This window comes from Galbibacter kalidii (assembly GCF_026241135.1).
Lineage (GTDB): Bacteria > Bacteroidota > Bacteroidia > Flavobacteriales > Flavobacteriaceae > Galbibacter.
The window spans coordinates 57,672-115,342 of the sequence record NZ_JAPFGA010000013.1 but is presented as its reverse complement, the minus strand read 5'-3'; the positions used below and the strand labels follow the sequence as shown (position 1 = coordinate 115,342).

Annotated in this window: 53 protein-coding genes and 1 tRNA gene (1 of these 54 only partly in view); 10 read left to right on the top strand and 44 right to left on the bottom strand. The window is 46.8% G+C overall.

Annotated elements, in window-relative coordinates:
• Both OOZ15_RS13750 and OOZ15_RS13745 read left to right on the top strand, forming a co-directional pair.
• A protein-coding gene (locus OOZ15_RS13750; protein WP_265957001.1) for an endonuclease/exonuclease/phosphatase family protein crosses the window boundary here: on the top strand, positions 1-129 show its end. It extends 4,509 nt beyond the left edge of the window; the window shows 129 of its 4,638 coding nt (coding positions 4,510-4,638); its start codon lies beyond the left edge, outside the window; its stop codon occupies positions 127-129.
• Positions 130-277: 148 nt separating this feature from the next.
• Positions 278-349 (top strand) — tRNA-Arg (locus OOZ15_RS13745).
• On the opposite strand, the gene OOZ15_RS20310 is transcribed toward OOZ15_RS13745, so the two are convergent.
• The 3 genes from OOZ15_RS20310 to OOZ15_RS13730 all read right to left on the bottom strand — a co-directional run bounded on the left by OOZ15_RS20310 (position 312) and on the right by OOZ15_RS13730 (position 2,932).
• Positions 312-1,868: a recombinase family protein gene (locus OOZ15_RS20310; protein ID WP_265957033.1), complete on the bottom strand. Its 1,557-nt coding sequence runs from the start codon at positions 1,866-1,868 to the stop codon at positions 312-314. The genes OOZ15_RS13745 and OOZ15_RS20310 overlap by 38 nt on opposite strands.
• Before the next feature lie 208 nt (positions 1,869-2,076).
• Positions 2,077-2,310, bottom strand: coding sequence for a hypothetical protein (locus tag OOZ15_RS13735; RefSeq protein WP_265957000.1), 234 nt, complete (start codon positions 2,308-2,310; stop codon positions 2,077-2,079).
• A gap of 151 nt (positions 2,311-2,461) precedes the next feature.
• Positions 2,462-2,932: a JAB domain-containing protein gene (locus OOZ15_RS13730; protein ID WP_265956999.1), complete on the bottom strand. Its 471-nt coding sequence runs from the start codon at positions 2,930-2,932 to the stop codon at positions 2,462-2,464.
• A gap of 24 nt (positions 2,933-2,956) precedes the next feature.
• Between OOZ15_RS13730 and OOZ15_RS13725 the strand changes: the two genes are divergently transcribed.
• The gene (locus OOZ15_RS13725) at positions 2,957-3,130 is read left to right on the top strand and encodes a hypothetical protein (protein ID WP_265956998.1); all 174 of its coding nucleotides are present in this window, start codon (positions 2,957-2,959) and stop codon (positions 3,128-3,130) included.
• A 3-nt stretch (positions 3,131-3,133) separates the two neighbouring features.
• Here OOZ15_RS13725 and OOZ15_RS13720 read toward each other — a convergent pair whose 3' ends face one another.
• The 26 genes from OOZ15_RS13720 to OOZ15_RS13595 form a co-directional block, all read right to left on the bottom strand.
• On the bottom strand, positions 3,134-3,397 hold the full coding sequence (locus OOZ15_RS13720; RefSeq protein ID WP_265956997.1) for a molybdenum ABC transporter permease: 264 nt from the start codon (positions 3,395-3,397) through the stop codon (positions 3,134-3,136).
• A 15-nt stretch (positions 3,398-3,412) separates the two neighbouring features.
• A complete protein-coding gene (locus tag OOZ15_RS13715; protein WP_265956996.1) occupies positions 3,413-4,210 on the bottom strand; it encodes a PRTRC system ThiF family protein in 798 nt (265 codons plus the stop codon).
• Positions 4,207-4,932: a PRTRC system protein B gene (locus tag OOZ15_RS13710; protein ID WP_265956995.1), complete on the bottom strand. Its 726-nt coding sequence runs from the start codon at positions 4,930-4,932 to the stop codon at positions 4,207-4,209. Before OOZ15_RS13710 ends, OOZ15_RS13715 begins: the two co-directional genes overlap by 4 nt.
• A complete protein-coding gene (locus tag OOZ15_RS13705) occupies positions 4,932-6,101 on the bottom strand; it encodes a hypothetical protein (protein WP_265956994.1) in 1,170 nt (389 codons plus the stop codon). Before OOZ15_RS13705 ends, OOZ15_RS13710 begins: the two co-directional genes overlap by 1 nt.
• 11 nt (positions 6,102-6,112) lie before the next feature.
• On the bottom strand, positions 6,113-6,331 hold the full coding sequence (locus OOZ15_RS13700; protein ID WP_265956993.1) for a PRTRC system protein C: 219 nt from the start codon (positions 6,329-6,331) through the stop codon (positions 6,113-6,115).
• Positions 6,332-6,362: 31 nt separating this feature from the next.
• Positions 6,363-6,881: a prtrc system protein e gene (locus OOZ15_RS13695; protein WP_265956992.1), complete on the bottom strand. Its 519-nt coding sequence runs from the start codon at positions 6,879-6,881 to the stop codon at positions 6,363-6,365.
• A gap of 5 nt (positions 6,882-6,886) precedes the next feature.
• Positions 6,887-7,090 carry a hypothetical protein gene (locus OOZ15_RS13690; RefSeq protein ID WP_265956991.1) on the bottom strand — a complete coding sequence of 68 codons (204 nt, stop codon included), beginning with the start codon at positions 7,088-7,090 and terminating at the stop codon, positions 6,887-6,889.
• 10 nt (positions 7,091-7,100) lie between these two features.
• Positions 7,101-7,487: a hypothetical protein gene (locus tag OOZ15_RS13685; RefSeq protein ID WP_265956990.1), complete on the bottom strand. Its 387-nt coding sequence runs from the start codon at positions 7,485-7,487 to the stop codon at positions 7,101-7,103.
• A gap of 50 nt (positions 7,488-7,537) precedes the next feature.
• Complete coding sequence (locus OOZ15_RS13680; RefSeq protein WP_265956989.1) at positions 7,538-8,602, bottom strand: DUF932 domain-containing protein; 1,065 nt, start codon at positions 8,600-8,602, stop codon at positions 7,538-7,540.
• Between the two features lie 717 nt (positions 8,603-9,319).
• A complete protein-coding gene (locus tag OOZ15_RS13675; RefSeq protein WP_265956988.1) occupies positions 9,320-10,849 on the bottom strand; it encodes a T9SS type A sorting domain-containing protein in 1,530 nt (509 codons plus the stop codon).
• Positions 10,849-14,391 (bottom strand): zinc-dependent metalloprotease, encoded by a 3,543-nt coding sequence (locus tag OOZ15_RS13670; RefSeq protein ID WP_265956987.1) that lies wholly within the window; start codon positions 14,389-14,391, stop codon positions 10,849-10,851. Before OOZ15_RS13670 ends, OOZ15_RS13675 begins: the two co-directional genes overlap by 1 nt.
• A 348-nt stretch (positions 14,392-14,739) precedes the next feature.
• Positions 14,740-16,020 carry a hypothetical protein gene (locus OOZ15_RS13665; protein WP_265956986.1) on the bottom strand — a complete coding sequence of 427 codons (1,281 nt, stop codon included), beginning with the start codon at positions 16,018-16,020 and terminating at the stop codon, positions 14,740-14,742.
• Between the two features lie 57 nt (positions 16,021-16,077).
• The gene (gene traN / locus OOZ15_RS13660) at positions 16,078-16,953 is read right to left on the bottom strand and encodes a conjugative transposon protein TraN (RefSeq protein ID WP_265956985.1); all 876 of its coding nucleotides are present in this window, start codon (positions 16,951-16,953) and stop codon (positions 16,078-16,080) included.
• Positions 16,954-16,972: 19 nt separating this feature from the next.
• A complete protein-coding gene (gene traM / locus OOZ15_RS13655; RefSeq protein WP_265956984.1) occupies positions 16,973-18,244 on the bottom strand; it encodes a conjugative transposon protein TraM in 1,272 nt (423 codons plus the stop codon).
• Entirely contained in the window at positions 18,237-18,560 is a 324-nt protein-coding gene (locus OOZ15_RS13650) for a hypothetical protein (RefSeq protein WP_265956983.1), read from the bottom strand. Before OOZ15_RS13650 ends, traM begins: the two co-directional genes overlap by 8 nt.
• Positions 18,561-18,564: 4 nt before the next feature.
• Positions 18,565-19,182, bottom strand: a complete 618-nt coding sequence (gene traK / locus OOZ15_RS13645; protein WP_265956982.1) for a conjugative transposon protein TraK — start codon at positions 19,180-19,182, stop codon at positions 18,565-18,567.
• A gap of 30 nt (positions 19,183-19,212) precedes the next feature.
• A complete protein-coding gene (traJ, locus tag OOZ15_RS13640) occupies positions 19,213-20,166 on the bottom strand; it encodes a conjugative transposon protein TraJ (protein WP_265956981.1) in 954 nt (317 codons plus the stop codon).
• Positions 20,167-20,169: 3 nt separating this feature from the next.
• Positions 20,170-20,802, bottom strand: a complete 633-nt coding sequence (locus OOZ15_RS13635) for a TerB family tellurite resistance protein (protein WP_265956980.1) — start codon at positions 20,800-20,802, stop codon at positions 20,170-20,172.
• Positions 20,803-20,818: 16 nt separating this feature from the next.
• The gene (locus tag OOZ15_RS13630) at positions 20,819-21,448 is read right to left on the bottom strand and encodes a hypothetical protein (protein ID WP_265956979.1); all 630 of its coding nucleotides are present in this window, start codon (positions 21,446-21,448) and stop codon (positions 20,819-20,821) included.
• A gap of 4 nt (positions 21,449-21,452) precedes the next feature.
• Entirely contained in the window at positions 21,453-22,124 is a 672-nt protein-coding gene (locus OOZ15_RS13625) for a conjugal transfer protein TraI (RefSeq protein WP_265956978.1), read from the bottom strand.
• Positions 22,125-22,135: 11 nt separating this feature from the next.
• On the bottom strand, positions 22,136-24,622 hold the full coding sequence (locus OOZ15_RS13620) for a TraG family conjugative transposon ATPase (RefSeq protein WP_265956977.1): 2,487 nt from the start codon (positions 24,620-24,622) through the stop codon (positions 22,136-22,138).
• A complete protein-coding gene (locus OOZ15_RS13615; RefSeq protein ID WP_265956976.1) occupies positions 24,619-24,930 on the bottom strand; it encodes a DUF4133 domain-containing protein in 312 nt (103 codons plus the stop codon). The genes OOZ15_RS13620 and OOZ15_RS13615 overlap by 4 nt, the downstream gene beginning before the upstream one ends.
• Positions 24,931-24,945: 15 nt before the next feature.
• On the bottom strand, positions 24,946-30,498 hold the full coding sequence (locus tag OOZ15_RS13610) for a helicase-related protein (RefSeq protein WP_265956975.1): 5,553 nt from the start codon (positions 30,496-30,498) through the stop codon (positions 24,946-24,948).
• Complete coding sequence (locus OOZ15_RS13605) at positions 30,488-30,943, bottom strand: DUF1896 family protein (protein WP_265956974.1); 456 nt, start codon at positions 30,941-30,943, stop codon at positions 30,488-30,490. The genes OOZ15_RS13610 and OOZ15_RS13605 overlap by 11 nt, the downstream gene beginning before the upstream one ends.
• Positions 30,944-30,957: 14 nt before the next feature.
• Complete coding sequence (locus tag OOZ15_RS13600; RefSeq protein WP_265956973.1) at positions 30,958-31,272, bottom strand: DUF4134 domain-containing protein; 315 nt, start codon at positions 31,270-31,272, stop codon at positions 30,958-30,960.
• 12 nt (positions 31,273-31,284) lie between these two features.
• Positions 31,285-31,758, bottom strand: a complete 474-nt coding sequence (locus OOZ15_RS13595; protein WP_265956972.1) for a hypothetical protein — start codon at positions 31,756-31,758, stop codon at positions 31,285-31,287.
• Between the two features lie 281 nt (positions 31,759-32,039).
• Between OOZ15_RS13595 and OOZ15_RS13590 the strand changes: the two genes are divergently transcribed.
• The 5 genes from OOZ15_RS13590 (at position 32,040) to OOZ15_RS13570 (ending at position 35,977) form a co-directional block, all read left to right on the top strand.
• On the top strand, positions 32,040-32,642 hold the full coding sequence (locus tag OOZ15_RS13590) for an RNA polymerase sigma factor (RefSeq protein WP_265956971.1): 603 nt from the start codon (positions 32,040-32,042) through the stop codon (positions 32,640-32,642).
• Positions 32,643-32,759: 117 nt separating this feature from the next.
• Complete coding sequence (locus tag OOZ15_RS13585) at positions 32,760-33,755, top strand: helix-turn-helix transcriptional regulator (RefSeq protein WP_265956970.1); 996 nt, start codon at positions 32,760-32,762, stop codon at positions 33,753-33,755.
• 152 nt (positions 33,756-33,907) lie between these two features.
• Positions 33,908-34,357: a MauE/DoxX family redox-associated membrane protein gene (locus OOZ15_RS13580; protein WP_265956969.1), complete on the top strand. Its 450-nt coding sequence runs from the start codon at positions 33,908-33,910 to the stop codon at positions 34,355-34,357.
• A gap of 307 nt (positions 34,358-34,664) precedes the next feature.
• Positions 34,665-34,952: a hypothetical protein gene (locus tag OOZ15_RS13575; protein ID WP_265956968.1), complete on the top strand. Its 288-nt coding sequence runs from the start codon at positions 34,665-34,667 to the stop codon at positions 34,950-34,952.
• The gene (locus OOZ15_RS13570) at positions 34,928-35,977 is read left to right on the top strand and encodes a hypothetical protein (protein ID WP_265956967.1); all 1,050 of its coding nucleotides are present in this window, start codon (positions 34,928-34,930) and stop codon (positions 35,975-35,977) included. The genes OOZ15_RS13575 and OOZ15_RS13570 overlap by 25 nt, the downstream gene beginning before the upstream one ends.
• 277 nt (positions 35,978-36,254) lie before the next feature.
• On the opposite strand, the gene OOZ15_RS13565 is transcribed toward OOZ15_RS13570, so the two are convergent.
• The 8 genes from OOZ15_RS13565 to OOZ15_RS13530 all read right to left on the bottom strand — a co-directional run bounded on the left by OOZ15_RS13565 (position 36,255) and on the right by OOZ15_RS13530 (position 47,306).
• On the bottom strand, positions 36,255-36,707 hold the full coding sequence (locus OOZ15_RS13565) for a protein-disulfide reductase DsbD domain-containing protein (protein WP_265956966.1): 453 nt from the start codon (positions 36,705-36,707) through the stop codon (positions 36,255-36,257).
• 38 nt (positions 36,708-36,745) lie between these two features.
• On the bottom strand, positions 36,746-38,128 hold the full coding sequence (locus OOZ15_RS13560; RefSeq protein ID WP_265956965.1) for a TlpA family protein disulfide reductase: 1,383 nt from the start codon (positions 38,126-38,128) through the stop codon (positions 36,746-36,748).
• Between the two features lie 22 nt (positions 38,129-38,150).
• On the bottom strand, positions 38,151-39,557 hold the full coding sequence (locus OOZ15_RS13555; RefSeq protein ID WP_265956964.1) for a RagB/SusD family nutrient uptake outer membrane protein: 1,407 nt from the start codon (positions 39,555-39,557) through the stop codon (positions 38,151-38,153).
• Between the two features lie 21 nt (positions 39,558-39,578).
• Positions 39,579-42,938, bottom strand: coding sequence for a SusC/RagA family TonB-linked outer membrane protein (locus OOZ15_RS13550; RefSeq protein WP_265956963.1), 3,360 nt, complete (start codon positions 42,936-42,938; stop codon positions 39,579-39,581).
• A 317-nt stretch (positions 42,939-43,255) separates the two neighbouring features.
• Complete coding sequence (locus tag OOZ15_RS13545) at positions 43,256-44,017, bottom strand: FecR family protein (protein ID WP_265956962.1); 762 nt, start codon at positions 44,015-44,017, stop codon at positions 43,256-43,258.
• A 343-nt stretch (positions 44,018-44,360) separates the two neighbouring features.
• Complete coding sequence (locus OOZ15_RS13540; protein WP_265956961.1) at positions 44,361-44,870, bottom strand: GNAT family N-acetyltransferase; 510 nt, start codon at positions 44,868-44,870, stop codon at positions 44,361-44,363.
• 38 nt (positions 44,871-44,908) lie between these two features.
• Entirely contained in the window at positions 44,909-46,387 is a 1,479-nt protein-coding gene (locus OOZ15_RS13535; protein ID WP_265956960.1) for a hypothetical protein, read from the bottom strand.
• Positions 46,388-46,442: 55 nt separating this feature from the next.
• Entirely contained in the window at positions 46,443-47,306 is an 864-nt protein-coding gene (locus tag OOZ15_RS13530) for a LytR/AlgR family response regulator transcription factor (RefSeq protein WP_265956959.1), read from the bottom strand.
• Between the two features lie 136 nt (positions 47,307-47,442).
• Between OOZ15_RS13530 and OOZ15_RS13525 the strand changes: the two genes are divergently transcribed.
• Together OOZ15_RS13525 and OOZ15_RS13520 are read left to right on the top strand one after the other, a co-directional pair.
• Positions 47,443-47,814 carry a hypothetical protein gene (locus tag OOZ15_RS13525; protein ID WP_265956958.1) on the top strand — a complete coding sequence of 124 codons (372 nt, stop codon included), beginning with the start codon at positions 47,443-47,445 and terminating at the stop codon, positions 47,812-47,814.
• Positions 47,815-48,092: 278 nt separating this feature from the next.
• Positions 48,093-48,932, top strand: coding sequence for an RteC domain-containing protein (locus OOZ15_RS13520; RefSeq protein ID WP_265956957.1), 840 nt, complete (start codon positions 48,093-48,095; stop codon positions 48,930-48,932).
• Here OOZ15_RS13520 and mobC read toward each other — a convergent pair.
• The 7 genes from mobC to OOZ15_RS13485 form a co-directional block, all read right to left on the bottom strand.
• The gene (mobC, locus tag OOZ15_RS13515) at positions 48,929-50,914 is read right to left on the bottom strand and encodes a conjugal transfer protein MobC (RefSeq protein WP_265956956.1); all 1,986 of its coding nucleotides are present in this window, start codon (positions 50,912-50,914) and stop codon (positions 48,929-48,931) included. The two genes, OOZ15_RS13520 and mobC, sit on opposite strands and share 4 nt — an antisense overlap.
• A gap of 7 nt (positions 50,915-50,921) precedes the next feature.
• Positions 50,922-52,163, bottom strand: coding sequence for a relaxase/mobilization nuclease domain-containing protein (locus OOZ15_RS13510; protein WP_265956955.1), 1,242 nt, complete (start codon positions 52,161-52,163; stop codon positions 50,922-50,924).
• Positions 52,148-52,546: a plasmid mobilization protein gene (locus OOZ15_RS13505; RefSeq protein ID WP_265956954.1), complete on the bottom strand. Its 399-nt coding sequence runs from the start codon at positions 52,544-52,546 to the stop codon at positions 52,148-52,150. Before OOZ15_RS13505 ends, OOZ15_RS13510 begins: the two co-directional genes overlap by 16 nt.
• 177 nt (positions 52,547-52,723) lie before the next feature.
• Positions 52,724-52,939: a hypothetical protein gene (locus tag OOZ15_RS13500; protein WP_265956953.1), complete on the bottom strand. Its 216-nt coding sequence runs from the start codon at positions 52,937-52,939 to the stop codon at positions 52,724-52,726.
• 112 nt (positions 52,940-53,051) lie between these two features.
• On the bottom strand, positions 53,052-54,977 hold the full coding sequence (locus OOZ15_RS13495) for a UvrD-helicase domain-containing protein (RefSeq protein WP_265956952.1): 1,926 nt from the start codon (positions 54,975-54,977) through the stop codon (positions 53,052-53,054).
• Positions 54,959-57,040 carry an ATP-dependent nuclease gene (locus tag OOZ15_RS13490; RefSeq protein WP_265956951.1) on the bottom strand — a complete coding sequence of 694 codons (2,082 nt, stop codon included), beginning with the start codon at positions 57,038-57,040 and terminating at the stop codon, positions 54,959-54,961. The genes OOZ15_RS13495 and OOZ15_RS13490 overlap by 19 nt, the downstream gene beginning before the upstream one ends.
• A 161-nt stretch (positions 57,041-57,201) precedes the next feature.
• A complete protein-coding gene (locus OOZ15_RS13485; RefSeq protein ID WP_265956950.1) occupies positions 57,202-57,510 on the bottom strand; it encodes a helix-turn-helix domain-containing protein in 309 nt (102 codons plus the stop codon).
• Positions 57,511-57,671: the final 161 nt, after the last annotated feature.

Genomic DNA, 57,671 nt, shown 5'->3' with positions numbered 1-57,671 from the left:
GGATATATGACCGTAAAAGGCGAATGTAAAAAGGTATTTGACTTTTCGAGATTTAATCCAGGAATCTATATTATGAAAGTTTATAAAAGAGGTAGCGAGATAAAAGACCTTCGGATCAGAAAAAAATAAAATTCATCTATTAGGTATTAGGTTAAAACATTTATTTTTGCAACCCCAAAGGGCAACTTTTGGGGTTTGCTTTTTTTGATGAGTATAAAATATAGATATATACTATGGTACATTCCAAAATACTATTATTTTTGTACCGATTTTTGCTGGCCCCGTAGTTCAATGGATAGAATAAGAGTTTCCTAAACTTTAGATGCAAGTTCGATTCTTGCCGGGGCTACTTTTCGGGACAAACGCTTAAAATCGGTGTTTGTCCCTTTTTTTTCTCTTTGTAACTCATTGTTTATCAAATAGATAAGAGCAATAGCTTTGTTCAGCCTATTAGTTCGATATCCACTTTCAGAAATTATCAGATTTTCAGGAAAAATCGAACTGACAATTCTTCTTTTGGTCGCTAAATCTTCTCTTAGGTAGAGTTCATCAAGCCTACAAAGGCTATCCACGGCTTTATCCACAATGGCATCCATATCTCTTCCCGGAGCGGGTTTTAAAGTAGACAACTTATTTTCCAATTCCGTAATCTTCCTATTGCATTCTGCCTTGATCTCTCTATAATCGTCTCCGTCAATATCTCCATTGATGAGCAACTCACGGGCCTTTTTCAATCGTTCTGACTCGTTGTCAATCCTTTGCAACAGCCTCTTCTTATCCACTTTCATATGGTCGGTTTCCGAGTGATACAGATGCTTTAAAACTTCTTTGAACACCTGAACCCTTCCGGGCTTGGGTCTTATTTTTTTTAGCTCATCGACGAACAATTTGTTTGCAGATTTCGCATTGAAACGGCTTTTACAGGGAGTCGCACAATGGTAATAGTAATAATATCCGCCAGAGCCTTTGGAAGCACTTCCGGTTAAGGTTCTTCCGCATTCCGGACAGGTCAAAAAACCACGTAAAGGAAGATTCTCATTAGAAACGATCTTTGGCCTTATAGCAGGTTTTTCCCGTCCCTTTAAAATTTCTTGCACCTTGTAAAAAAGCTGTTCAGAAACGATCGCTTCATGTTGGCCGTCAACCAAGGTCTCCTCTTCATCTTTATAGGCAGGTACAATGACCTTTCCACAGTATACAGGATTCTGTACCATCAAATGAAAATTGGATCGGGAAAGTTTCAGTCCTTTCTTCCGGGCAATCGGCCACAATTCATTGGTAACATAGCGACCTTTGGCTATCGCTTCAAACACCCACCGGATGATGCTTGCTTCCGGTTCTTTTTGAGCGATAAATTTCCGGGAATCCTCCTGTCGATTGATATAACCGATAGGAGCTCCTCCCATCCATCGTCCCTCCTTTTTGGCACGACGGATACCGTGAAAGACATTCAGTCCCCTCCGGTCATTCTCCACTTCGGGGGCGGCCAGGTAGAAAGCAAGCATCAACTTGTTTTCGGGAATGGACAAGTCTATTGGTTGCTCGACGGCTTGGGGTTCCACGCTATATTTCCATAACTGGTTTATCATCTGATAAGAATCCCCTGCATTTCGGCTGAACCTATCCCATTTTGTGAATAGCACCTGATCTGTCTTTTTTCCTTTGGTCGATTTCAGGTAGTGCATGTATTCCTGCCAAACGGGACGTTTAAAGGTCTTCGCGGAATGGTCCTCGAACATCACCTTTCCGATACTGATCCCATTAGAGTGACAATATTTTTCGAGCCGTTCTTCCTGATCGCGTTGGGAGTACCCTTTTTCGGCCTGTTCATCGGTACTTACCCTGATGTATATATCTGCTGTTTTCATGGTGTGGTGTGTATCGTGTTCATTCCCCGTTTACCCATCCTTTCCTGCCGGAAACATAACCCCTTGTGCAGAGGGCCTGAAAAACAGTTTTCAAATCCCTGCCATCTCCAACAAAAAAGGCTTTTGGATGTTACTACAAGATAGTTGTTTTTTCGCAGAAAAACAATGGATTTCACCAGTATTTATAGGGGTTTCCGGGTTTTTTACCTCACTTATTCCCGTGGTTTGTTGCCGCAGGTTTTCCTCCGGTACATAAGTGTTGTCTCAGGGCTACCGGTGCCAGCTCATAGAGAAAGTTGAGCAGTATTTCCGCTTCTTCAAGGGTAATATCCTCCCCGTGATCCGAAAGTATTTGCACCACTTTTTCCGGTTTGACCCTTTTATCTTTGCTCTTTGTCTTTTGCTGCTCCACGCTATGATGAAATAGAACAAAGCTGGACAAAAACACCAGGATTTTATCACACCGCCGCCCTGTGGTGGGGCAAATAAATTGGTCCTCCTAATAGTGCGTAAAAAAGAGAGAAAGGCAAAAAAAGAAATACCGATAGCTATTGTCTACCGGTATTTCTCCTGGCCTGACGGTTATGGAGGGGCTATAAAACCCCTTCATCTGTAAATGAATAATATCCTTCTATGGTTATTATAAGGTTATCCAATACGTTCATGCCAAGGAACTCCCCGGCTTTCTTTAGTTTCTTGGTGATCTCAATGTCAGCTTCACTGGGATTCAGATTTCCTGACGGGTGGTTGTGCGCTGGAATGATACCTTCAGCGTTAGCCTTGAGTGCCCCAACCATAATCAGTTTGGTATCGGCGATCGTTCCGGCCGTACCTCCCGTGGAAATAGTAACGATCCCCAGGACTTTGTTTGCCCGGTTCAGGTACACCACCTTGAACTGCTCGACAAATTCGAGTTTATTCTTATCCCAACTGTCCAGAAGCAGGTCATATACGTCCTGGGAATTAGAGACCTTAACCCGCTCTGAGGCTTTGACCTTTGGACGGTAGGTCAGTTCAATTTCCGATACTTTGTGGAGCTGAGATTGTTTCTTTGAAGTTTCCATAATCTTTGGTTTTTAAAATTGATTATGGTGCTCCATCAGGCTTCGGGCGACCAAGGCCATACAGGAAACGGAATAAAAAGTGAGGTACGAACGGCTTTATGCCGTAGTCTTAATGGCCGCCCCGGAAGCCCGAAGCCTACCTTAGTACCGGAATACAATGAAGAGAAAACAGGAGAAAACCTATGGACAGGGAACTAAGCCTTAAGCGGTTTGTGCATGGAGGAATCCATCGATCTCTTCTTTATAGCTGAATAATAAAAGAATGCCTCCTGTCAATATGAATATAGCACCTGTCAGGCTAAATATAAGCTCAATGATACGGACACCTATGGAGCGTTCAAAGGAAGTGAACTGCTCAAGTCCGGCAGGATTCCTGCGATTGAATTTCCTCCGGGAAATGATGTAACGAATGACTATCCCAATGGCCAGAAGCAGGATTCCGGCAACCCGTAGCATGACCTCCATAAACCTGTACGTTTTTCATAGCAGTACGGGCTGTGTCCTGAAATGCTTCAGGTCTGTGAAAAATCCTCTTTGAGAGATCATTCCCTCCCGGAATAACTGCCAGAGTAAAGATACACCCATTTGGGAAAGTGTAGCATTGATAAACAAATCCTGCCTGGTCAGGGCTTCGGCAAGGGAACAGCTTGGCGTGTCGTCCTGCTGTTCGGATTGTTTGAGCAGGTCGCCAAATTCTTCCGTCACAAAGGGAAGGTTTGCTACGGCTTCGTATTTTTCGGATGGGGGTTGTCCTATGTCACCGATGGTGGATAACAGCACCTGCCCCGAATCCCGGCTATTGCCAAAATCCATCCAATATTTTGGGGCTGTCCGAAACATTCTCTCATGCCTTAACTCACTTAGTATTTCAGCAATGGTGAACCTTGCCGATACGTTGTCCACGCATGAAATATAAATATTGGATAAAGCGTGTTCGGGCAGGCGTTCCAAGGTGTCCTTTTCAAATTTTGTCGTCTCTGCCCTCCAGTTTGTCCCCGACCATCGGTTTGCCCGGTTGATAAGCGCAACGGATTTATGCAAGCCTGTTTCACACTCGGCAAAACGCTGTCTTCCCAAATTGGCTTCGGTGATACTATCATCATCCCAAAGGCGTACCGTAAGCCCCGGATGCCCCAACCCGATCAAAGCGTGGTTCATCTCCATCAGTGCGGTCAATACTTTGGAACCTGTACCGCCCGCCCCGATCAGGTTGACCTCAACCGGATTGGCGGGGTTTATCAGGTACGTATCGGTGAAATGCACTTTTTCCTTTCTCATCTTATCAGGTCATTTACCGTCATTCTGTTTTTCTTCAATACCTCTTTTGGAAATTCCTCTCCGGTCTCCATCAGTTTCTTCCACAGGTTCACGCAGTTTCCCCGGACGGGATTGTGTCCGTGCATCAGGTGACTGAAATAGCTGTTAAAAAAACAGTCTTCCCATGCAGCCGTAAACTCTTCCAGTGAAGCCGAGGAAAGGATATTTATATCCACCGTTCCCATACACACGTTTCCGTCACTGCTTATATTGAAAAAGGGAGCGTGATACAGAAGGGTGTTTGCCTTGGGTCTTCGCCCGGAAGCAAGGGCAAACAACTTTAGATGTTGTTTGGTAGCGAACCACAGTAAGGACGGTATGTTGGCTTTTCCACCGGGGATGCCCAAACCGTCAATGAAGTACAGGTTCTTCTTCGTTGGTTTTGTGTACCATAGTACCGAACCGTTTTCCGATGGGTCAAGGTGCAGGACTTGAAGCGGTAATAATCCACCGGGCTTCAAAAAAGCCCTGCGCGATTCCTCTTGCGTATCGAGTACTTTGGACAATCGTTGTGCTTCTCTTACGGACAACGGGTGGGCATTGACAGGATTACCGTTTTTATCCATGTCAAAATGCTCCACATAGGTATCGTTCTCCCGCTTGTTGGACTGGTAAAATACCAAAGCGGATTTGGGATGGTACAGCGTACCCAAACTCCCGGTTATATTCTTCCGTGCTTCCATTATCTTTCTGTTTTATAGTTACAAAGCAGGTAGCATATCTCTTCGAGTACCGTAAACAATCGGTTCTCAAAATCAAGGTCATTCCCTGTTACCTTGCTTCCGTCAAATCGTTTAGTCAGTGTCGGTTCTTCCACTTCCCCGCATTCGTTAAACTCATTGTTAACACATTCCGAAAGGCTTTCACACAGCCAGCCTTCACTGTCGGCAAAGAAGGAGATGTATTTTTCCATGTAGACAATCTCATTATCGTAGTCGTCCTCTGAATTTTCATCATATCGTTTGTCGTTCCCAAACACGCTTTCATTGGGATACCTCGAATAAAGGTCAAAGGTTTTATGAGCGAGCATCCGGCATTCATGGTCAAATTCATCACGGATTTTAAAACTATCCATGCGGTCTTTAAATACCGTCAAATTGGTGCGGTTGAAAATCTTCTGTTCCACGTGGTCACCTATCCATTCCGCTTGGTGTAACTCGCTTTTATACCTTTTCGTTTCTTCCGTATCCTCGTCCTGCATTACCCACTCCCAAAGCATTTCATACGTCCGGTAGAGGTAACTCCCTTCCTGCCGGTAATAGGGAATGTCGGCAATGTGATACAGGTAACTGCACACGGACAAAAGCAATCGGGCGGTGTGTTTCCGCCCGGGGTCTTTGAGCATCCTGTACAAAGGGGCGATGGGTATATAATATAGTTTCGCCCCGGTATCGTACCGTTCCTGGCTAACTATAAACGTCCTGTCGTTTTCCTGTACCACACGGATGCTTCCCCAATTCTTTACCGTTCTCCCTAATTTGGTTTCCATGTCCCATAGGGCAAGGGCAATATTGTAGGGGTGATTAAATTTTCGGGTCGGCATGGGCTGAACGTCATAATGCTTGGCAAGACGGGAAAGGGACTTATAAAAATCCCTTTCCACCGTCGCCGGTCTCTCCAAAGCCTCCGCTGTTTGCTGTTCTTTCCATTTGGGCAGGAATGTGGTTTTTAGAAAACCATCGGCAGTTGGGAAAGCGGCACGGATTTTAGTTTGTCCTTTCGTATCTCCTGCGCATCTTTTGTCCGTTGCATCCAGTCGGCATACTTGCCGAGCTGTCGGTACAGTTGCTTTTCTCTTTGCTTTTTGGGAACGCTGATAGTTCCCGATAGGATATGTCTCTGCATGGTTCATCGTTTTATGGTTTACCCTTTTGTTCCCATTGCACTTTCAAATCGGTATTGCACGGTATCGTCCCGGATAACCGGACCGGATACTTTCGCCGTGGTCAGGATGGGGTAGGTATTGGCATAAAAGTTCATCACGGCTTCTACGCTCCATTCCGGTTCGGGGTCGGTGAGTTTGATCTCCTGTCCCTTATCCTTTAACAGGAATATGCGTTCCAATTGCTTTGCTAATAACATGGTTTTTCGGTTTTTGAGTTAACGAATCTGTTTATCGGTCAAAAAGGTTCGGGGAGAACTGGTCGGACAGTTCTTTTTTGCGTTTGCGTATCGCCTCCGCATACTCAGGATAATTGTCAGGACTTGGCATTTTTGACCATGCCTCCTTGTATCTGCCCTCCTTTTCCAGTTCGTCCGCTTTCTTTAAAGCTTCCTTGTATTTTTTGTCCTTTTTCTCTTTTTCCTCTTTCTCCTTGCGGGCTTTCTCTTTCTCCATTTCCGATTGCCGCCTGGCTTCTTCGACCTGCTTTAGATAGGCTTCCATGTTCAGCATCAAGCCCGAAGTGGTCTTTAGCGGCGCGGTGATGTTTTCAAAAAAGCCCTTGTCCAGTTCCTCGATACTCCCTTTTAAACTAAGGGGCGGTATGAGTTTCCGTGCATCGTCGCCGCACTGGTCATTCCTGAGCAGTAGCGATACAACAAAATTACCCTCTGCCGCTTTTGATAGGGTCAGTTGCAAATCACCTGTAATGTTCAGGTTTGCTATCTGACTGAAAAAATTTGTTTCCATCGTCTTTAAGATTTTAACGTGTTCCCTGATTGATTTTTGATTGCCGTGAGTTTTTCGTGCAAGTCCGTCCAGTATTCCCTGAGTTTCTCATCCAGTATGTCAAAACCGGGGGTTTCGTGGTAGAACCTCTTGAACATTTCTACTTGTTGAAGGGTAGCCTCTAAATCCTCTACGACAATCTTCTTTCCTCTCTTGTCGATGATATACATGGCTTTTGTTTTAAGGGTGGTGTTCAAATAACATATCCACAGCCAACCGGAAACGGGCACTCCCGTTGCCTTTCTTGGCGTACTTGGCGATGCAATCAATAGTAAAGAGGGCATTGTGCCCGTCAAAGAGTTGGTCAGCAAAGAGCCGCCTGCTTTTCAGCAGTTTTTTATCGTATTTCTCTACAGCCCCGTGTACCCGTTTGGCAAGATCAAACCAAAACTCTGCGGTAATCAGTCCGTTATCCCATTCTTTGCGGATGTTGTCCTCATGCTCTCGCAGGTAGGTTGCCCGATCTCGGATGTCCTGTAAAACTCCGGGCAGTTCTTTAGGGAACAATCCTGCCAACAGGCAGGCACGTTCCACATTGGTCATTTGTTGTAATGCTTTTGTTTTCATCGTAATTGAGTTTAAGGGGAGGCTACCGGAGCAGCCTCCCCGGTTTAGAATTAATTCAGGTTAAAAGCATCTGCCCCGGATTGGGCAAAGTCCCTGCATAGGTTGAAGGCGTTTTGTGCTTTTTGTTGCGCCGTGCCTCCCAATACGACAGATTGCAACTTGGCTTCATCGCTCTTGTAATTGCGCACATTCTGAAAATATCCCGTTACGGCGTTGTATGCCCCGAACAGGGTTCCCCTGGTAGTTTCCAACTGTTGGGAATCGTTCAGCATGGCATAGGCAAAAGCATCGTTGCATTGGTTCCTGAACACCGTGGAAACTTCATCTTCCGCACCTTTTCTCAACAAATCCAATGTTCCCTTATTGGGTGCGAGTGCATACTGTATCAGTTTTTTGACCTGTTCATCGGAAACACGAACCGTTGTCCAGTGATTAAAGATTTCTTCCAGTTCATCACTGAGTTTGTTTGAAATCCCCATGAGTTTATATGCCTGTTCGAGGCGCTGTTTAGCGTTACTGGTATGCTTGATGCGAATCACATTGTTCATCCGATGCATAGCGGCATTCAAGGTGTTGCGGCAAACAATCCTAATGGGCGTAAAGGCGGCGGTAATACTTCCTGACCCGTCGTGACTGGTAGTAAGGAAAAGATACTTTTCCGTTACATCATCCCCGCTACCGACCCTGATATAACCGGGCAGTTTGGCAGTGATGAAAATGCGCTCCCCGTTGCCCAATGCTCCGGCAGTCTCATATAAGATACCATCGCCCTCTACAATACTGTCAAAAAAAGAAAAGGCATCGGCATTCTGAACCACATGGTAATCTTTGCCGACCACCCCTAATACGGTATTGTTATCCGTTCGGACGGTAGCGAATTGACCCGGCACGGGAATTTCCCCGTCGGTTACTTCCCCATCGGCAAGGTTAACACTGTTCCCTTTGGTATAAAGAGGTGATTTGATGACCTCGTAATTAAGCCCTGCCTGTTTGATAGCCTCGGCACTGGTCGGGTAGTCTGTTACTACCTGTCCCAATCCGTGCCATGCTTTCTCTTTCACGGAGAAGAAACTGTACTTCCCCGTTCTTTCGTTAAATGAAATATCATGTGCCATAACGACCCCGTTTGTACTTGTACCCCGCAGACGAGCTACTGCGGTTTTAGGTGAAACTGAATTTTTTTTCACCGCTGAATGCTTCAAAAAACACTCTTTTTCAAAAGAAAAAACGGCAAAAAAGAAAGCAACGGAAAGAGCGGCTGAGCCGGTCAAAAGGAATCGGAATAATGGAAGGGGCCCTTTAGGGAAGCAGTCCGTTATGCCGAAGTCTTTTGGCCCCTTTTGCAATGATCTTCTGCTGTCAGCCGCTACGTTCGCTGCCCTTTTCTGCCGTTTTCTTGAAAACAGAAGAATATCCTGTTTTTCCCGGTCTGAAAACAGGGCCTTTTCTTTACAAAAAGGGGCGTATTGGAGGAAATAAAGCCTGGTCCCGCCCAGGCGGGGAAACGGCCGTAAACATAACAGAGGGAACTAAACGACTATGCACTGCAATGCATATTAGTTAATTGCCATCAATGTTCAGGCTTCTAAAAACTCTATGCGACAGGGAATTATTTGCAGGCTGGATGAGTTGGTGAATATCTGATTCTCAGGTCTTACATTTGGGTATTTAGACAAGCTCTGGCGTTTTAGACCGAAATAATACCAAGCTAAGAAACGTGTGTATTTTGGAACACTGCTCATTAATCGAGAACCAAGCTATATTACATTTGCCATACTTCATTTTATCCATTCAACTAACATTTTTTATTAGTTATTACAAACAATGGATTTTTAGAGTTTAATAATTTTGGATTGTCCCAAAATTTCTCCCTTGTGCTCATATTGGAGTATGTAGGCCCCGCTTTTAAGATTTATCAAATTGTAGTTATAGGGCAACTGGATATTTTCCTTTTGATCTGCCAGGGTTCCGTCTAAACTGAAGAGTTTTATTTTCAATGGCTTACCCTTTAATTCCTGTGACCCGGTAAGTGTTACAATGGAACCCACGGGATTGGGGTAAACACTTAGCAGGTCGTTAGAAAGTGTCAACTCAGGAACTGACACCGTATGGCAACCATCCACCACACAGCCCATGCTATCCGTTTTGGCGATCCACATTTCTGAAGGTTTTCCCAAATCCGCCGCATACCCAAATGCAACCATCCCGTTATCAGGTGTTGCCCTAAGATCATAAAGGATATTATCCCCTCCCAGGGTATCATATATAACAATATCACGATACCACACACTATCCAGGTCCTGATCAAGCCTTAGAATATAACTTCCCCAGCTATAAGGGCGATTAGGATCATGTGGTTGAAGGATTTCCGGGTAAAATACGCCCAGGATTGACCAATCACCATTACTATTGTGTACCACACTAAAAATGGCATTACCAGGGTAATAGGGTAGAAGGGTATCAGAATAAATTACAGAGCCATCCTGGTACTTTCTTATCTCAACGAGAATATACCCATCATAGTAATGAGGCTGAAGTGTTGGCTTTTTTGGTGCAGTTAAAGTGGAGACTGAAAGAAAAGTACTGTCACTTAAGTTCTGGATAATTGCCTCTGGATCCGAGTAATTGCTTCCAAAGGTTACTTCCCAAACCTTATTTCCTAAGCTGTCCGTTTTTACTAGAAGTTTGTCAATACTATTGTTCCCGTTACCTTCTTCCGCGCGGCTCCCGGCAATAAGATACCCGCCATCCGGGGATCCCATTACCTGGCTTCCCCATTGCCACATGGCTTGCCCTGTGGGTTCGGGGGCAAAGTAGTTATGTTCCCAAATTCTTTTCCCTGTACTATCAAATTCAGCTAAATAGAGGCTTCTGCGACCAATGGTATCCCATGGTGGCACTGCCGAAGCCGTACCCGTGACAATAAACTTCTCATCTTCAATAACCAAACTTCCATGAAGCACTGTATTTATAGAATCTTCAAATCTGAAAACTTTGCTCCAAACGGTATCGAGGTTAGGTTTAAGTTTGGCAATCCATCCGCGTAAATAAGCCTGCCCGGCAATCCAGTAATAACCATTCTTAAAGTGGGCAGACCCCCAAAGTCCCGGCTTAAGGCTACGGCTTGGATGGGTTACCGTGTCTGTCTTGATGATATTTCCAATACTATCCACCAATACCAGGTAAGCCCCTATATAGCCGCCCCCTAAAGGGACCTGCCCTGCGGCCAGGTAGGTATTATTTGGGCCGACACAACCGGTAAAAGTCCCTATACCGGGTGGGTAAACCTTGTTAAAGCCCCCCTGTGCCAGGGAGGCTTTTATTGAGATAATTAATAGCAATATGCTTAAGGCATGTTTCATTACAACTTTATCAACTTAGTTTGACCCAAAATTTCATTTTGGTATTCATACTGTAAAATATAAGCGCCCTTTTGCAGGTGCTCCATTTCATAAACAAAGGGCATTTCCTTATTGGTCCTCGATTCGATCAATTGCCCATCCATACCATAAAGGTACAAATTCAACTTTTCGCCGATCAATCCCCCCGGTACTTCTATTAACGTATGGGCATCCACAGGGTTGGGGTAGAGTTTGAATTTTCCCTGTTCGTCAATGCTGCTCCTTCTTCTACGGGCGCTCTTCTCCAAATCGGGTACCATGACATAATCGGTAAAACGGGCATCGTTGTATTCATTGTCCAACGAGGCCTGGTACTCCAGGAATGATTGCGACCATACACCGCTGTAATCCCCATTGTCCACCATGTCCCACAGCGCATCCTGGTCATCCATATCCAGTGTATCATAATAATTGCCTTCGCGGTGGCCGTTTCTCCAATTGAGGTACGAAACAATATTGGTGTGCCGCCCCGGCATGTTTTCACCCAAACTGTTCATCTCGTTGGCCAGGTCGGCGATGATGGTATTGGCCTCTTCCGTTTGATCAGAGGTGAGGAAATAATCCGCCGCAAAATACCCGTAATCACTTACATAGGGGTTTAACAGGACATCCTCCAACATTGCTACGGCCGTGGCCTGCTCTTCCACATCGTCAATACGCTGCATCACTTCACGCCCTGCAATTTCCTTCTGGCTGATCAATTTACCGACCTGGGCTTGCATTACATCTTTGGCATCCCATGTTTTGGTGCCATCAATAATATCCTGGATGTAGGAAGAGGGCATGCCGGGGTGGTGCTGGTACAACAGGTCCAGGATATGCGGTTCCCTTGAGGTGCCGGGATTGGCCACCATAATGTTGCGCAACATCATGTCCGGGAAATCTTCGATAAGAATAACATCCTCCAGGATCTGGGCGCTGAGGTAAGGCGATTGGTTCATCAGGTCCACGTACAGGTCATAGTGTTCCTCATTGGTAATAAAATAGATCTGCGCCTCCAGCTGCCAGGTGTTGCCGCCGTCGATCAACTCATCCAACAGGTTGGATATGGAATCCACCTGGTTGTCCCATTGGTGGTAATCGGCATAGGCCTCATCTATGGGGTAATCGTATTGCGCCAGGGTATCGCCCGTGCTTTCCAGGATTAACATATGTGGGGAGCAGGCATCAGCTTTAATGAAATCTTCCGTATATTCAAACGGTGTTAAATACCCCAAATACGCGGGTTCCACGGCCGGGGTGGCTGCGCTGTCGTGATGGTGGTAATTGACATTCAAATTGTTATAATTGGCGTAATCAGGCTCTCCCGGTTCTTTAGTAAATAAATTGCCAGCAAGATTTTCAGTTTTAGTTTGTCCCGGATTTGATGCCGGATCGCCCTGGTTTTCCCTGATCCCCTGGTTGGGATGTGGGTGTTCCGGCCAGACAACAATATCATAACCACAATCTATAAATTCATTGCAGCGGACCTGAAGGCCACTTTTTCCAGATGAGTTCCTGTTGTTCCCCAATGCCTGAACGGCATAATCCAGTCCGGTAAATGTATTGTTGTAGGGGATGTTTACCGTTTCGCCGCAATTGCGGAATACAAGGCCAATTGTGGTGGCATCGCCACTTGTTTCGTAGATGTTAACCTCAGTGCTTGTACGATCAAAATCGTTTTCCTCAATAGTGGTGAGTGGGGCGCCGGTGAGATAAATCCCGTAGGGGAAATCCTTGTATTCCTGCTCCTGGCCATAATAAAATACCTTATAGGAAGTGTCCTTGGGAACCCGTATCCGGTTCCTGGCAATGATGCTGCCAATATCCCCATTGATCCGTATGGAATGCCGTGTCATAAAGAAATAGGTATGGCTAATGACATTCCTTTTACCGAAAAGCGGCTGCGAGGCATTAATATGTACCCCGTTAGGGTAAAATTCAATCTCGTTTCTAACCTTGCTGATGGAATCCATTTGTAATTTCAGGGTTGCATCAAATGCCAATATCGCTGTTTTGGCGTATTCTTCATTGCTAATGCTGCTGGCAATACTAACGTCAACCTTCCAGGAGCAGCCGATAAATTTTACACCGTAAACACCGGCCATGTCAACGGAGGCATTCCTTTTGATGTTACCGGGGTTAATAAAACTGCTTGTCTTGATAAAGGAGGTGTTTTTAAATTCGGCTTTGTAATCACTTACCAAAGGACTTAAGGTTGGATTCAACCAATTGACGATCCATGGTTTGCTGCTGTACGGGATCAGGTGGATGTCCCTCAGGTTGTTTTGGAAGATCGCACCGTCTGTGGAAATGATCCCGCCGGAAGATGATACGGGCCCATTGTCCCAGAAGCAATTACTTACAGCATCAATGGCGTTTTCAATGTAAGTGTCATTATGCATGATCAAACTGCCCTGGAATTGCGGGATTTGGATTTTGGTATTATCGCCCATTAACTGGATCCCTGTCCACCGGTTATTGACAGGCCCTGATATGCCCCCGCAAAGGATTTCAATTTTTGCGCCCGCTTCCACCTTTATGAGGCCATTGCCAGGCATGCTCAAGTCACCATTAATGTATAAAGTGGCGCCACTTTTCACCACAATTTCTTTGGCTGGTGAAAAATGCAACCCGTTAATGGTGTCTGTTTGGTTGTAATAAGTGACCCCCGGGGATGTTGGATGGCCAACAATATGGCCTGGGTACCCTGATTTGATGATCTGTTTCATCATGTTTGTTTGCATAGGGCTCAGGTACACGCGGTTACCACCGTTATAGCCCATTATATTGTTGGAACATCCCAGTGAATCACAATATGCCCCCCTATCCGGTGCAGTATCCGTTATTTTAAAAACCACATCCCCGTCACATAGTATTGTTTTGTTTGAACCACCGCAGAATGTATGCCTCAATCCATAGCCATGTCCTATTTCATGAGTTAACAATCCACCAATCCACCGGTGGCTATTGGCCATAAGAACCACGTTATACGGGGACATATACCTGCCACCTGGGGCGCCGCCGCCGGCCATGTCCGTATATACTATGACCCGGCTCCTTTCAAACACGGAAGGGGGGACCATACCTGTAATTGCGGGAATATCCGTTGCCTTATCATTTATCAGGGCCAATGAGTCCTCCTTTATATAAATAATAGTGTCAATGACAAACTGTATCCCGGAATTTCTTTCAATGGGAACGCCCGCCACCGGATAGGAGGGGTCATGCAGGGAATCTAAAACATCATTTAGCTGGCCTACGCCCCAATTGAGGTCTATAAAGTCCTGTTGTGGGTCGTTAAAGTTAAAACCGTATTTATAGCCGCTGTCATTCTGGCAAATGACAAATGATATCCGCACCTGGTAATGATTGGTATCATCCGGGGCCGAACCTACAGCACAACCGGATGGCATGATCATACCGGGTATCCCGGTAGAATCCATTTCAGTATGGCAGTCCTGGGCATAGCTGTTGGTGCAAAGGACCAACAAAAACAAAAAGGTCCAATTCAAAATTTTCATTGTTTAATTGATTTTAGTTTTAATGAATCGAAGAAAAACAGTCCATTCAAAGCGCCTTCCAATGAGAATTACCAGGGAATGAACGCTTCGAAGTTGGGGTTATTCCACCGACTGTGCAAGGATACAATTCTAAAAAACAGGGTTTTACCCAAAAAACAGGAGATACCCCTGAAGAGGGCACAGGAAAATCCCCCTGCCCATTAGGGGAAATACCCTTGGATATTAATTTTACTAATAAAAAAGAAGGTATGCTTATATTCGATTTCCCTGGTTTTAAACCGGGGAGCAAAAAAAAGAGCCCCGGTGATTACGGAGGCCCTCTCTTTAAGTATATCCATTTGCTTTGTATCATATCTTCGCTCCTTTCTTCTTAGAAGATGTCTTCCGGGTTGCCGGGGCCCGTTTGGCCGCTTTTCGGGCCTGCTTTTTTTTTCCTGCCTGGGATTGTGATTCGGTCTTCTTTGTGCCTTCCGGCCCCTGCTTTTGCTTTTCTCCCAGATATTGTTCCCTGCTTATGGCTTTACCGTTCTCATCAAGGACGTTGACCGTTTTATAACGGGGATTGGCCTCCAGGAACACTTTCTGCTGCTCTCCGCCCATTTCCATAGTGGCCTGGTAACGGTTGCCCTTTTTAAGGGCTTTCTCCACCCATTCCACCTGGCGGTTGTCTCCCAGTTCTTTGACCTGTAGGCCCTTAAGCACAGAGGTCAGGTCATAACCATAGTTTTGGTGGTACTGGTTGACCTTATGGTTGTTGTGCTTGTCTTTTTCCGCCGAAAAGTCAAGCTGCAACCAGGCCCGGTATTGTTTCCCCTCCCAGTTGTAGAGCTTTTTGTGGACCGCCCTTCCTTGCAGGAGGTTGTAGGCTTCCCTGGCGGATACCGACTGGTTCGCATAAAAGGTCTGGCCCTTTTCATTGCCATTGCCGGGTCTTAGTACCGCATCGTACTTGTTGAAAAAATACCGGTCCGAGGTGGCTGATTTTTTAAAGTACAGGGAAAAGTTCATGTCGTTTCCCTCTACTTTGGCTGTGTGCTGTAAGCGAAATTCTTCCGCTGCGCTTTTCATGTTTTTCTCCAGCTCATCGTTCAGGGCTGTGTCAAAGCCTGTGTACTTGAGTTTTTTCTGAAGAAACTCCAAATTCTCCTTTTCCATGATCGTCTTGTTTTTCGTTAATGAATTAATCTCTGAAGGTGGGGACAACTTTTGTCCCTGTGGTTCTTCTACTTTTTGCTTTTTCATTGTCTTATGCCGGTACAAATTGTTAGCTTCCCTCACTTGTAGCGGCCCTTTTTGCCCGGGCTGCCCTGCCCGGTGGGTCACAACCCGGTCTTGCAGGTTGTGACGGCTCCAAAGCCGGGCCCTTCGCCATAGCCTGGCCAGTATCCTTGGGAAGCGTTTGGGATAAAGCTTTCTTTCGATCTCCCCCAAATGCAGGCGCAGCATGTCGTTTACCGCAGCCTCCCCTGTGTCCCGGGGTGTTGCCCTGAACCGGTAGCGGATCTCATCGAGGTGACGGAGCTTCAGTCCCAGGAAGGCTTTTCCCTTAAAATCTTCCGAAGGGAAGAGTCCCTCAAATTTCTGCTCTTGGCGGTTCCAGGCTTTAAGCTCTTCTTCCAGGCTACCCATTTTCGTATTTTACTGTTTCTCATCCGAATAAAATTCCCGGGATACCCTTGCCGGTTCCTATTTCCCCGCCCTGAAAACAGGCCGGGCTTTTAAAAGGTGCTTCCCCTTGATATCCAGGGTAAGGTGCCGGTCCCCGCTTTCTTCCATAAGCTGGACGACCAGCTTTTTGCTGTCGGCGATGGTGAACTTTTTAAACGCTACCACCACGGTGTTCTCACCCTTACCGGGCAGGCCGTTCCCCCGGGTATTGTACCGATGCAAAGGCTCCAGTTCGGTTTCCCTCATGGCAGTTCTTTTGACCTGCCTGCGGTCCCGGACGTAAAAACGCCACTGGTCGATGTTGTAATCGATCTGCGAGGAATTTTCAAGGTCAAAGCGGAAAAACATCACTTCGCTTTTGATGTAAATGCCACGAAGCCGGAGCGTCACCCGGCCCTCCCTTGCTTTCTTTTGAAGGAAAGATCCTTTTTTGGAAACCACCCCGCAGTACCGGTGAACCTCACCTGTGGTAAGGCTCACGTTTTTGAACTTCAGGATGGTATCTTCCGCTTCCACCTGCTTTCCCATGTCGATGACCTGGAAGGCCGGGTCCTCGGAATAGTTCACTGAGAAATGGTACAGTCTCCCGTCTGCGGTGATCACACTCAGGTTGGTTTCGGGAAAGCCTTTGACCCCGGCTTTCAGGCGGAGGATGTTGCTGATCTCCCTGTCCTTTTGTGCCAGGATACAGCGGCTCCCCCGGTCAGCGCTTTTCACCCCGGCGGGGAAGATCAAAACGGTGGTCTTGTCCCAGGCCACTTCGAGGTTGTAAGGCCGGATGGCCGCCTGGCTAAGCAGGTGTTTTTCGATCTGCCCTGCGGGCCCGGAAAATTCTTGTGCCCCGGCAAAATGAAACGCCATGCCCAGGCTGATGCAAAAAATGAATTTTTTCATGATCTTTTGTTTTAAAGGTTTAGTATTGGTTGTGCCGGTCTTTATCGACTAAAAGGACCGGGTGACCGGCTTTGACTATTACCCTGACCAGCTTGACTTTCTTGCTGAACAGTCCCTTGGCCGCCTCGATGCCTGCACCGGCCACCTGTGTCCCAAGGGAAGCATCGAATGGCATAAGCTGCATACTGCCGACGGCATTGTCAGCACCTTCCCTGGCAGATTCACGGGTAATGGCCCCGGGAATATGAATGCCCGGCAGGGCATCCATGTCGTAGACCGCCAGGTTGACCGGGAATATGGCTTCCCCGTCACGGATGGCCTTAACCTGTACATCCAGGCGCTCTCCCCGGATGTTGCAGGTGCCAAAGACAAAGGCCCCTTCGGGGATCTGTACCCCGTCAATAAAGATGTCACGGGTCAGCCGCATTTTCACCGTGGACCCGGAAACGAGCTCCTGCTCCTGGTGGATCACGGCCGGTACGGCAAGGCGGGTTTGCCGGGCAGGCACCCTTTCTTCTTCCAGCCCGTAAAAACCGTTGGTCTGTGGTGGGCCCCATTGCACCTGTGCGTTGCTATTTATACTGTCAATAACAGGGCCCTGTTGCTCCATAAGCTCCACGGGGTCCTGCCGCGGCTGTAAGTGGACCGGGTAGACCTTCCCCCGGTTCTGCTCGGATCGTCTTTGCAGCTTTTCCCTTGCCCTTTCGGGGTACTGGATATCGAGTATTTTTTCCAGCATGTTCCCGATCTGGGCCAGTTCCGGGTCTTCCCCGCCGGGGCCTCCCACCTCTCTCATCAAAGCTTCCAGCTTATCGATGTCACTGGTAAGGCCCGGATCAACTCCTGAAAGCATGGAGGCTTCCTCAAGTACAGGTTCTTCCGGGGCCTGCTGCAATGCTTGCTCAAGTTCATCGAGCTTTTGCCGGACTTTGACCTCCTGCTCCTTTACCGGGTCGGTCACGGGCAGTGCACTCACCCCGGAAGGTTCAGGGTCTTCTTCCCCGAAAACGATCTCCGGCTCGGGGAGCGCGTCCACATAAGGGTCCATTTTGCGCTCTTCCCCCCTGCGGATGGAATCCTTTTTTGCCATTTCGTAAAGGCTCATCTTGGTCATGGGTTCTTTCTCCAGTCGGGGAGAGGGAAGGTCACTGATCAGCTTCGAGGCTTCCGGTGTTGTTTCCTCCGGTAAAGGGCCGCCTCCCAGGGCCCAGAAAGTCGTTGCCAAAAAGGGCAGGGTCAAAAGGGGGAGCACCATAAGGAACTTCCTTCTTTTTTCTGTTTGTTTAGTCATGGTCTTTAAATTTTAAAATTGAATCCCCGGCAGGAACCTCCTGCCGGTCTGTTGAAAGATCACTCCCGGGCATCCGGAGCCCGCCGGGCCGGGCAAGGGTCACCGGCGGGGGCTTGTCCGCTATTGCAGAGACAAGCAGGTAGGTATTGCAGCATCCAAGCAGCAGGCAGAATAGCACAAGGGCAAGCTTTTTTTGTCCCACACAGAGACGGCCTTCCCAGGCTTGCAAGCGGTTTGCTACTGCTTTTCCCACCCCTTCCGGTTGCCCGGTTTTGCTCCCCGTCGTATGACCTGTATTTTTTTCGCTCCTTTTCATCTTTTTACCTCCTTTTAATGTGAATGTCCTTGTTCTCCAGGGTCTTCCAGTTCTCTATTAAAAACCCGTGGGGGTTGTTGTCCGAGCGGTTTACGTTGCGTAAAGTACCTTCCGTTACCAGCCTGCGGGTGACTATCGTGGTGGTGCGGGTGATCTTTTGGGTGCCGTAGTAGCGGAAATAATACGGGTACTGCTCCAGGCTGACCCGGATACTGTCCGCGGTGATCCCCTGGCTGATATTCCCGGAGATCACCCCGTTGTAGTACCCGTTTTCCTTCAGGTTGTTGTACTGGTCCCGGGCAGAGGCATCGGCCATGTAGAGCGCTTTCCCCAGGTTCCCTTCGATGACCTTATCGTCCGGGTCGAGGGTGAAAAAATAGTGGTGGAACATTTTTACATGGTCCCGTGCTTCTACCGGGATGTTGTCTTTTCGCTGTGCGGAAAAGGCTTCAATGGCTTTCCCACCGGCCAGTACATAGATCGTTTCCCGGGCAATTTGGGCCGCGCGGAAACTTTGATAAATGGCAAAACACGAGATCAGCCCGCATACGATCACCCAGACCAGGCTGAAAGTCTTGATGTGTTTATATGCCGTGTCGATATTTTTAAGTTGCTCAAACATTTCTTTTAAAACTGGGATAAAAAGCGGTTTTTACATTACTATTTTGGCAGCCGATGCGGCTGTTTTGACCATCAGTTTCCCGGCTTTTTGAAGCAGGGATGAGTTTTGCCCGGACTGGATGATATAATTGGCGATCGTGGGTACCTTGAAATACCCGACAATGGCAATGATCATAAAGATGATGTATACCGAGGAGCCAAAGAACCCGGGGTCCCTGAGGTACATATTCTCCTGTATGCGGGCGGTGATCGCCCCGAAGATATTGGCAATGGGCAGCCACATGAACACGTTGATATACCTCGATATCCAGCCGGTCAGGGTATGCTGGAACCCGTCAAAGACCGATAATCCCAAAACGATGGGCCCCAGGATGACCAGCACGATGAGCTGGAAGGTCCGAAGCGTATCGATACACAGGGCAGCGGCCAGGTAGATCATCTCCAGTACCCAGCGAAGCACCTGTTTTACCCCGGACTTAAAGCTCAAAAACCAAAAGCTGCCGCTTAAAGGTTGTTCCTGGGCCGTATCCCCGTACTCACCGAACTTTTCGGCGTCCCCCATCCAGGGGTAGATCGATTTGCGGACGATCTCCCTTTTTCCCTGTTCAATATGCCAGGTCACCGCCTGGTTGGGGTTTTTCACCATGTCTTGCGTGCCCTTTACCACCGGGCTCAATACCCCGTTCAAAAGGGCAATGAGGTAAGGGTAGAGCAGAATGGCCATACCAATGGCAAAGGGCCTTAGAAGGGGGTACATATCGATGGGCTCCGCATTGGCAATGTGCCGCCATACCCTGAGGGCAATATACCAGAGCGCCGCAAACCCGGCCAGGGCCCTGGCCGCACCGATCAGCCGGTTGCTAAGTGGGATCATATCATCAAAGAGCTCCTGCAAAACCCCGTGCAGGCTCTCCACCCCGGTGCCCTGTGCCATCCCTGCGAGGGGTAACAGGGTAACAACGATCATTAAATATCTCTTTTTCATTTTTTACGGGGTTTTATAAAGTTGGCTTGCCTCTTCCAGGTATCCCTGTCCTCTTTCCCGTTCAAGGGCCACTGTAGCCGTGCGGCCGTTAAACCCCTGTAAGAAAGTGAGCATCTGTAGGGTCTCCCCATGGATGCGGTCAATGGCTTCCAGCCTCTGGGCGTCGTTCATGCGAAGGGGCCCGGCCGTTACGACCGATACCAGTTCGTCCAGGTTCCTAAGGCCCAGGTCAAAGAGGTCCGCATACACCTTTTGGAGGTATTGCAGTTCCGCGGCACTGAAATGCCCCGAGGCCGTAAACCGCCGGTAAGCACTTTGGTAGCGGGAAAGAATCTCCCTTTGGAGCCTTATGGTCCCTGCTGCCTTCCGGTAGTTCTTCACATCAGGGTTTACCGCCAAAAGGCCATCCAAGAAGACATCGTGCAGGTTGAAATCCCCTTCGGCGATGTCCTTTACCCTCGTATACCCGTCGGCCAGGATACGGTACCCGTCGTACATATTTTGTAGGATCTTGCGAAGCTGATCGAGCTTTTTAATGTTCAGCATCAGCTGTTCGAGTTCCTGTGCCTGGGCCCGTGCCGGTTGATGGCAGAGACAGGTAAGGGCTATAATGGTACTAAGCACAAATCGTTTCATAATAAATCTGTTGGTTTTAATGTAAAATTTCTATGGCCCGGCCATCGGTTTTCTCCCGGAGGCGGTTTTCGGCCAGTTGTTCCCCTCTGCTGTTGTAATCGCGCAGGTAGCGGTACCTTTTAAGCATGGAATCATAGATCACATCGATCCTTCCCAGCCTTTCCGCATCGCTCATTTCCAGTTTCCCGGGGGTGAGCAACCCCAATAGCCGGTCCAGGTCCCGGGTGGATCCTGACAGCACCCGGCCATGGACCTCCCGGATGGCCTGTAATTCACTTAAGGAGAATTGCCCGCTTTGCTCCAGGGCCCGGTAAGCATGCTGCCGCTCACTGACCAAATAGGCCTGTAGCCGGGCAATGTCCTTTATACGGGCATAGTCCCGCACCACCGGGTTGACCGACTTCAGCTCATCGAAGAAACCTTCGTGCAGGCGAAATTCCCCGTTCCTTATATCCCCGATCATCGTAAGCCCGCGGTCCACGACCCGGTAGCCCTTTTGGGCATAACCCAGGTAGATCTTGAAAGCGACGATCTGCTGCAACAGGTATTTCCGTTGGGTGTCCTTTTGGTTGAACCATTCATCCCAGTTCTGGGCCCCGGCGTGTGTCACGCTAAAAAGCAGCAAGGTGATCAGCAGTCTTTTCATGGTTTTACTTATAAAGGTTTTCCATTGTGCTGTTATCCCCCAGTGCGCTTCCCCTTTGGCTGCTGATCCCAAAATTCCGGCGGTTAAAAAGCCGCAGGTCATCCAGGTTGCTTTGCACCCTTTCGTCCACCTGGTGGATGATCTTCATCCGCTCGCCGTCGCTCATCTGGGTATGGAAGGAATGGACGATCCCGATCAAATGGTCCAGGTTATCGGCGCTTTCCTTTAGTACGCCTGAATAGATCTTTTCCATTTGCCGGAGTTCTTCCGTGGAAAAATGGGGGTCTTCTTTAAGCAGGTTCCATGCCCTTTGGTATTCTTCCATAAGGTGGAGCTGTTTTCCCGTAATATCCCGGACACGCCGGTAGGTGGAAATAATGTTCTTTACCTTCCAGAGCTCCTGGTAATAGTCCGCGTAAAGGGTGCGTTGTTTTTCCGACCACTCGGAAATTTCCTCCAGTTTGAGTTTGGACAGGGCGTTCTCGATCGTCTTCTGGACATTTTGAAGCCAGATGGTTTCCGTTTGCAGCCGCTGTATCTTAAGGTCAATGGCTTTGATGGCACGGATGACGGCCTGCCGGATGATGGCCCCGATCGGGGTGGCCTGGGTGGGCTGGGGCATCAGCATAGCCCCCAGCAGCAATACGGCGATCATGGTCTTTTTTACGCTTTTCATCTTCTCTTTTTTTAAGGTTCATTTTTCATTTCCCCGGCCAGCACCCGGATGGCCTTCTGCATATCCCCCCCAAACCGGGAGGTGTATTCCTCTACCCGGGCCTTTTCGCTTTGCTCCGTGGTGTATGCCAGGTATTCCGCCGTAGAGACTTCCGTGCGGTATACTTTGGAAAGCTGCCCGCCAAGGGAAATGAACACCTCTTTGTATTTCCTCTTTGGGTCATTGGCCTTGTTGACCGAGAGCACCAGCGCTTTTTCCTTTTCACTCAGGCCCAGTAGCTCCTGTACCTGGTCAAACTTGTTCCGGTACTTGCCCTGGTCCAGCAGTATCTTGCAATCCGAGTTGTTGATGATCGCCTGTTTGACAATGGGGGAGGAGATGATATCCTCCACCTCCTGGGTGACCACTACGGCTTCGCCGAAAAACTTCCTTACGGTTTTAAAGAGGTACTTGATGTACTCTGCCATGCCTTCCTTGGCAATGGCTTTCCAGGCTTCTTCGATAAGGATCATCTTGCGGATGCCCTGGAGCTTCCTCATCTTGGAGATAAAAATTTCCATGATAATGATCGTCACCACCGGGAACAGGATGGGATGGTCCTTGATGTTGTCCAGCTCGAATACAATAAAGCGCTGGTGCAACAGATCGAGGTTTTCCCTGGCATTGAGCAGGTAATCGAACTCCCCGCCTTTATAATAGGGACGCAGCACATAAAGGAAATTCTCCATGTCAAAATCCCGGTCTTTGACCCGGTCCCTCTTTAAGGCCTGGGAAAATTCACCTTTCAAAAACTCGTAAAAGCTGTTAAAGCAGGGGAAGGTCCCCGGGGTTTCGGCCAGGTGATCATAATACCCGGTGAGGGCATTGGAGAGGGCAACGTACTCCGAACGCTTAAAGGGTTCGTCATCCTTTTTCCAGAGGGCCAAAAGCAGGGTTTTCAGGCTTTCCTTCTTTTCGGTATCCGGGCGTTTGCCCCCTTCGGTGAAAAAGGGATTGAACCGGATGGGGTCGTCCTCCTGGTAGGTGAAATAATACCCCTTTACCAGGTCACACAGCCCGCGGTAGGAATGGCCTACATCCACCAGGACAATATGGGTGCCCTGCTCGTAATATGTCCGGACCATGTGATTGGTAAAGAAGGATTTGCCTGACCCGCTCGGCCCCAGGATGAACTTATTACGGTTCGTGATGATCCCCTTCTTAATGGGCTCATCGGAGATGTCCACGTGTACCGGGGCGCCATAGAGCCGTTCCCCCAGGCGGATGCCCACCGGGCTGATGGAGGAGCGGTAAGCCGTCTCCATGTTGAAAAAACAGGTCGCCTGCCCGGCAAAGGTGTCAAAGGTGTCATTGACCGGGATATCAGCCGCATTACCGGGTATCCCCGCCCAGAAAAGCTGGGGGGCGCCCCGGGTCTCCAACCGGGGGACCGCATCTATCCGGGAGAGGGCCGAGGAAACCAGGTTCCTCAGGTCTTTCAGCTGCTCCCTCTTACCGGTCCACATGATCACACCAAAGTGCGCCTTTATAGGCATGCGCTGCTTGCCGATAGCCTCGTTGAGAAAATCCGAGGTGGCATCCCTGGAAATGGTATTCTCCCGGCTGTAGGCCGATAGCGATTGCAGCCTCAGCCTTTTGCTCTCCATTTTTTTCAAGGTCTGCCCGGCATCCCCGATCACGATATACTGGTTATAGATATGGTTGCAGGGCAACAGGTGCCCCAGGGGAGCTGCAAAGGCCACGGGAAAACGGGTACGGTCGGTGGCATAGCCCTCGTAATTGGTGGAAGGGGCTACTTTCCCAGGCAGGTCTTCCACATCGGCCAGGGTGTACATCTGGCAATAATTTTCCCCGACTTTCCATTCCGGTTTGAACTCGATGTCCCCAAGTTCCGGGCGGGCCCCTTTGGGCAACAGGTGGCAGTAGCGTTCCAAAATACCCGCCTTTTGTTTTGTTCCTGTCCAGTCCCCGGGTTTAAGCCGCCGGAGTTGTATAAGGCCACTGTCAGAGAGGATCTGCTCAAACATCCCTATGGCCGCCCCCAGTTCCTGGACAAACAGGGGGTCAAGCGCATTTTTAGGGACGATCCCCCCACTCAGCAGGTTGGAAAAAGCCGAGGTGGAAAGCCGGTGATCCGGGTGTTTCCGGGTAATATAGAGGTAGCATTCATGCTCCAGGTAAGGACGTTCGTTAAAGAACATCTCGCTCTCCCGCGAGAGAAAGGAGGGGGGGTCCCCACTGAAATCCCCACGATAGCCGGCCTCTGTAAACCAATCCTGCTTATGCACCAGGGAATGTTTTGGTAAGACTTTCACCGCCTTTACCCAGGCGTAATGCAGGGCCTCATACTCCTTTTCGGAAAGGGTAAAGAGCTCCGGGAGGGCTACTTTGAACCCGGCGGTAATGTCGCCTTGCCGGGAGAGCAAAAGATCATCCTCGATCTTCCATACCGGGAAGACCGTTTCCATATCGTAAGTATGTGCGTTTGTTTTTATCATTTTTTTGTTTTGCGAACAGCCTTCCGGGTTTTGACGGTTACCGCGCCGGGAACCTTACGGAAAGCAATTTCTTTGAGCAGCCCGTACTGCCCGTACTTACGGCTAAACCGGAACACTTTGGTAAAAAGGATAAATCCCGCCCCGCCTACCATTGGAAGGCACAGGTACAGGCTTACCCCGGTAATGTACAGTACGGCAAAGCCGATCAAAAGGGCCACCAGCCCGATGGCCAGGTAGCCGATGTACTGGGCCTTGAGCCCCTTGAACTCTATGGACTTGTTAATGCCTTTGTTGATCTCGTATTCCATGGCTTTTCGCTTATTTTAAATCCTCTTTCCTTTACCTGGGTTTGGCCGGCTTCGGGAAGCGTAGACTGTGATGCGTTCCCGCAGCGTACTTTGGTCAGGTATCGCATCCTTTCTTATTGCGATGGAGTGGCCGTTGAGTTTCTTCCCGTTCCCCGGCTTTTCTCCTTCATTCGGATTAAGTTCATGGGCAGGTTGTTCTTCGCTGATCCGGTCTTTCTGTATCCGGATGGCAATCTCCCGCTCCAGCCCGGACAACTCCTGTTTTACCTCTTGCAGCTCTTTCGCCTTTTCAAAAGGTTTTTCGACAAGCGCTGCTACCTGCGGGATTTCTTTTTCTACTTCTTTTTGCTGTTTTTGATACTGTTCCGTAACCCGGGTCACCCTGTCGATGGCATTTAAAAAATGCCGGGCGGAAATTTTTGGATTATCCACATTGGGATGCCCTTTGTTATAGGTGTATTTAAGCCCGGTCCCGGGGCTTTCCGCATAGAAGCGATTGGTATGGCGGTATTCGATATGGTCCCCTTTGACCAGGGCCTCCTTTTGCCTTCGGATATACAGGTCAAAGCCATACAGGGAACCGATTTTTTGGGTGGTATCTTCCCCCTTGCCGGGTTCCCACTTTAAGTACCGGTCAATGATGTATTTGCCAACTTCTTCCGGGTCATTGCCCTTGCATCCATCCAGTACTATAGGGTTAGCCTTCGCGCCGTTCTTTGTGTACTTAAGCTGACCGCGGTACAGCTTTTCATCTTTGGCCAACCGGTCCAGGGCCCGGGATATCTTCCCCTTGTCTTCTTCGAGTTGCTCCAGCCGGAACCTTAAGCGGCCGACCTCTTTTAAGTGGGCCGAGCGAAGGCTTTCCAAAACAGCCACTTTCTTTTCCAGCTTCGACTTTTCAAGCAGGGAAGTGTCCCCGGACAGGATGGCGATGTACTCGGAGAAATTCATCCCGGTCTGCTCATCCATCGCCCCTTCATCAATACGCCGGACGTGCAGCGTACTGCTTTTCATCTGGCTGATAAAGGTCTGTTTGTTTTTTAGCAGGTTGAACTTGTAGTTGTCCAGGGATTTTTCGACGGCATAAATGAAATTGTGGACTTCGTTGTCATAATGTATTTTGGCAATGAGGTTGCCCTGCCTTGCCCCGCGGCCGTTTCGCTGTTCCAGCTCGGCGGGCTTCCAGGGAATATCCAGGTGGTGCATGGCAATTACACGCTCCTGGACGTTCAGTCCGGTACCGGCTTTGGAGGTGCTACCGATCAGGATGCGGATCTCCCCGCGGTTCATTTTTTTAAACAGTTCGGGGCGTTTCTTATCTGACCAGTCGTGTATGAAACTGATCTCATGGGCCGGGATGTCAAAATCCTGGACCAGCTTGTCTTTTAAAGCATCGTACAGGTTGAACTCCCCGCTTTTCGGGGTTCCGATGTCACTGAAAACGATCTGTGTCCCCCGGTGTTCGTGGGTTTCATGGTAGATATCCGCTACTTTTCGGGCACAGACATTTATCTTATTATCCGGGTGGTCGCCGTAGTCCGGATCGATGAGCCGCATGTCCGCCGCCATCTTTTTGGCATAGCCCGTGGCGATCAGCATCCGGGCCTTGTCCTCGCTTTTGCTTAAAGGTGCCCTGCCGATCAGGCGGGCATCCCCGGTTTTGGCAAACTGCATGAGTTTCCCAATAAACACTTCCTGATCCGGTGTAGGGGGAATGTTGACCAGTTCCTCCAAAAGTTCAGGTTTGTCCAGCCCGATACCCCTTGCTGTTTTATAGTCGGTGATCTCGTTGTAGAACATGGCCAGCTCCGGTACCTTGATAAAGTGGCGGAAGCGTTCTTTGGAGATGATCTCGCCTGTAACGGAAAACTCAAAATCGGTGGTCTTGCGGGCAAAGACCGCCGCCCAGGCATCAAAGTTCCCGATCTGCTGACGGGCCATTTCCCGGGGGCGCAGGTACTTGAACAGCAGGTACATTTCCGTTAAGCTGTTGGAGATGGGCGTACCGGACAAAAAAGTGACGTTCAGGTCGCTCTGGAAACGCTCCTGTAAGGAGCGCACGGCAAAGAGCATGTTCAAAGCTTTCTGGCTCCCCTGTGTATTGCCCAGTCCGGCCACCCGGTTGTGGCGGGTGGTAAAGGTCAGGTTCTTGAACATGTGGGATTCATCGACAAAGAGGTGGTCGATCCCCATCGAATCAAAGTCAATATCCTCGTCCTTGCGCTGCCGGATGCGGGACTTTACATCCTGAAGTCTCCCTTCCAGGTTGGCCTTTCGGATCTCCAGTCCTTTGCGCATCCGCCTGGAGATATCCCCACCCAGGTCCTTAATGGTCTCCAGGTCTTTTTCGAGGTTTTCGAGTTCCTGCGAAAAGATCGCCCGTTGTATTTCAGGGGACTGGGGGATCTTGCCGAACTGATCGTGGGTCATGATCACGCAATCCCAATCGTTGCTTTGTATCTCATAAAAGAGACGCAGGCGGTTGGCCGGGGTGAAATCCCCGGTGCCGGGGGCCAGGATACGGGCATCCGGGTAGGCTTTTTGGTAGGTCTGGGCAATATCGCTGACATTGGATTTCAAGGCCAGGATCGCCGGTTTTTTAATGAGCCCCAGGCGTTTCATCTCCCGGGAGGCCACGATCATTGTCAGGGTTTTTCCCAGGCCGACCTCGTGATCGGTCAGGGCGCCCCGGTTCTGGATGATCCGCCAGGCCGCATTTTTCTGGCTGTCATACAGGTCTTCGATCCCCAGGGCCTGTCTGCTGAGCCCTGGAAATTCCATGTGGCTGCCATCATATTCCCGGAGCACATAACAGTTATAGGTCTCATTGTAGCGTGTTTCCAACGCCTTCTTTTCTTCCCCGGGCAGGTCATGTAACCATCCGGCAAATGCACTGCGGATGGATTCGATCTTCTGGTGGGCCAGTTGAATCGCTTCATTGTCCGGCACGCGCGTCTTTTTGCCGTCGGCTCCTTCAACCTCGCGGGTAAAGAAAGGCGTGGTATTTTCCAGGGCGTGTTCCAAGATCGTATGCCCATAAGTGGTTCGTCCACTGATGGGGGTAACGGCATACTCCCGCCATACTTTGGCGTTGCGTGAGGCACAGATGACCTTAAAGGTATCCAGTGACGGGAAGTAGCGTACATTGGTATCGACCTCAAAAAGCTCCGACGCAAACCGGTTGTAGTATTTTTGCGGTATCCAACGCTCTCCTAAATTGAAATCCAATAGCTCAAAAGGGATCGGTTCGGGCTGTACTTTTTGGATGGCGGCAAGACTGCGTTGCAACTGCTGGTCACCGGGAGTTTCCCGGACCTTTTGTTGCGCTGCCCGGAGTTTTTCCAGCACGTTCCCGGAAAGGTATTTGTCGGCGGTTTCCCAAAGCCCGTTCCCCGGGTTTAAATAGACCCGGTCGCCCAATACCGGGATGACCTCTTCCCGTGTCATGTCCATCACCGCCGCTATAAAATCCAGGCGCACCTCACCGTGACCGTTCAGGCACCGGGTAAGGGCCTTATCGGGATCGTCCGTGGAAAAAAGCTTTTCTGCTTCTTGTATACGTGAAAGGAACACATCGGACCTGACAAAATTATCCCCGTCCCTGCGCTCCAGGGAAGCCGCGATCATCAGTCCATAGGTCTCATCGTGACCGATCCGGTGAAGGTTGGCGACCTGGTTGAGTTGGCCGTACCGGCCCAAAAAGTCTTCGTAGCGTTTTTCAAGGTGCTTAGGGTCGATAGCCTCACCGGCCTGCATTTCCAGGTAAACGTCGCGCAAATCCACATACGCCTTATAAAAATCCAGGTCTTTGTCATACTTCGCATTGGCGATAAGCCGGGCCTTCCCTTGCGTATGATCCACCTCCGATACATGGCCAACCTGTCCCTGGTGAATGGTCAGTGTCCCATTCTGGTAAAAAGGCCGGGGCAGTTCGATGGTTACCGGGGCGGCCAGGGGAAGGATCAGGGTGTCCTTCAGTTCCGGGTTCCCCTGGTAGAGATAGGTATGCCCGTACCGGGTCAAATCCCGGGAGAGCTGTCCCAATTTATAGGAGAGCAACGCACTGGTCATCCAGTTCGCCGAAAAGACCAGTTCTTTTACGTTCGAGTAGAGTTTGTAGCGGTAGAATTTCCCGCCTGGTTGACGGGCGGCGATCAGAACGAGTATCTCATGGCCGGGGTGTTCGCGGGTTTTGACCATCCCGATGACCCGCGCACTTTGCTTTTGCACCACCGTTTGGTCCATCCCGCTTATGTAATCCATGGCGCGGCTGCGGTCCTCGGCGGCTTCGGTGTCAAACAGCCCCAACTGGACAGGTTCTTCCACGGGGGCCCTTTCCGGCATGGGAAGCAGGGTGAATACAGGTTTCTCTGCATCGGGTACGTGTTGCGCCCTGGGGCGAAGGGAATTTTCGAATGCTTCCTTATTGAACCGGGTGGCCAGTCCTTTCTCCAAAATGGTGGACAATCGCTTATCGATCCCGTCGATCTCCCCGCTCATCCATACGGTTTGATGTGCCGCTCCGTACTGGTTCTTTCCAGGGCGTACCTCATCGGTGGTGATCAGTTCGGGGTGTTCGGGGATATAGGCGTTGACGGGGTATTTCCCGAACTCGTTTGCTTCTTCTTTTGTCTGAAGAAGCAATGCTTCATCCCGGGAAAGCCCGTGTTTCGTGGAATTTTTCTGCACCACCACAAGGTGGTTGGGGGCCTGGGTGCCCCCGGTCTCTTGCATCAGGTTATCCGGCAGGACGGCCACGGCCAGCAGATCGGCCCGGCGAAAAAGGTATTCCCTGGCTTTTTCATTGGACGGGCTGTTTAAAAAAGCATCCGTAGTTATGTAGGCCAGAATGCCCCCTTCGGAAAGTTTTTCCAGCCCTTTGGAAAAAAAGTAATTGTGGATCTTTCCTGAAAGGGCCTTGTCGGGGAACGCCGGATCGTACACCGAAAAGTTCCCGAAAGGAATGTTGCTGACCACCAGGTCAAAGGTTCCGTTGTCCGTTCCCTGGGTTTCTTCCAATCCCATCGTATGTACGGTATGTGCCACCGGTAGCGTGGATGCCAAAGCACTGAGTACCGCCCCGGTCAACCGGTCCTTTTCTACGGCCGTTACACTTTTTAGCCCCGGAAACGCCCGCACGGCTTCGGTAATGAACACCCCGGCCCCGGCACTGGGCTCGTACAAATGCTTTGGTGGTACGCCTTGTTTTTGGAGTATTTCGTAAAGTACACGGGGTACGATACCCGGAGTATAGAAGGAGGTGAGGACACTGTTTTTAAGGGAGCTCACCACCTCGGCGTATTCCCGGTCCGGATAGTGCTGTTGTAAAAGTCCGTGCAGGGCCATGATTTCCCCATGCAGGCGGAGGTCTTCCTTGCTCACCTTTTGGGCGGTCCACTCTTCTTTGCTCCCTACCGGGTTAAGGATTGCCTTGATCCCCCCGAAACCGGCATAGGTTTTTAGTGTTTCCGCATCTTTTTCACTGACCGGCTTTCCTTTTTGAAAATCCAGGGCGATACGGATGGCCCGGATATTCCCTTTGAGTTTATGTGAGGGATTATAGGCCATCCTGCCCCTCCTTTCTATCGCCCAGGTACGCATGTACCGTTCCGGTTATGGCATAGTAGAGTTCCCGGCTCTCTTTGTTGGCCTCGTTGAAATCCAGGGTCTCAAAGACCTGTGCGCAAGCCCGGATCATACCCGTGATCTCAAGGGTAAGGATACCGGCTTCCCTCATCTGCAAAAAATCCCCTTCGAACTCCTCTTCCAAAAGGCTGCGCAAATACAGGTACCGGGAAGGTCGCAGGTCAGCCGTAAGGGAATCCATGCAGCGCTCCTCTATGATATACCCCGGCAGGCCTTTTTCTTCCAGTGCCTTCAGCATGGGCACGATACCGGATACCTTTTCCTCCAGGTAGGAGGTTACCCCGCTTTCTTCCTGGAGGGCCACGAGCACATCCGGGCTGTTCAAAGCCAGGTAGCGGTGCAGTTTTTCGATCAATCGTTGTTTCATGCAGTTATCTTTTTTTACACCCCGAAGAAGCTCTTGATGACCGTGGCGACCAGCACCAGGAAAATGCAGCTGCCGAACCAGGCGGCGGCCACTTTGCCCGTGTCGTGGTCGCCGCTGTTCCATTTGTTGTAGACCTTGATGGCACCGATCAGCCCCACCAGGGCGCCGATGGCATACATCAGGTTGGTGCCCGTTGCGAAATAGCCCTTGATGCGGTTGGTGGCATCCACGATCCCGGCGTTCCCGTCCTGGGCGTAAGCAAGGGCGGACAACAGCAGGAGCAGTACCAGGGCCCCTTTTTGTATGGGGTAATTGCGTTTTGTTTTCATGACAGATGCATTTTAAGAATGGAGCTCATTGATCCCGGATAGTATGGCCTCCCATGTCCGGTCAAGCTCTTCTTCGGTTAAAGGGATATTGTTTTTCCGTGCCTGGGTCATTACATGGTTATGCAGGGCGTAGCGGAAGGCCGGGACAATAAACCCCTTAAAACCTTCCAGGCGCTGGGCAATGCGGTGGAGCATGGTCTTTTTATCCTTTGAGCGTGCATGACCGGGAATGATCCGGCTCCGCAGATCGTGGGCGATCTCTTCCAGTTCCTTAAAGGCATTGGCAAACTGCTCTTCGGTAAGCACCACCGAGGTCTGCTTTTTTTTCTTTTCCGCTGTCTCCCCGGTGGGGGTGGTCCTTCGGCGGATTGCCCGCAGGATATCCCCCCGGAAATAGCGGATGCCGATATACAGGTAGTACAAGGTGAATACCACACCAACGGTGGCAAAAAAACGGTCCCAGGTGACCTGGTGGAGTACATCCATTTTTAGTGGTTTTATGGGTTACTTTTCTCTTGGTTTTACCCCGGGGTTCCGGGGTTGTGTTATGACAGGCAGACCGGGTATGGACCTGGCTGCTTATGGGACAAAATTCAGGGAAGGGAAAGGTTTTCTCTCACACTGAAAACCACAGGGGGGTCGTTTTTTCTTTTAAAATCTATAAATGACAGTGTGTAAAAGTGTTATACCACCAAAGCGAATTATTTTCATTATATTTATATTAAATTTTTATAAATAAATAGTTACATGGAAAACCAATAAAAAAGGTGGAAAACAAACGCACATATAAAGATGTCCCTGCATCGGTCCTTTGGCAGCTAAAAAAAGGTGACCCCCGGGCCTTTGATACGCTTTACCATACCTATAAAGGCAGGCTCTATGGCAACCTTTTAAAAATGGTCAAGTCCGGGGAAATTGCAAAAGAACTGTTGCAGGAAGTCTTTGTCCGGGTATGGCAGAAACGCCACAAGATAGACCCGGAAAAGCCCGTGCGTGCGTATCTCTTTCGTATTGCCGGGAATATGGCGATAGACTTTTTCCGGAAAGTGGCACGGGACCGCAAGCTCCAGGCGGAGCTTACGGCAGCGGCTTCAGCTCACTACACACACATAGAAGAAGAGTTGTATCATAAGGACACCGTGGAATACCTTGACCTTGCCATCGAAAACCTGCCCTCGAAACGCCGCAGGATCTTTCAGCTGGTAAAGCTGGAAGGGAAGACCTACGAGGAAGTGGGCAAAATGCTGGACATATCCACCTCCACGGTCAACGACCATATTGTAAAGGCGACCCGGACAGTCAGGGAATACCTGGTTTTAAAAGGGGACCTGGCGGGGGTGTTCATTGCTTTACTGCTATCCGACCTATAAAAAGCCCCCGGCCCATTATTTGTAATATTATTCTTATCTTGGGGACATCCGCATACCTTAAAACCTGGGAAAGCATCCGCATGCAGCTTTTTACCTGCAACCGGAAAACCTTAAGCTATGCAACTTTATTTCACTTTCCCCGCTGTTAAGGAAGTATCCATCACCAGTAAGATCCCTCCCCGGTATCGCCGCTACCGCATCGGGGGGACCAAAAAAACCTGCTACCGGGGACCCTTTGGCACCATCCTCTCCCAAAAGTTCAAAGGGAGGGACTACTGCATCCAGGATCATCATCTCTTTCTCAAAAAACGGCTCCTTATCACCCCGGTGATAAAGAAACCGCTGCTAATGATCAATTACGTGTTGCAGGGCAATGTTGAGATAGAACTCAATGGCTTTGGGCGGGTTGCCTTAAATGAGGGCTTTTACCGGTTTTTCTATATACCCTCCCAGCCACGGCATGAGGCCGTCTTTAACCCCGGTTCTTACCATGCCCTGCACATTAATTTTAAGCCGGGCTATTTCAGGACACTGGCCCGGGAGTACCCGTTGTTACAGGATTTTTTACACCGGTTCAGCAGGAACGCCCAAAGAGGGCTGGCCGAAGAGCCGGTGAAGATCAGTAAAGCCGTAAGGGGTTCCCTGGAAGACATGCAACGCTATTACCGGGACTCCGATGCCGTAACAGACTTATACTACCAGTTGAAAATGCGAGAGTTGCTGCTGGAATATACCCGGGGGCTCCTTCCTCTTGCCCGGTACTCCGGGGGGCCGCCTCCAACGGATGCGGAGTTTTTTAGTGAGGTAAAGCGATATATAGAAACCAACCTGGCCAGGTCTCTTAGCATTTCCTGCTTGACCCAACAGTTTGGGATCAGTAAAAACAAGCTATACCGGTTGTTTAAAAATCACCGGAAGTATACCATATACCAGTTTATCCGGAAATCCAGGCTTAAAGAGGCTATGCGCCTTCTAAGAGATGGCAAGCTGAAGATAGGCACCATTGCCATGATGGTAGGGTATAGCAACGCCGAAAGCCTTCATCATGCCTTCAAAAAAGAATACGGGGTTCCTCCTTTTTTCATTTTTGACACAAAAAATAAACCATCATAAAACGATTAATGAATTGATTATCATTTAATAACACTAAAACATCATCTCGAAAACGGGAAGAATAATCAGGTAAAATAAAGTGAAGAATAGTCAGGTGTCCTGTTCTTTTTCATACTTACTTTGCTTTTGTTGCATTTGTAAAGAACCCGATGATGAGTATGCTATCCTCTAAACCTGTCACCTCTCGGAGAAACCCCAGGCTTAAACAGCTTCTTATAGATGGTATAGTTGCCCTGTTTATTCTTCTGTGGGTATATGCCGCGGTAAACAAGTTGCTGGATTACGAAAAATTCGCCGTGCAGATCGGGCAGTCCCCTTTGTTGACCGACATCTCAGGCTTTGTAGCCTGGTTTATTCCCGCTGTAGAGATCATTGTTTCAGGGCTTTTGGCATGGCCAAGGTCCCGGCTGGTGGGACTTTATGCTTCTTTTACCCTGATGGTCATGTTTACAGGGTATATCATCGCCATCTTAGGATTTAGTGATAACATCCCCTGCTCCTGCGGTGGGGTTTTGGAAAAGCTCGGGTGGACAGAGCACCTGGTTTTTAACATCGGCTTTGTATTGCTGGCCGGGGTGGGAATATTTATGGAAAAGAAATAGCCCTTCCTGTTCAATGACGAAAGAGAAGGGATATGGAATAAAGACCGCGTTCCTTGAAAAATTGAAAAACTGTTTTTTGGGATTTATGCTTTTAAACCCCGGGTTGGTAAAACCTGCTGCTTGTTTTCGTGTAAAAGATCAAATCCCAAAACGCTCCCGCCATAGGGTAAAGCCCGGCTTTATGACAGTGGAGGATTGGGTGACGGGCATTTGTTAATTTTAAATTTAGAGATCATGTTTAAAATGCGTAAACTATTGTTGCCGGTGGCCTTTGCCATTGGTATTGGAGGAGCATTCGCAAGCAATTATGCTTCCACCAATGCCGGTACAACCATCAAGATATGGGATAACGGCAACTGTACAGAAGACTGCACTCTTTTCGACGACATCGGCGAGTGCACTGGTGGGGGAGTTCCTTGCCTTTGCCAAGAAAGTGGAACACGAGGTGCCATTGATAATGGGACATGTATGCAACTTTCCAAGTCCGGTGAATGAGAGCAACGTTTTGGACTTTAAAGGAAATTGGCGCATAACACAGCGCCAATTTCTCTTTATCCTAAAGGTTTCCAGATGCAACGAAAAACAATATACATAGTAGCTATTTGCATATTACTTGGCTTACTAACTGTCCTGGTGTTATACCTGGGTTCTACTCAAAAATCCAATCACCGTTATAACAGCTTTACAAGGGTTTTCAATACAGGCCATATCCGGTTATCCAAAACACTGGGTATCCACTCCGATGCGTATTATTTGGCTGGTGTTACCTCCCGTCATATTTACCTGGCACATGCAAATGCCCCTTCCAGTCTTTTAGTGACAGACCTACGATTATCCGACACTGCACAAGTACATATACAGGCACAGGAGGAAAGCCTGCAATACCAGTCCCTTAAAGTAGCAGTGGATTCCCCGTATTTTTACTTGCTCGATGGCAGCATCCCCTTTATTTACCGGGGTATGGTAACAGACTGGCAGGCCAGCCGCTATATGGAGGACAGCTCTTATTTCTCGAAAGCTGTTCCAATTTCTGATCATTCTTTTGCGATGCTTGGTATGAGAGCCTATAAAAATATCCTGGCCAAAAAAGAGATTAGCCCATCTTATTTTAAACTCTTCCCGGATTTATTGGAAGAGCAAATTGACGGTTTGTTTTGCACCTCCGGCATGTTGCTTTACAACCCGGAATCGGCCAGGGTGGTGTATGTTTATTTTTACCGGAACCAGTTTCTCTGTATGGATACTACGATGAGTCTGTTATACAGTGGAAGAACCATTGATCCCGTAGATACCGCACAGATCAAAGTAGCCCGGGTGGAATCGGACAGGGCTTTTAAAATGGCAGCCCCTCCTTTGATAGTAAACAAGGCAAGTTGTGTTTCAGGAAACCGGTTGTTTATCAATTCCAATATATTGGCGAAAAACGAAGACAAGCGGCAGTTTGAACGGTCTTCGGTAATTGATGTCTATAACTTGGAGACAGGGGCTTACGAGTTAAGTTTTTACATCCCCAGGTACAACGACAGAAAACTTAGGGAGTTCCGGGTTATGGGTAATACCCTTGTTGCCTTACAGGGGGACTTTGCAGTAACTTATGAGTTTGAACCCGGGCTTTTTTGAAAAATAGGCAGGTTCGTTATTGCCCCTGGAATGCCCCGGACAGTATGATGACTATTATTATCAGCACCAGAACCAGCAAGAGATAGAAGAATTTTTCCTCATAATTGGGATCATCCATTTTTTGGCGTTTATTTAAAAAGCACAGGGAACCCATGAAACATTTGAAAATGCATTCATAAGTCAACCCCGTGCCTGCATCAAAAGAAACAGACCCTATCATGCTTCAAAAAATTTAAATATGAGAACACAGTTTGAGCAGTGGTTTTCTTTTGATAGGTTATCTCAATACAATTTCAAAAGCTACTTCCTCCGGGGGTAGGCATAAATCACCTGAACAAGCCATATAGGTAACTGTCCCTTTAAGGGTGACAGGCTCTCCCTTTTTGATCTGGACTTCCCGTACAAAATCTACTTTGCCTTCATAATAGTTGGTCTGCACCATAAAGACTTCTTCGTAAACTTCCTGCCGATCGCCAACTTCCTTGATTTTGCCTTTTGAGGTAATCACAGGGTTTTCCTTAAAAACAATAGCAGTGGGTATCGGCCCGCCTTCTTCCATGTATTGGGAATAGATATGCCAGCCCGGTTCCATAAGGGCGGTCAGGTACACCCGATATGTTTTATCCCCTGTCTTTTCACAAGTAAAATCCCATTGAACGGGTTCCAGTACCTGGCTTGACAATCCCCATATCGGGATAAGCAACAGCAAAGCCAATAATATCTTCTTCATGATAATTTGTATTAGGATTTTTGGAAGAATAATGTCTATCACTTATTTGATGCCTGATAAGAGTTATTGTCACCAGGTTCCCGGATAACCAGTACATCCACCTCTTTCTCTTCTAAAGTGAAGCGCATCTTGTATTTTTGCAGTGCTTTGTCCAAAGCTCTGTGATCCCCGGGGTCAAAATCCTTTTCCATTTCTATACCTCCCAATGACCCTTTTAGCCCGGTTTCATCTACAATGGGATAGGGGGATCTGAAATAATGCTGTTCTTCCAAATTTTGTATAAAATCACTAACCGTTACATTATTGACCCTTCTAACACCATCCTTATCGGGATTCGTAAAGAAAAATTTTCTGATTCCCTTTTTATAACTGATAAGTAAGGTGTCTTTTGTTTTGATTACCAAGCATTTCATTTTTCGTTTTTCCCAATGCGCTTCCGTGCCAAAATAGCGATCAAGGTCTGTTTGCATCATTTTTTGCAGTTTTTCAATTGGGGTGAGGGACGCTATCAATTGATAAGTATATCGGTTCTCAGCAATGATTTCATCATATTCATCTTCATCTACATATTTAGTAGAATCCTTTACCTGAAGCAAGACACGGCTTGAATGTACATAGCCTGGAAAGCTACCTTTTTCAAAATAAAAGCTATAGGCCATAGCATATAGAGACTTTATTGATAAATGTGTAATACATATAATGGATTTATTATCCAAGGTCTGAGGAATTACAAAGCTAGCAGGCCACATTTTCGATATTGATTTTGATAATTGTGATTGTGCTATAATTTGCTCTCCATTTCCCCCATTTTTATCTACAAATAATGGAGCCATGTGATTTACTTTTATGAAGTCAGCGTAGTCTGTTATTTTTTGTCGCATAGTAACGGGGTTCTTCTTTAGTATAGACCATATGTTTTTGGCATTCAGTGCGTCACCATAGCTATGGGATTTAACATATCCATTCTCATCAATCCATACGATATAGGGTACGCCACGATTGGGAAACAATTTTTTGCCCAATACGGTATCCTTACAGACCAGAGGCAGTGTCATGTCAACATTCCTGATCTTTTTTTGCCGTTCAATGACCTTCCTTACGATATCTTTATCCTGGTAGGGGTTCACCAGAAGGATCTGTACTTTTCCGTCAAATTCATTTTGCAGTTCCAGGAGTTTGGGCCAGGATGCAATGCAGGCTGTACAACCGGTTGACCAAAAGTCCAGGATCAGCAATTTGCCTTTAAAGTCCGATAGCTTTGCTGTTGAGGTGGGATAATTGATAAGGTTGGTAAAAGTATAGTCCGGCATTTTATCCCCGACTTTCAGGGCTTTATATTCCGTCGTGGGTGTTTGTGCATTTAGCATATAAAGCTGTATGAACATTGCCAATATGATTTGCTTTATTCTTTTTGTTTTCATGCGTGTTATGTTTAGCGAGATTTTAATAACCCGGGTTTTGGGTAAGATTGGAGTTTTTGTCTATTTCAGCTTGTGGTATGGGAAACAAAACAGCAGAGGATTGCCAGTTGGGTTTTATATTCCCCAGTATTTTATCAGCCCGTCCGGTACGTTTTAAGTCCAGCCAGCGGTGACCCCATTCGGTAAAAAATTCAACCCGTCTTTCGTGCTCGATAGCCTCCAGTAAAGTGGCTTGTGTATTAGCATCCGTATCCGGCAAGCCTGCACGCTCGCGAATAATATTCAGGTCAGCCTGTGCCCCGAATAGGTTGTTTTGCTGTGTCCTTGCCTCAGCCCGGATCAGGTATTGTTCTGCCAGGCGGAGCACCATAGAGTATTCCGTTAATGTTGCACCACTTTGGACTTTGTATTTGTAAGGATAGTAATATGTGTTTTCATCCACCGTAATACTATCTATCCAATTCGCCCTGCGCTGATCTCCGGCTTCAAAAGCGTTTAATGTATAATCGGATAATGTTTGCCTGGTAGGTGTTGATGTAAGTATATAAAATCTTCCCTCCGTGGTATTGAATCCAGGCTGTATGGGTAAGAGTTGCCAGATGGCTTCCGGACTGTTTGCCAAAAACACACTGTTAAGGTCAGCCGATAAACTGTATGTAGTGTTGTTGATAACAGTATTGGCCTCTGCTTCCGCACCAGCCCAGTCCCCGATATAGAGATATACCCTGGCCAATAAAGCCGTGGCTGCCCAACGGTTAGGACGCACCTTTTCCCCTTCGGAAAAAGAATAATCCTCAGCCATAAGGTTTTGTGCCTCTTTTAAATCTTCGATAATCTGTTCATACACCTGTGTTTGGGGAGTACGGGAAGCAACAGCATTTGCCTGGTAATCCGTGGTAGTAATCAAAGGAACATCGCCCCATAGATTGACCAGGTAGAAATAACAAAAAGCCCGAATAAACTTGGCTTCTCCTTCGAATTGATTTTTCTCCGTTTCGCTTAGTATCCCCACTGAATTTGGCAACCCTTCCAGGATGGAATTGGTATAATAAACATATTTATATACTTGTTCCCAAATAGAATTAATACGCAAATTTGTTGGTGTTAATGTGTTGTCCGAAATGCTAATTTCATAGACAATATTTGAGTAATTATCCAATTCATCGGCAGACCTTCCCGCAACGGCATGAATACTATTAAATATTTCGCCACCGCCACCAAAAGGATGCTCATCCATTATTTCGCTATACATCCCCTTAAGGGCTGCAACCGGATCACTGGTATATACATTGTCACTGACCAATTCATCTTTTGGCGGTTCTATGTCCAGGAAATTTTCACAGGACACATAAAAATAAGATATAGAAAACACCAAAATTATAATGATATATCTATGTAACTTTTTGTATTGTATAAGGATATATTTCATGTATTTAAATTTATTTGTTTGTCAGAAGGTGAATTGTATACCCATTGTAATCATCTGTAAAGGAGGCATACGATTGGTTCTACTTTCAGGATCAAAGTCGGTTTCGGTTTTGCTTAGTGTTAACAGGTTTTGCCCCTGTATATAGATCCGTCCCTGCTGTAATTTTAACTGGTCGCTCAATGCATCCGGGATGTTCCAGGATAAAGACACATTTTTTAAGCGGATAAAGGAGGTGTCCGTAAGAACTTGATCGCTCGAACTCCTGTTTAAAAAAGGAAACAAAGTAGTAATAGTGGTGCCAAATCTTTGAGTATCTGTTATATCTCCTGGGGTTTGCCAACGGTCCATCACACTCACCGGTTGGTTTCCTAACTGTCCGGCACGTGGAAAAAATCCTAAATGACTTCCTCCCTGCCGTTTTACCCATTGAAAGAAAATGTCTAATTCTATATTCTTAAATGTAAATGTGTTTTGAATACCTCCAAAAGCCTTTTGCCCGAGGAACGTAGCAAAATCACGCTCCGTAGTTGGAATGAGTCCATTTGATGAATATTCCGTTCCCTCTTCATTCGCAACAACATAAAGACCTGTCTGGGAATCAACTCCTACGAATTTAGAGGTTTTCCGGATGGTCAATGGCTCACCTACTACATAAAGATTGGCATATTGGGAGTTTTCGATATCGGGATATTCCACCAGTTTATTACGGGGCAGGGTGGCATTCAGATTGGTTGCCCAGGAAAAGTTCCTGGTTTGTATATTGGTTGTTCTAAGCTCCAGTTCCCAGCCTGTATTTTGAACCATAGCAGGTAAATTAAATTGTACGGAAGAAAAACCGGTTATTCCGGGTAGGGGAAGACCTACCAACTGGTTACCACTACGATTACGGTACCAGCTTCCAGCGAGAAATACACGATCCTGTAAAAACCCCAGTTCCAATGCTGCTTCCAGTTTTTTAGTAACCTCCCAGGCATAATCCGGGTTGACCAAACGACTTGGTACCAAGCCTGGTCCCTGATATAATTTCAAGGTTGAATTGTGTGTATCCATAAACTGGTAATCGCCAATCTGGTCACTGCCTGTGGTTCCGTAGCTGCTTCGTAACTTACCGAAACTAACAAAGGACAAATGATCTTTTATAAAGGGTTCTTCGGAAAAAATCCACGCAGCGCCTATGGCACCGAAGTTGCCGAAGCGTTTTCCCGGGCCAAACCTGCTGCTTCCGTCCCTTCGACCGGTAAGGTTTAACAGGTACTTCCCTTTCCAGTTATAGTGGATGCGCCCAAAAAGGGCATTATAGCGATACTGGGTATAATTCCGGAATGTAGTAACCGTGGTGGCCGCCTGTGGGCTTTCGATCAAGGCATCATTGCTAAATCCGTTTCCCTGTATAAATTGCTCCTCATTGAAACTATCCTGAAAAGTGATCCCGAGTAATACATTTAGTTCACCTTTGGCTATGTTATTTCGATATTCTACTTTCGGCTCAACGATCCACGTCCTGACCCGGTTGTTGCTAAATTGTGCCCTGGATGGGGAGGGAGAAGCAGGGGCCAGCGATTTCCGGGGAGTCGTTGCCAGTTCTTTCATTTGTACGGTAGAGTATCCCAAACTTGTTTTAAGTTGAAAACCGTGGAATAATTCGTAACGAAACATCGCGTTGGCAATCAGGTTTTGGGTATTGCTTTGGTATTTCCTCTCCAAAAAAGCTAAGGGATTGGTCCAAGTAGAGTTTTCCCAGTTCAGGTTGCCCTCTTCATCATACAAGGCAGGGGCATTGGGAGGGAGTTCTCTTGCTTGTATTGCCAGATCATTAGCGATTAGATTGTTATCATCTGTGGAGAACGTCGTGGTCAGGTTGATACCAAATTTCCGGTTTTCGGAAGTGTGGTTTAAATTAAACTGCCCTGATCCCCGTTGATAGGCCTGGTCTCCGGGGAAAACCGTGGTTTCCCGGTAATAACCACCCCGGAACAAAAATTGGGTGTTTTTATTTCCTCCGGATACGGAAAGCTGGGCATTGTTGGTATAAGCAGTACCTCCAATCAGTACTTTCTGCCAATCGGTATATCTCGTGGTATCCCATAGCAGCAGGTCCCGGGCATTGGCTACCGTCGGAGTTATACCATCATTGGCAAAGGCTTCGGTACGCATCTCTATGTATTGCTCGGTATTTAATAGTTTTAGCATATCAGCTACCTGGCCTGCCCCTGTAGAGATATTGACTTCTACTTTTGTTTTTCCGGGGGCCCCTTTTTTGGTGGTAATAAGCACCACGCCATTAGCCCCGCGAGAGCCATAAATGGCTGTAGCATCTGCATCTTTTAAGATTTCAATGCTTTGAATATTGGTAGGATTTAATGTTGCAAGAGGGCTTGGACTTAAAATTATTTGTTGTGAAATAGCGGTGGTCGATAAAGAAGTGGAAGGAAAAGGAACCCCATCAATAATATATAAAGGATTATTTGCATCCGATCTAAGACTGTTTCGTCCCCGTATTTGTATATCAAAACCGCCTCCAGGTAAACCGCTATTCTGTTCTATATACACGCCAGGCATCCTGCCATGTAAAGCAGCCAGTGGGTTATTGATTGACTGCCGTTCTATTTCTTTGGCAGTGACCCGGCTTATATTTCCTGTACGCTCCCTATCCTTTACCTCCCAGTACCCGGCGTTGACCACTACCTCAGTTAATTTCGTAGTTTCTTCCTGTAAGACCACGTTTATTACCTCCTTCCCTTCTACAGGCACTTCCCGGGTTTGAAAACCGATCATCCGAAATACCACGGTAGCATCCGGGGCTACGTTTTGCAGTTCGTATTTGCCCTCTGTATCCGTAATGGTTCCCCGTGAAGTTGCTTTTATGTACACCGCTACTCCCGGCAGAGGCAGCCCGAGGGTATCGGTGACCACACCCCCAAGCGTGCCGGGTTGCTGGCCTTGCCGTGGCTCCGGGTCGTTTAGGTTTTCCTTTGGTTCGGGCTGATTGCGGATGATGATCTCATCACCCATGACCTGGTAATCATACGGCCGGGAATCCAAAAGTTTATCCAGTGCCTGTTTTAAGGTTTTCTGTTTTACCCGGAAATCTATCCTTGCCGGGTCTTTGGCTATACGTCCTCCATACATGATGGGGACGCCGGAGGTTTCCGAGAGTTTGTCCAGGATTTGTTTGAGCGAGCTGTTTTGGACGTCGACACTTACCTTACGTTCCAGCAATGGCTGTCCTGAAACGCTCTCTACCGGAAGGGTAAATGCGCTTAAACACAGGATACAGGTTATCAAAAATGTCCATCGCATAATCTTTGTTACAAAATGCTGCCAATTCCTCCCACTTGGATACAAACAGGTTTCTCCTTTTTTGGAGTGGTTTTTTTTCATAATTTTACGGTGTTAAGGCTGGTAGCTGCTTTTGGTTTCCAAAGGCCTGTAAAGCACTACCGGTTTTTCATTATATAGGTCTCTCCCTGTTCTCAATTGGGGAGAGATTTTTTTATAGGTATTTCCAGGAAAAGCCCGAAAGCCGGGCACCTCCTGGAAAAGACTAACCCAAAATGTAAATGAGAACTTAATGGTATGGTGGAGTGACAACATGGCCACTCTCTTCTATTCACACCCAATGATGCGGGGTGATTGAGGTCTGTCCTCCGGTAAAGAAAGAGCGTTTCTTTACCATTGACATTTATATCGTGATCGATCTATTTCGTACAATCAGTTCCTTTAAAGTAAATCATTCCTGCTTCCTTACTTACTTCTGCGTTAATGGCCAGGGCCACCTTTTCCAGGAAGCGGAATACATCGTCTCCCGGCCTTTTGGTACCGTAAAAGGTACAGTGGGCCAGGTCGCCTTCGGCGGTGATCTTCACTTTGTATTCCCGCGCCATATCGGAGAGGATTTCCGTAACGGCAGTTCCCCTATAATGGAATATGCCTTCCCTGCGATCGAGCAGGGCAATGGCATCCGGGGCTTCTTCTTTGACCAGTGAGCGCGTTTCATTGCTAAATACCGCCCGTTGGTTGGGGCGCAGCTCCACCGAGGCTTCTTTCTCCTTATGGTTCTCGCTGCCTTCGGTTGCCACGCGAACCGCTCCCGTAACCACGGTAACGGCCACGTCCTGCTGCCGGTAGGCTTTTACATTAAAGGAAGTCCCCAATACCCGGGTATTGATCTCGCCCGAGCGGATGATAAACGGGTGTGTTTTGTCCGGTTCTACTTCAAAGAAGGCTTCGCCTTTCAAAACAACTGCTCTCGTTTGTCCTCTAAAGGTATACGGGTGCTCCAGCGAACTCTCCGGTCCCAGCCATACCCGGGAACCATCGGCCAGGAGAACTTGCTTCCGTTCTCCCGATGCTGTGATCACATATTCCGTTTCTACCGGACTTACAAAATCCATAAGCTGTGTCCTGTATGTCCAGGACAACCCTGCCAGAAGGACGATTGCAGCAGCAACAGCGGCCACACGGGGCCACAGGCTTTGGGCAACTTTCTTTTCCTTACCAATTGTTTTGTGGATGTTCCGGTGAACCCGCTCGAAAAGCTCTTGCCCTTCCGGGCTTTCTTCAAACGCTGTGCTGACAAGGGAGGCCAGTTGATCTTCAATCAGTTCACGTAAACGTGAAGATTCCTTCTCCAGCTTAAAATGCTCCAGAAGAAAACGCACTTCTTCAGGCGAGCACCGGTTGTCCAGATAGCGGAGGAATATTTCTTGTAATGTATCGTGATTTTCCACTTTTCGTCCGTTGTGTTTATAGTAATACGGACGGGGAGGGGGGTATATCTGCTCGGGGGGTATTTTTTCTTTTCTACTCGAATTTTAAGAACAGTCCCAAATAGTTGTCGTGAATAGTGCTTTTCCAAGGTTTTCCATAGTGTCTGAATCCATTACGTTCTAGTATTTTTACCATTGCCGGATTTGCACTTATTTCTGTTGAAGCCATGAGATTCCCTTTTCCAAATTCCTTAATTAATAGCTTAACCATATTTGAGGCTATACCATTTCCCAAATGTTCTTTTTGAGTAAATATGTAACCCAACTCCCATTCAAAGTCATCGGATAAAGAGGCGAGATCAGCCTTAATACTATCAAAGTCAGACTTTGTCTTGGGTTTAATCGCTCCTATGGCAACTGGTTTATCATTGACAGATGCAATGCCTATTAGCTTACATCTGTCAGCTTTTTTGGAAAAATCACCTTCTACCTTGCCTTGTTCTTTTAATAGTTTTCCAAATGTTCTTCGGTGGCTATCTAGAAAGTCGATTCTTTTAATTATATCATATTGAATTATCATTTCAAACTGGTTATAATTGTTCATTTATACATCGTGTAAAAATATTTTTTAATCATTTACTGCTATCTTTTTCCATATTTCCGGAATGCCGCAATAAACTGGTAAATTAAAAATCCGGTCACGATCTTGTTGATCCAGTCGATCGTTACACTCCATCCTGTCAATTCTTTCTTTCCTACCAAAAAATCAATCCTATGAGTAATATCCAAAAAGGAAAAATAATACCCAATCAAGTTCCAATCAAAAGAAGTGTTTATAAAAATCCTGTCTATGCTTAACAAATAAAGAATGTAAAGACAGACAGAAAAGAGAAACATCCATCCTAATGGATGCTTAATGGAAGTGCCATGATTATTGGAAATACTGTTCAAACCTAAAATAAACTTATCCCATTTTGAAACATCTTTTATTTTCAGTAAAGCCTCATTGGCAACAGAGTGTAGTTTTTGTGCTTCAAAAAAATTACCTGAAGATTCCAAACGTTTTTTTAACTGAAGAAAGATTTCATATCGATTCCTGTCATTATTATCTTCTTTCACCTCCGGGTAATGTATATTCCCAACAGAAATGAATTTCTCGAACTCATCGTATTTATCTGGAAAGCCACATGAAGTGAAGTTTGCCAGTCCAAATGAACTTTGGAAAAAGGAAACAAGGTCGTACTCCTTGAAAGAAACGTTGTCGAACCACACATTATCCAGGTTGCTTCGGCGAATTTCAAAGTGGATCTTGCCTTCCTGATCCGTTCCAGATGGTTTGATCCCAAAAAAAGACGCTCTACCGCTAACGGAGAAACTATGAATATAGATACGGTCAATGCCAGATCTTTCAACTTTCAATTCACCGTTCGCATTTCCGCTGATACTCAATCCGGATAATAATGCATGCTCTACGCGGGTTCTGTAATGCTCTTGATCGGGAGAATACCTCAAGTCCAAGAAAATATTCAATTTATTCCTTTCTTCATTGGTCAATCGCTGTATATCCCTTGCCTTTTGGTCAGGGTCATTTCGGTCATCACGTATATTCACATGGTAGACCACCTCGGTGCCTGCATCAATTATATATGATTGTTTTTGGGCAATCAATTCTCTACGAAAATCTCTTCGTGTGAGAGGGTTATTGTTCCATGAAGTTGGTACTCTATGCCTTTTGTCAAATGAAACATGAACTTTTTTTAGGTCTTGCAAGAATATCACACCATTAATAAAACAATTCGTCAAATTAACAAGTCTAATATTTGATTTTTTGACAATCCCGCTGATCATGCAATTATCAAATAAAACAGAAATATTAGGGGATGACACATCTTCAATTTTTATATCACCAATACAACAATCTGAAAAAAATATGCTTATGTCTTTAAAATCAATATCTTCGGTGTTTTCTATACGAAGTGAATCAAATGTGCAGTTGCTAAATAAATAGGTAACTTTTCCCTCTTTAAATTCAACTTCCTCAAAATCAGAAGATTTCAAAGTCATTACTGTGTTTCCGGAAAATGCTAAATCTTCAAATTTACTGTAAGGGTTACCATCCATTTATTTGTACATTCTATTAGTATTCCAAGTTTTCACAATCAAAACAACAACAGCGCTATCTCTCTACCCATTCCTTAAACCGCCTGGCCCTTCCCTGGCTGACAATGACCGGCTGTATTTCTGCTTCAGGTTCCAGAAACAATTCCAGCTTTCCATACCGGGCGGGCTCAAAATGTTTACAGGCTTTATAATTTACGATCATCTTCCGGTTGACCCGGAAGAACCGTTCCCGGGATAATTGTCCCTCCAGCTTGTTCAGTGACCAGGTGACCAGGTGTCGTTTCCCTTCAAAAGTACACAGATAATTGTGCCCCTGGTCATGGTAGAAGTAACCAATGCCTTCCACCGGCACCGGGATGTTCTTCGCTCCGCTGCTTACTACAAAGACCTCCTTTTCTTTCCGTTTCCGACCTCCGCCGCCTGTATTCCTTTCCACTGGCCGTAACTGGCGGACCTTTCTCTCGAATATAGTGGAACGGAGGATAAAGTAATACACCAGGTAATACAGGTTGAACAGCAGGATCAGCGATACGATATAAGGGAAGGCATACACCAGGTAATAGGTATCTTCAATGATGTTCATCCCAAACAACCGGAAATACAAAGCTGCCAGGAGGAAATCCACCACGGCAGGCAGCAATACCCCGAAAACCACCTGTAGGGCAGTTCGGGGAACGGGGTTCTTTTTCCAGTCGTAGTACCTGTCAAGCCTTCGGGTCACATAAGCGATCAGCTCTACCAGTACCAGGGCGATGACCAGGCTGCTCCCGAACTCCGCGTAGAAACGCCAGGAAAGCAAACGGGGGAGAATATCCCCGGCGCCTCCAAATTCGGTGGCCATAAGCGCCCCTGCCACGGCAGCAAAAATACGGAGGCCCCGATCCTTGTATCCGGGGAGCTGAAGATTTGGCTGGTTCATTTTTTATATGTGAAATAACCTCCTAAAAACACCTAGGTGATTCACCTGTTTTTTAGGGTGTAATTTGATTATATTTATAGTTTATTTACTTTTATAAATATAATTTATATTTCTATCATAAAAAAGTCAATGAACCATGGAACCTTTAACACCTGACGGAATTACCATCAAAAAAGATGAGCTCTATGCTCTTTCGGATAATGAATTGATTGAGCAGGCCAGGGCTATCTGCCACGACCTGAAAGCTTGGATAGAAGACCATTTTACATTGAGCCCACAGCAATCGGACTACCTGGGCGGGATACCGGGGAGGGTTCTCTTCGGGTGGGGCGCCCAGCTTGCCGCCATAGTGATAAGCCGTGGGGACCTGGAACTTGATATGGCCCCTCACAATGATCCGAAAAGAACCAAGCAAACGGATATCTTCTGCTCCGGCTTTATCCACTACGAGCCGGAAGGGGCTTCAACCTTTGATGTGCAGGGTTCTTATACCGAGACTTTGCCCTGATATTCCGGGATCAGCCCAAAAGACAGGTAGGTGTTTTTCACTTCTTGCGTATAAAAAAACGCGAAGTTTAGTATGTTTTTAAATGTCAAATATTTTACGGATGTGTTTTTCTGTTCCATGATCTAAAATACTTGCTTCAAGATATTTACATCTGTTTTATTCTTCCCGGACAGATCATTTCCCATAATTTTGATGTACAGTCTATTTTACTTATATCCCCTATGTTATAAGTGGTAAAATTTACGGACCAGGGATATACTAACTCACATCAGTCGACCATGATTACATTTACCAACACACTTTACGAGCAAGCAAGCGAGGAACTCCTCCACGTACGGGAAACAGAGAGCAATACACTGAAACAGGCAGAAAAGGCATACCTTGTCATGCACACTGCCCTGCAAAAATTAAAGGATTATATCCTGCGACATACCTATAAGGATACTGGGGAAGAAGTCCGTTTTTTCAAGGAAATAAAGCCCCGGTTCTTAAAGAAACTCATCTATTTTTCAGAGGTTTTCCGGGTGGAGAGCAGCCTTCCGGCAGGAAATAATAAAAGGCGAAAGAATCATTACCGGGAGGCCATGGAGAATATTGTGGACTTTTTTGAACGCAACCGCGAGTTCTACCTGTATTACCGACTTGGAAAGACCGAACTGGATGAAAAGCTCTTCCGCAGCGGGAAAGAGGTCAACTTCCCCTATACGGAAACCTATTTCTGGAATGCCGACCCGCGCTTCTGCTGCCACTGCTGTCATAAGGTCGCCATGTTCCAGGCCTATGAGAAATTACAGGATTACCTGCTGGAGGCCGCCGCCAATGAAGAGCAGCAAGCGCCTCTTTTCCAACAGGCGGACATTACCTGGACCGCCCCGAAAGTATGGCTCATAGAGCTGATCTACGCGCTTATTGCTACCGGGGTATTTAACCGGGGCAATGCCAGTATACGCGAGGTCTCCTCCCTGGCAGGCACGATGTTTCAAAAAGACCTGGGGGAATATTACCGGGTGTTCCAGGAGATCCGCATTCGCAAAAAGAACCGCACGGTCTTTATGGACCTGCTCAAAGAAAGACTCGTGAGGTACATGAACGACACGGATAAACGCAGGAGGAATTAGCTCCCCTTTTCGATGAGCAGGTGAGCGAGCGACGGGGTATCGTAAATACGTTCTATTTCGGTCTCGATCATTTCAGCGATCTCCTGTTTGATCTTCAGGTAGTTCTTTTCGATCTCCGCCTGGGTGACTTGCTTGACCTCCGGTAAGGACCGGTATCCCGCTTCTTCTTCCTTTATGGCCTGGTGGTCGTTGATGATCTCGTTGTGAAAGGTTTTTAGCTTGATCTTCTGATCCGGGTTATCGGCTACCATCCCCACAAACTCCCCGGAGCTTAAGGCAGATATCTTCGATGGCGGAATGGCCGATTCCAGTTGGGCGGAGCGGCTCAGGGAGGTGTCGGTGGCATTAATGGAGAGGCTCTCCCGATCCTGCATGATCTTCCCGAAACGTTCGGAGAGCTGCCGGGCGGTATCGCCCACAACCTGGCCACTGATGATGTTCCCCACGATACCTGCGATCACTTCGGCCTGTTCCCTCCCGTAATCCTTACGCAATTGGCTGTAGTCCTGCACGCCAAGGCAGGTGGCTACTTTGTTGGAACGGGCAGTAGCAATAAGATTGTCAATGCCGTTAAAATAAATGGTAGGGAACTCGTCAAAAACAAGGCTGGATCTCAGCTTACCCTTTTGGTTGACGAGCTTGATCATCCGGGAAATATAAAGGGACAGTACCGCCCCGTATACCTGTTGTTTCTGGGGGTTGTTCCCCATGCAGATGACCTTGGGGCTTTCGGGGTTGTTCAGGTCGAGGGTAAAATCATTCCCGGAAAGGACATAGTACAGGTGAGGCGATGAAAGGCGGGCCATTGCGATCTTCGCCGAGGCGATCTGCCCTTCGAGCTGGTCGGTAGCCCCGTTCAGGTAAGCCGTCACAAAGGGGTTTATCAAAACCTCGATCTCCGGTTCTGTCCTGAGCACCGGGAAAAGATCATTGTACTCCACCTGCATGAGCTCTATCACATGGGGCAGTGTACAAAGGTTTCCTCCCTTGTATTTCTTTAAGAACCAAATGACCGCCGTTAAGAAGTTGATGGGGGATTCCACGAAAAAATCCCCTTGCTTCCTGATCCAGTCGCGGTTCAGGCCCAACATAATGGTGCGGGAGGATTCGGAGGCATCGGTAATGTCCTCCATCGTATCCGGATCAAGCGGGTTGCAACGGTGCGTATGGGAGAGCTTTTCAAAGTTGATCACGTAAAAGGCCGGCTTTTTGGAATAGGCGCTCCCGTGTTTGAGAAGGGTGTTATACACGATCCGGGAGAGGTCGTCGTACTTAAAATCATAGACGAACATGGAAAACCCCTTTTTGATGTGTTGGGTAATCACATGGCGGATAACGAAATAGGATTTACCCGATCCGGGGGTACCGATGACCAGCAGTGCACGGAACGGGTTAATGATGTTGATCCACGAGCTGCGTATCTTTCCTTTCAGGTTATACCTGGCCGGCAGGTTGACGGAATACCCGTTCTCCAACAGGCGCTCTTCCTGTGGAAAGGTCTCGTTGAGGGTATTGAAAATATCGTCTTTGAGCTTCAGTCTCAAGAGCCGGGACAAAAGCCCGCCCCCGGTCAGCACCAGCAGGTATCCCGTAAGGGTAGCCGTCATGTACAGGATGGCTATAACCTGTGGGACTGCCCCGATCCTCATCAGGTAATGTGCGGGCAGGTAGATCACCATCCCTGCTGCAAAGGGGACAAGGGCATGGTGGAGTTTGATGTTCTCGTCTTTTTTCCCTCTTGCGCCCAACAGGGAGACAAGCAAAAGGCCAAGGGCCCCGAGCCTGGAATACAACAGGTCTTCAAAAAGCCCGGTATGCCGCAGGTTAAGCAGGATGCGGTCGGTGATCACATGGCTCAGTCCCCATTCCCGGAAAGCCCCGTAGCAATAGATATAGCAATGCAGCACCAATACCACGATGCTGATCTTACGTGTTAAGTCAATGATCTTGCGAAGTGCTTCTTCGTTCTCCCCGGTTCCCATGATCTTTTTAGTCTTTTTTCTTTTTTCTCCTCTTCCTGCTTTTCCTCAGCTCATAAGGAATGTACTCCTCGTATTCAGGTTCTCCCCCGATAAGTTCTTCCAGCACCCCTTCTAAAAGGCCTTTATGCCGGGTTATTTTCTCCACCGGGGCAACATCAGCTCTTTCAGCAGGACGTTCTTTTTCCGACTGATGCAATCTGCCGGAAAACCGTTTCATCAGTGCTCCGGCACTGTAGGATTTCCCCAGGTCGCTTCCCTTAAAGACCGACCGGCTGGTATTATCAATAAAAGTGACCCCGTAGATCAGCCCTTGCGTATTTTCCCTGAAAACAGCCCGGATGCCCTTTTTGCGAAGCTCACCGGCCCACTGTTCCCGGGTGAGGTCCCCCGGAGCCAGGATTTTGTCAACCACTCTTCGAAGGCGTTCTTTATGAGGCTTTCTTAAGAGCTTGTTCCGCTCAAATTTTTTTTCCAGCTTCGTTAGGGTAGGCTTTGAATAGATGGAACTGGCTTTGATGGGTACGCCCAGTTTGTTGCCGCTCTCATCACAGATGTGGTATACCAACCCCTTGTGTTGATGCATTCGCGTGTTCTCAGCCCCACGGCTTGCCCTTACGTTGAACTGGCCCAGCACTGCGTTGAGTTCTGCCAGGGAAGTAAACCTATATGAGCGGACGACCTCCCGCACGATACCAGAGATCGCCGCTTTGGTCCCGGATTTTCCATAAGCCGCCTTTTCCAGTGCAGCCGGGCGGAGCAGGTAAACTTCCTCTTTCTTTTGCTCTTCGGCTTTTACCAGCCCGTACTGTTTCTCGATGGCCTTGCGGGCCACTTCAGACTGGAATTTCCCCAGGTTGTGGGTCTCTATGCGGTTCCCCCCGTTTTGGATGTTGGTTGTCACAATATGGATGTGGGGGTGGCCGGCATCAAAATGCCGGTAGACCAGGTATGGCTGGTCCCCGAAACCGATCCCCTCCATATACCGGTCTGCAACGGCCTTCAATAGTCCTGGGGTGAGCCGGTCCTGATTGGAGAAGTTGAGTGATATATGCAGGGTATTGGTCTTGGTCCTTTTGTTCTGCATGGTAAGCGCCTGGAAACGTCCCAGCTTTTGGTGAAAATCCATTTTCTTCTCGTCCGCCAAAAAACCGCTGGCCATAAGCAGCCCGGCCTGTCCTTGCCCTACTTTGTTCTCATTGTAGTGCAAAGCGCCGCGGATGCTTTTCCCGGTGATTATCTTTGCGACCATTTCTTGCCCAATTCACTCATTATATCCAATACCTTCCCTGTTACCTCAGAAACTTCCCTACTGGCAGCGGCTATCCTCCGGGCATAAAACCTTTTTTTGCCGGGATCACGGGTATTGTGAAAATAGCGGGTCACCTGGTTGATGTTCACCCCGATGGCACGCAGCTCCTTTTTGATCCCCGACAGCTTTTCCATGAGTTCCACAAGGGAAGCATCATAGGTCTTTACCGTGATCTCTTTGCTGAATATCATCTCCCGGAGCAGCTCGCTCATATTCCGGTTAAAAGCGTTTTTAGCCAATAGCTTTTCCAACTGCTTCTTCTCCGCCCGGGTAAGCCTTATGGTCAAACGGTTTTCATATTTTATTGTCTTTTGCTTTGCCATTTTCTCCAGTCAGATGAAAATTCGAGTTCCGAGAATTTTCCCCCGAAGCAACTCCGGCAGCGAAGGGCAAGATGGGATTGGCGTCAGACAATCCTACATCTTGCTGATTGCAAAAAAGCAGCAATCCAAACCCTTCCAAAGATTTATTTCCGATCGTTTGAAACAGGGGGATAGGGTTCAATGTCTTAGGTTCCACATCCATTTATTGGCATGTGCTTTCCAATCGTGAATGGGAATGTTTGAATCGGTCATCCAGTCGGTGCTGGTGAAATAATAATAGAAGATCTCGGCCTCTTCCTGGGGAAATCCGTTCTGAATGAAATAGCCTATGACTTCCTCCAGGAAAGGTGGGTTAACGTTTCCGGTTTCGTGGTTTGGTGTGTGATTTTCCATGTCTCTCAATTTTGGTTCTGTATCAAAATTGAAAGGGTTTAATGGATATTTTTCACACTGATGACCGGGGTGGGGTGGTTTTGACTAAGGTTTATGGTAAAACTTTCAAAAATTACAATGGGATAACGTTTTGTTCTCCAAACCATTCTTTCGCTTTACCCACTACCTGCGGACTAGGATTGTGATAGAAAACCGCTAAATTCTCTTTAGCTCGGGTGCAACATACATAGAAAATCTTTTGTGTTCTTTCCAAAACGCTTGCTGTACCAGTATTCAAGAACATATTCTCAAAGTTGTATTTATTCCAACCACCATTATCCAATATGACCAAAACATTATTGAACTCTGTCCCTTTTGTCTTATGCTGAGTAGAAAACGGTGTCTTCCCTTCTAGATAATCGTACAGTTTTTGAAATTCGCAGAAACCAACTTCCCTTACCCTGTTGTACAGGTATTCATTCCTTGCTTTGAAATCCTCAAGTTTATCATCTATTAGGCAAATGCCCTTCTCATGAGCATCATTGATCACTTCTTCAATGGTTTTGTTTCTGACATTGATTAGGCCTTCAATATTGTCCTTCAATATCCTTTTAGCTGCAATACTGACGATTTTGTCTTTGTAGTCCGTAGCTCGCAAAAACTCGTTATACCTACCAGTTTGGTACAGCACGATGCTGTTTTGAATTTTAAAAAGATGTTTTATCAGGTTGTCCCGCTTTGAACCCTTTTTGTTCTCATCATCCTCATCTTGCTTTTTATCATCCAATAGCTGATCCTTATTGACATAGAATTTTGAAAACACCTCATAATTGTAGTTTAATGCAGTCTGATAAAGTGCCTGGTTGCCGTCTATGAAAGTTTGCATAGAAGCTGTTGGACGGACAGCCTTTAATTCTCTACCTACTTTACCATCAGCCAAGACCGCAATAACTTCCCTAAACGTGTTTTGCGAAAAATCAGTAATAATAGCATTGTTCTTGATATACTTCTTAACTCTGTCTCTATAACTCAATATCAAGTCCTTGTCGTAAATGTCCATCAGTGTGCGAAACCCTGCCTTGTCTGCAATCAAGTTATGGGTCAGGTTCAATTCTTTCGTTTCTTTTGCATTTTCAAAGTTCCATCCATGATTTTCAGTTAAGTACTGCTTTATCAAGGAGACATCACCATTGGCTGAATGAATAAACTGAATGTTCCCCTCCTTCACCTGACCATCCATCATGTTTGGTGCTTTCTCATCAGTTGATGGTTCCTGGGTTATGCCGTCTGTTCTTAGTCTGTTTGCCAGATCAATTATTCTGCGGGGGCTCCTTCTATTCTGTGCTTTTTTCACCTCCTTCACATCGCCTTCCGCATCACCTTTATATTCATCCAGATTCCCAATTCCATCATCATAGATGGATTGCATAGCATCTCCGAAAAAACCGATTAGGTTATTTTTCTCACTTTTCTTGAAGTGATTCAGAATAATATCCACAACAGCCGTATTCGTATCCTGGTACTCATCAATAAAAATGAACTGGTATTTGTCTTTAACAATGGCGCTGAGTTTGGGATACTTTTCAAAAAGGTGATTTGCTACAAGCAGTAGTTCGTCATGGGAAATAATGCCCTCTTTGAGTTTTAAATACTCCTTATACTGAATACCTTTTTCAAGTTCATCAAAATAATTATCCGGTATTGAGCCGTCTTCACCAATAGATATCTTGGCGTCTTCATCATTTGCTAAAGCAATGATAGCGGCCTTTAGCTCTTTTTGAAAGTGTTTGATATTGTCCCACAAAAAGTCGTGAATAGTAGATACATTCAGATTTTTATGGTTTACCCGCTCTTCAATTTCTTTAACTGCTGCATTGGTGTACGTCATACAAGCCACCTTAGCCGTAGGATATTCAGCAATAACTTGCCGGATAACCTGAACCAATGAATAGGTCTTGCCGCTACCTGCGCCTCCGCTCAGCAAAAAATTGCGCTTGCTATCAATGCACTGGAAAATTTCCTGTACTTCCGGTTCTAATGTTAATCTTTCTTCAACCATAGCAGCCCTTCTTTGATATAAGCGGGAATTTCCCAGTTACTGAAATCTGTATTGCTGTGATACAGAATGTCTAAGGCAAAATGCGTTTTTTTCTTTATGCACCTTTCGGCCAGTTCATAAGCACCAATACCATTTTCAAAAAACTCTTTATTCTGAAGTCCTCTGAAATTCTCTTTGTTGACATTTACAAATTCTTTGTTTATATGGATAAATGCATCTTCAAAACTCCGGGCATGATATTCTTGTTCCTCTATCTGATAGGCAATTAGCAACCTTTCTTCTTTGAGTAGCTTATTATTAAGAGCTAATTTCTTAAGGTTATCCCAATTAGTTTCAGGAAAATAATGAAGAATAGCAGAGTTGCTCGTTCCGATTCCATCCATGACGGGACATGCTTCCTTTTTTGTCTTTCCTCCATCTACAGCAACCTCCCTTATTGAATCAATATCAGTTATGACTAAACTCTTAATTCCTAAAAAGTCAATGAATTTTTCAAATATTTGAGAATAAGCCCCAACTTCAATGACAGAAATATTCTGAGAGAGTAAGGGTAAGTATTCATCCTGTTCACCGGATGCGTTATGCCTTTTCTCTTCTTCAATGTCCACTTTTCTCATAAGGGTGGGGATAAGGATACGCTCCGTATCTCCTTCGATAAGGATAGCCTTATCCGCGAAAAATATTTCTGCCCGACTAATGGTAAGATATTGTTTTAAGAATTGATATTGATTTGTTTCATTATTATAATCATCCTTTAGGTCTTTCAAGTTTCGGGCTATTATTCCGCTATTTTCCTTTTTCAGATATTTGATGTCGTCAAAATCACTGTCTGCCACAATGCAAGATGAATGCGTACTAATAATGTACTGCAAATCCCTGTTCTCACCATCTTGCCGTACTATGCCTTCATCAAGTAGTTTTTTAATATTTTTGATAAACACATACTGCATCTGGGGATGTGTATGTGCTTCTGGTTCTTCAATGAAAAGAAGGTTAATATCCGCCGGCTTTTTATCTTTTTCTCGCTTAAATTCATTAACAAGAATCTCTATTTCAAAGATCATACTAATGAGATTCATGTAACCTAAGCCATTGTAATATTCTGGAAGACGGTTGTCCGCATCATGCTTATAAACAACTGTTGTATTTCCCTCCAGTAATTCCCGATGTTGTAAGGTGGATATTATTTCAATCTCAGATTCATTGATTTTTACACCCCCAAAATCTTTTACTTTCTTGACTATGTCATCAAAAAGCGTCTTATAGATATCGCTTAAATGAGTATCCGTTTCACTTAATTTGTCCTTAAAATCTTCAACAGCTCTGTTTTGTTCATCATTTGTCTCCGTGCGTCTATATATCCTTGATGTCTGTCCCGAAAGGGTTTTGTCAACATCTTTATTCGTAACATCTCTTTTTGCACTGATATACTTAAAGTTGATAATATCTGCAATGCTGATTTTTTCAGTTTCCAGATCAATGTAAGTATCAGTACTTGCTTTTTGGGTAGTTAGGTTATAGGCTAATGAACGTTTATCAGTTCTGAAGAAAGCAGCGTGACTTGATTGTAGAAAATCACTTAAGTTTCGTTTTTTATAATCGGGTTTATCACGTTTTTTCTGTTTTTCTTTTGTTTCAAATTCCGCGTATTCACTTCTTAAGCGGGTGTATTCATTATAATCTAAAGTGTATTGAAAGCCGAGGACAATAACATTGTTGTCCGGGTCCAAATCCATCATCACCCGACTGATATTTGAAAGGTTATCTTCCTCTCCGTATTCGATAAATAACCTAAGTCGTATTCCTAAAGGATCATATTCATCCTCTTCAATAGCCTCTCCTGCTTCTATCTTTCCTTTGAGTTCCTTCTTGAAATCAATATTAAAATCATCAAAGAAGAATTTATTTCTTTCCGAAGGGTTTAAGAATTTGTTCAGGATAGATAGTATGGAGGTTTTACCTGTGTTATTTTTACCGATTACCAGGGACAGTTCCTTTTCCAAGTCCATGGAAAAGTCTTTCAACAATCGGTAGTTCTCTATTTCTATCTTAAATACTTTCATATTAAATCAGGTTGGTATGGTATCTATAAAATCAAGTATTTTATGCATAACATTATCATGTTTCTTTCTTACGCTTCTGACTTGCAATGCTGGCATACTCAACACCTAGCCGGTCGGCAAAATGATTTGGCAACTCTTGTTCTATAGCTTGTATGGAATCTCTATTTCGCATTTCGGTTTTTGGTCATATCTCTTATTTTCCGTTCAGCCACTTTCAATGCATCTGTTGCCAAATCCTCATCTTTCAAGTCATAAACTACCCGATCACTCAAGTAGTTGATGAGCAATTCCCTTTCGTTTACATCAAAAATTCGGGCAATCTGGATGATCTGTTCTTTGGAGGCTTTTCGTTCTCCTCTTTCAATCTTGCTCAAAATGGATTGGTCAATATCTAATTCAGCGGCTACTTTCCTTAGAGGCAATCCCTGATCTTCCCTTAACTTCCTTATTTGCTCTCCTATTGACAACATTTATTTGGACTAAAATTATTTGGACTGAACTTGACCAAAAATAATAATTTGAAAGTCCTTTTCATAGACAACCTCTATGAAAGTTATTAACACGATCAGGCATCAGTCACATTGACTTCCTCCTTACCACTTGCTGTCCCTCATGAAGTAAGAGAAGAGCT

What these genes read in the sequence shown, in the direction of transcription:
- OOZ15_RS13580 (WP_265956969.1), top strand. Translation starts at nt 33,908, where the DNA reads ATGAGTATGCTATCCTCTAAACCTGTCACCTCTCGGAGAAACCCCAGG.
- OOZ15_RS13540 (WP_265956961.1), bottom strand. Translation starts at nt 44,870, where the DNA reads ATGAACAATTATAACCAGTTTGAAATGATAATTCAATATGATATAATT.
- OOZ15_RS13720 (WP_265956997.1), bottom strand. Translation starts at nt 3,397, where the DNA reads ATGGAGGTCATGCTACGGGTTGCCGGAATCCTGCTTCTGGCCATTGGG.
- OOZ15_RS13680 (WP_265956989.1), bottom strand. Translation starts at nt 8,602, where the DNA reads ATGGCACATGATATTTCATTTAACGAAAGAACGGGGAAGTACAGTTTC.
- OOZ15_RS13705 (WP_265956994.1), bottom strand. Translation starts at nt 6,101, where the DNA reads ATGAACCATGCAGAGACATATCCTATCGGGAACTATCAGCGTTCCCAA.
- OOZ15_RS13565 (WP_265956966.1), bottom strand. Translation starts at nt 36,707, where the DNA reads ATGAAGAAGATATTATTGGCTTTGCTGTTGCTTATCCCGATATGGGGA.
- OOZ15_RS13665 (WP_265956986.1), bottom strand. Translation starts at nt 16,020, where the DNA reads ATGGGTAGCCTGGAAGAAGAGCTTAAAGCCTGGAACCGCCAAGAGCAG.
- OOZ15_RS13520 (WP_265956957.1), top strand. Translation starts at nt 48,093, where the DNA reads ATGATTACATTTACCAACACACTTTACGAGCAAGCAAGCGAGGAACTC.
- OOZ15_RS13525 (WP_265956958.1), top strand. Translation starts at nt 47,443, where the DNA reads ATGGAACCTTTAACACCTGACGGAATTACCATCAAAAAAGATGAGCTC.
- OOZ15_RS13575 (WP_265956968.1), top strand. Translation starts at nt 34,665, where the DNA reads ATGCTTCCACCAATGCCGGTACAACCATCAAGATATGGGATAACGGCA.
- OOZ15_RS13725 (WP_265956998.1), top strand. Translation starts at nt 2,957, where the DNA reads ATGGTGCTCCATCAGGCTTCGGGCGACCAAGGCCATACAGGAAACGGA.
- OOZ15_RS13700 (WP_265956993.1), bottom strand. Translation starts at nt 6,331, where the DNA reads ATGTTATTAGCAAAGCAATTGGAACGCATATTCCTGTTAAAGGATAAG.
- OOZ15_RS13550 (WP_265956963.1), bottom strand. Translation starts at nt 42,938, where the DNA reads ATGAAAAAAAACCACTCCAAAAAAGGAGAAACCTGTTTGTATCCAAGT.
- OOZ15_RS20310 (WP_265957033.1), bottom strand. Translation starts at nt 1,868, where the DNA reads ATGAAAACAGCAGATATATACATCAGGGTAAGTACCGATGAACAGGCC.
- OOZ15_RS13730 (WP_265956999.1), bottom strand. Translation starts at nt 2,932, where the DNA reads ATGGAAACTTCAAAGAAACAATCTCAGCTCCACAAAGTATCGGAAATT.
- OOZ15_RS13620 (WP_265956977.1), bottom strand. Translation starts at nt 24,622, where the DNA reads ATGATAAAAACAAACGCACATACTTACGATATGGAAACGGTCTTCCCG.
- OOZ15_RS13675 (WP_265956988.1), bottom strand. Translation starts at nt 10,849, where the DNA reads ATGAAACATGCCTTAAGCATATTGCTATTAATTATCTCAATAAAAGCC.
- OOZ15_RS13585 (WP_265956970.1), top strand. Translation starts at nt 32,760, where the DNA reads ATGCAACTTTATTTCACTTTCCCCGCTGTTAAGGAAGTATCCATCACC.
- OOZ15_RS13600 (WP_265956973.1), bottom strand. Translation starts at nt 31,272, where the DNA reads ATGAAAACAAAACGCAATTACCCCATACAAAAAGGGGCCCTGGTACTG.
- OOZ15_RS13510 (WP_265956955.1), bottom strand. Translation starts at nt 52,163, where the DNA reads ATGGTCGCAAAGATAATCACCGGGAAAAGCATCCGCGGCGCTTTGCAC.
- OOZ15_RS13690 (WP_265956991.1), bottom strand. Translation starts at nt 7,090, where the DNA reads ATGTATATCATCGACAAGAGAGGAAAGAAGATTGTCGTAGAGGATTTA.
- OOZ15_RS13695 (WP_265956992.1), bottom strand. Translation starts at nt 6,881, where the DNA reads ATGGAAACAAATTTTTTCAGTCAGATAGCAAACCTGAACATTACAGGT.
- traJ (WP_265956981.1), bottom strand. Translation starts at nt 20,166, where the DNA reads ATGAAAAAGAGATATTTAATGATCGTTGTTACCCTGTTACCCCTCGCA.
- OOZ15_RS13710 (WP_265956995.1), bottom strand. Translation starts at nt 4,932, where the DNA reads ATGGAAGCACGGAAGAATATAACCGGGAGTTTGGGTACGCTGTACCAT.
- OOZ15_RS13570 (WP_265956967.1), top strand. Translation starts at nt 34,928, where the DNA reads ATGCAACGAAAAACAATATACATAGTAGCTATTTGCATATTACTTGGC.
- OOZ15_RS13485 (WP_265956950.1), bottom strand. Translation starts at nt 57,510, where the DNA reads ATGTTGTCAATAGGAGAGCAAATAAGGAAGTTAAGGGAAGATCAGGGA.
- OOZ15_RS13490 (WP_265956951.1), bottom strand. Translation starts at nt 57,040, where the DNA reads ATGAAAGTATTTAAGATAGAAATAGAGAACTACCGATTGTTGAAAGAC.
- OOZ15_RS13535 (WP_265956960.1), bottom strand. Translation starts at nt 46,387, where the DNA reads ATGGATGGTAACCCTTACAGTAAATTTGAAGATTTAGCATTTTCCGGA.
- OOZ15_RS13650 (WP_265956983.1), bottom strand. Translation starts at nt 18,560, where the DNA reads ATGAAAAGGAGCGAAAAAAATACAGGTCATACGACGGGGAGCAAAACC.
- OOZ15_RS13610 (WP_265956975.1), bottom strand. Translation starts at nt 30,498, where the DNA reads ATGGCCTATAATCCCTCACATAAACTCAAAGGGAATATCCGGGCCATC.
- OOZ15_RS13595 (WP_265956972.1), bottom strand. Translation starts at nt 31,758, where the DNA reads ATGGATGTACTCCACCAGGTCACCTGGGACCGTTTTTTTGCCACCGTT.
- OOZ15_RS13530 (WP_265956959.1), bottom strand. Translation starts at nt 47,306, where the DNA reads ATGAACCAGCCAAATCTTCAGCTCCCCGGATACAAGGATCGGGGCCTC.
- OOZ15_RS13685 (WP_265956990.1), bottom strand. Translation starts at nt 7,487, where the DNA reads ATGAAAACAAAAGCATTACAACAAATGACCAATGTGGAACGTGCCTGC.
- OOZ15_RS13605 (WP_265956974.1), bottom strand. Translation starts at nt 30,943, where the DNA reads ATGAAACAACGATTGATCGAAAAACTGCACCGCTACCTGGCTTTGAAC.
- traK (WP_265956982.1), bottom strand. Translation starts at nt 19,182, where the DNA reads ATGTTTGAGCAACTTAAAAATATCGACACGGCATATAAACACATCAAG.
- OOZ15_RS13715 (WP_265956996.1), bottom strand. Translation starts at nt 4,210, where the DNA reads ATGAGAAAGGAAAAAGTGCATTTCACCGATACGTACCTGATAAACCCC.
- traM (WP_265956984.1), bottom strand. Translation starts at nt 18,244, where the DNA reads ATGACTAAACAAACAGAAAAAAGAAGGAAGTTCCTTATGGTGCTCCCC.
- OOZ15_RS13500 (WP_265956953.1), bottom strand. Translation starts at nt 52,939, where the DNA reads ATGGAAAATCACACACCAAACCACGAAACCGGAAACGTTAACCCACCT.
- mobC (WP_265956956.1), bottom strand. Translation starts at nt 50,914, where the DNA reads ATGGGAACCGGGGAGAACGAAGAAGCACTTCGCAAGATCATTGACTTA.
- OOZ15_RS13555 (WP_265956964.1), bottom strand. Translation starts at nt 39,557, where the DNA reads ATGAAATATATCCTTATACAATACAAAAAGTTACATAGATATATCATT.
- OOZ15_RS13615 (WP_265956976.1), bottom strand. Translation starts at nt 24,930, where the DNA reads ATGGAATACGAGATCAACAAAGGCATTAACAAGTCCATAGAGTTCAAG.
- traN (WP_265956985.1), bottom strand. Translation starts at nt 16,953, where the DNA reads ATGAAAAAATTCATTTTTTGCATCAGCCTGGGCATGGCGTTTCATTTT.
- OOZ15_RS13635 (WP_265956980.1), bottom strand. Translation starts at nt 20,802, where the DNA reads ATGAAACGATTTGTGCTTAGTACCATTATAGCCCTTACCTGTCTCTGC.
- OOZ15_RS13495 (WP_265956952.1), bottom strand. Translation starts at nt 54,977, where the DNA reads ATGGTTGAAGAAAGATTAACATTAGAACCGGAAGTACAGGAAATTTTC.
- OOZ15_RS13625 (WP_265956978.1), bottom strand. Translation starts at nt 22,124, where the DNA reads ATGAAAAGCGTAAAAAAGACCATGATCGCCGTATTGCTGCTGGGGGCT.
- OOZ15_RS13505 (WP_265956954.1), bottom strand. Translation starts at nt 52,546, where the DNA reads ATGGCAAAGCAAAAGACAATAAAATATGAAAACCGTTTGACCATAAGG.
- OOZ15_RS13560 (WP_265956965.1), bottom strand. Translation starts at nt 38,128, where the DNA reads ATGAAAACAAAAAGAATAAAGCAAATCATATTGGCAATGTTCATACAG.
- OOZ15_RS13630 (WP_265956979.1), bottom strand. Translation starts at nt 21,448, where the DNA reads ATGAAAAGACTGCTGATCACCTTGCTGCTTTTTAGCGTGACACACGCC.
- OOZ15_RS13670 (WP_265956987.1), bottom strand. Translation starts at nt 14,391, where the DNA reads ATGAAAATTTTGAATTGGACCTTTTTGTTTTTGTTGGTCCTTTGCACC.